Consider the following 57129-nt stretch of genomic DNA (forward strand, 5'->3'; position numbering starts at 1 on the left):
CGACAAAACCGACCAGAGCTTCAACGCCATCATCCATCTCGCCGCCGCCGTGATAAACTCCAGATGAATCTCAACAGGCCCTAGATCGCAACAGGCCGGCCCTTCGGTGGGGCGCACAAGGGCGGAGGCGCCGAAGTTGCGCCGCCGGGATCGCGGGATGGCGAGTTCCGTGCTGGAGGTCGAGGGTGCGCACCGCGGGCGACGAGGCGCTGATCGACAGGCTGGGCCATGAGGCGGTCTGGCAGGCCGCGCGCAGAGGCAAGCGGAAATCCTAGCCAGGCACAGCGAGAAGATCCGGAAATTGAAAGGCGGAAAATACCGCCTCTATTCGCGCAAGAAGGACGAAAGGACCGGCAAGCGGCGCAATCTCGGCACGTTCGATACCCGCGAAGCGGCCGAGAAGCATGAGAAGGAGGTGCAGTAGTTCAAGCGGCATTGAGGGGACCTGTTTGGGCTTACCTCTGGGCGGTCGCGATGGCGATACCTTCGCACACAACCGTGGCCGGTTTGATCCTAGTTCCACTAACGGCAGGAATGCGCCGCTTATCGGTCATTTGGACAGTGGGACCTTCCACTGAAAGCGGACATACTCGCCGCCTCCGCACAGACTGAGTTGGACAGAAAGTTCCAGAGTCCTGCCGGTTCCGGACGGGCCGAGACTCATCTACCGAGCGAGAAACGCCAAGTCTTCAATACCCGAGAAGGCGAAGTCAACGACAGAATCGGTTAAATTGATATGGATCTTAGCTTCAAATCCCATTGTTAGTAAATTGAAATAGCGATTGGCAGCTGCTAGGTGTCGGGGTAATAACTTGGGGGCGTGTTTTCTCGAATTCTGTTGGTAGGCCATGAGCGGAAGGTCGCGTGTCGATACGACTAGTGCAGAAGATAAATCAATTGGTTTCGACTACCAGTATTATTACTTTCTAAATGAGCTGCTAAATCTGAAAATCGGCCAAGTTGTGGGCTTGGAGGTTTTAGATGACGTTCATATCGAGCGTCCCGACGGCACTAATCTACTTGTCCAGCTGAAGCACACAGTTCAGACGAGCGCACAGGGCGCTCCTATCAACCTTACGACGATGGACAGTGATCTTTGGAAATCGATTTCGAACTGGTGCAAATTGATCATCGATCCGGCGGATGGACGGGCGTCGGTGGATTCTCAGCTTGCCTTTCTTAAAAAGACCAGCTTCCTGCTCGCATCCAACAAGTCAGAAAACGACAAAAACGCCCTTCTGATATCCATTGAAGCCTTCAAAGCTGCCACCAAAAGTCATGCTGAGCTTGTCGCTGATATCACGTCGCTCAAGGCGAAAAGCAAAGACCAGGTGATTCAAGGCTACATCGATGACGTGCTCTCACTCGACGCCGCCGTGTCAGAGAGGTTTTTTGAGCACCTGTCGTTCGCTTTGGGGAAGGACGAAATCATCAACCTATGTAGAGCGTCCATCGCCGAGAAGCAGATACACCAATCCCGTATTGACGACGTTTTTCACGCCATCGACTCAGAGGTGCGGCAAAATTCCTACGCCACCGTCAAGGCAGGGCAGAAAATCACGATCAGCTTTGACGAATTCACCCAGAAATACCGACGGTATTTCGACAAAGCTCGGAGCGGCGGTCTGCTTTTCAGGAAATTTCCGCCTGTTTTGCCGGACAATCTCCTCGACCAGACATTCATCAAGCAATTGGTGGATATCAATGACATCTCGGAAGATAACATTGAGTTTCATACGAAGTTCACCACCAGGCGGCTGCACTTTCGCGATAACATGGAACGACTGATCCAGGACGGGGATATCACCCAATCCGATATTGACGAATTGGAGGAAGAGGCTTCCGTCATGTGGGAAGGCAAGTTCCTCCAGGCCTACTCAGGCCAACAGTCAACTGGTGACAAGGGCGCATCTGCCCGTGCGATTGTCGGAGATTTGCGGCAGAGAAAGCTGACGCTTGCTTCGCAGGAGCTTCCGGTACCCATGAGCCATGGCGGGTTCTACGATCTCTCTGATCGACCGGTGATTGGCTGGTTGAGCGACTGGAAAGACCGCTACAAGTGAAGTTCAGTTCATATTACAACAATCTCGGGATCAATGCGTTCGCGATCTCCTCTGTGCTGAATGAGGCGGGATTTCTAACGATTCCCCAAATTGCGTTGATTTTGCCAGTTGTTGCGCACCGTCAGATGGTAAAAAAGCTTGCAGATGGCAGATACCGCTTTGTCAGTTTTGAGCAGTATCTGATCGATAACATCGAATTCTTCTACAATTTCAATGAGCGATACTTTGCGTCGCTTAATCCGACCGTCAATGCCCTCCAATTTTTGTATGAGATGGGCGTTCTTCAATTGAAGGGCGACGGCGCGGTGATTGCGTCTGATCTACCCTTCGACGCATCGATGGGCAAACGCGCCGAGCGCGTTAAGCGCGCGTCACCAAACATAGCTGCCCTGGTTTCCGGCAATGCTGAAGTTTTCTACCTCAATGCGAGGATCGAGCTATGAAATTCTACATCGAAAGCCTGCACTTGTGGTTCACGACCGAACAAAGAAGGTCTGTTACGTTCTTGCCGAACAAGGTGAATGTGATCACCGGAGACAGCCACACGGGTAAAACCGCCATCCTGGACATCGTCGATTATTGCATGTTCGCGAGCAAGCATCGGATTTCTGAGAGCATTATCAACGAAAATGTCGCCTGGTACGGACTGCGCATTCATGTGAACGATAAAATCTATACGCTGGCAAGACGCGCACCGGCAGGAACGACCACATCGTCTGATTACTACTTCTCCTCAATAGGGGAAGTGCCGTACTCCGCGCCAATCCCGAATATCAGCGAAAGCGTTTTGAAAAAGCAATTGAGCGCTGACTTCGGCATCGACCAAGACGTCAAAATTCCCTTTGGCGGGAGAACGCTGCAAACCGGCTCTAGGGTGTCTCTGCGATACTTCCTGCTCTTCAACACGATCTCTCAAGATATAATCACGCATAGCGATCAGTTTTTCGACAAGCAGAACGAGCCTCGCTATCAAGAGGCGTTACCACGCATATTCGACATTGCTGTGGGGATCGACACGGTCGAGAACATACTGAAGCGAGAGAAACGGGCTGAGTTGGAGCGAAACCTCGCCCGCCTTGAAAAACTGACCGCGAAAACGGAGGAAAAGCGCGATCAGTTTAACGCCCAATTGGCTGAAACCGTCGCGCGGGCGAAGGGGTACGGACTCGTTGCCGACGATACAGACGCAGATGCTTCAGTCGCCGCGTTGAAGCGAATGGTGACAGATCGGGAGAGTGGCCCCGATCTGTATGTATCCGCGCAGTATGAGGAGATTTCTTCGCAGATATACCGAGTTTCTCGAAAGATCAGGGGGCTTCGCAAATTCGCTTCGGAGTATGGAAATCATAAGATGACCCTCATGGAGACAGCGGATAGCCTCCAGCCCGTTGAATATCTGATGAGGAACTACGAGGAGACGGTTCGTACATCCGTATTCGACGACATCCTCAGGAACCTTTCCGGGGGTCTACAGCAGATTAAAGACGCTACTGCTCGAAAGACGCCGTTGGACAGTAACATCTCCGGAATTATCAAATCATTGGAAACTCAGCGCCAAAGGCTCGAAAAAGACCTTCAAGCCCTTCCCGTCGAGATGGAGAGCTTCGAGACCGACAAAGATAAATATATCTTCATCGGCGAAACGAAAGCCAAGCTTGAGCTGTACGGCGATCCAGAATCAGAAAAGACTCCAGACAACAGTCAGTTGATCGCAAACCTGGAAGCTGAAATCGAAGACCTCGCTGTGTCACCTATCAACGACCGGCAAGAGCTGTTCACCAGGACCCTTGATGAGGCAATCCAAGAATATATTTCTCTAACAAAGGCAGCGCTCGGGAACTATGGCGAATATCGTTCTGCCTTCAATTACTCGGAAAAAAAGCTTCATCTGCGCAGGCCCAGAACAGCATCGACCGAGAACGTCGGCAGCAGTTCAAACCACATGTTCCTCCACCTGTTTCTGTTCCTTGGTCTGCATGAACTGATCATGCGGAACGACGGCATTCACGTGGCACCGTTCCTGATTATTGATCAGTTCTCTAGGCCTTACTGGGGCGAAGATGATCAGAAGGACGGGGAGGGCGAGAAGGACGTCGACCAGAGCGATGTCGCAAAGGTCAAGTTGGCACTGGAGCTTTTAGACCAGTTCATCACTACGGCAAATGAAATAGGAAAAGAGTTTCAGATGATTGTCTTCGAGCACATAAATCCGCGATATTGGGACGGGCTCAAGAACGTGCACCTAGTTGAAATTTTCCGAGATGGAAACGCTCTGATCCCGGTTTCCAGGGTGGACTAGGGCGTATCGGGCGCGAACGTCTGCCAATGTCCGCAATTGATCTGAAACCGCCATCAGCAACCTATTCTAGTGGCCGTTCTTGGTGAGACCAGCGCTGCCGTTTCGACCGTTACGAGGTCGGGAGCGGTACGGCCGCTATTCGACGCCTTTTTCGACAGAACTGGACTGACGACCCCCGGCCCATACCAGGACAGCAAGTGCGTCGCCGGGTAGCGGCCGCAACCGGCGTTTAGCCCAAATCCCAATTTCTCGAACAACTGCCAAGTTGCCACCATCCCCCCCCCCCATTAACCATTCGTTAACCATTCCCTCGCTAGCGTTTACCTCTCAGTAAGGATTCGCCAGCCGTGACTTTTGCCGCTCCCCTCGAGGCCAAATCCATTCGCTTTCGTGCCCGTTCCTTCGTCGCTTTCACGCTGACTCCGGAAGATCCCTTGGCGGCCTGGCTGGAGGGGCTGGATCACTGGATCGGCAACTCGCCGGGCTATTTTTCCGGGCGGCCGGTGGTGCTTGATCTCAACACCTTGAAGCCCGATGTCGCCGCGATCGAATCGCTGGTCGACGTGCTTGGCCATCGCGGCATCCGCATCTACGCCATTGAGCTCGACGGCCACACCGCACTCGAGCCCAACCTGCCGCCGGTGCTGGTCGGCGCCAAGGAGGCGACGACGGATGGCCTGCTGCCCGGCCGCAAGGCGCGGGAGGATGTTTCCGGAGAGGGCAAGGCCGAGGGCAGGGCGCCTGAAGCCGGCCCGGGCGGCAAGGCTGGCGCAAGCAAGGTGGACGAAAGTGAGCCGCAGGTTGCGCCCGAAGCATCCGGTACGCTGATGATCAAGGCGCCGATCCGCTCCGGCCAGGCGATCGTGCATCCGCATGGCGATGTCATCGTGCTGGGTTCGGTCGCGTCCGGCTCGGAGATCATCGCGGCGGGCTCGATCCATGTCTACGGCACGCTGCGCGGGCGCGCTTCGGCGGGTGCGCTGGGCAACAAGGGCGCGCGCATCTTCTGCCGCAAGAACGAGGCCGAGCTGCTGGCGGTCGACGGCTGGTACGTCACCGCCGAGGAGATGGAAGGCGTTTCGCGCGGCAAGCCGGTGCAGGCGTTTCTCGACGGCGAGAGCCTGCGCGTTGCGACGCTGAGCTGACATTCGTTTCGATATTGGGGCGGCCGAGCCGGCTGGCCAAGAACAACAAATGAACAACAACGGAGGCTTTTCAATGGGCAAGGTAGTGGTGGTCACCTCGGGCAAGGGGGGCGTCGGCAAGACGACCTCGACGGCGGCCCTTGGTGCCGCGGTCGCCAAGACCGGCAAGAAGGTGGCGCTTGTCGATTTCGACGTCGGCCTGCGCAACCTCGACCTGATCATGGGCGCCGAGCGGCGCGTGGTGTTCGACCTCGTCAACGTCATCCAGGGCACGGCGAAGCTTTCGCAGGCGCTGATCCGCGACAAGAGGGTGGATACCCTGTTCCTGCTGCCGGCCTCGCAGACGCGCGACAAGGATGCGCTGACCGAGGAGGGCGTCGGCGAAGTCATCGACAAGCTGCGCTCGGTGTTCGACTACGTGTTCTGCGACAGCCCGGCCGGCATCGAGCGCGGCGCGCAGCTCGCCATGCGCTTCGCGGACGAGGCGGTCATCGTCACCAATCCGGAAGTGTCGTCGGTGCGCGATTCCGATCGCATCATCGGCCTGCTCGACGCCCGCACCATGAAGGCCGAGCAGGGCGAGCATATCGCCAAGCATGTGCTGGTCACGCGCTATGACGCGGCCCGCGCGGCTCGCGGCGAAATGCTGTCCATCGACGATGTGCTGGAAATCCTGTCGGTGCCGCTGCTCGGCATCATTCCCGAGAGCCAGGACGTGCTGCGCGCCTCCAACCTCGGTTCGCCGGTGACGCTGTCGGAGCCGCTCAACACCGCTGCCCGCGCCTATCTCGACGCGGCAAGGCGGCTCGAGGGCGAGGAATTGCCTGTCATCGTGCCCTTCGAACGCAAGGGCTTCCTCGATCGTCTTTTGGGAAGGAGGGCGGCATGAACCTGCTCGACATCTTCAAGCGGCGCTCCAGCGCGCCGGTGGCGCGCGAGCGGCTGCAAGTGCTGCTCGCCTATGAGCGCCGCAACCGCAGCCAGCCCGACCTCGTCTCCATCCTGCGCGAGGAGATCATGGCCGTCATCGCCAAACACGTGCAGATCGACCAGGACTACCTCCAGGTCTCGATGGACCGCGGCGAGACCATGTCGACGCTGGAAATCGACATCCAGATACCCAACAAGAGCGCCGTGCCGCTGGCGATGGCTGGGTGACTTTTTACCCTCCCCCTTGTGGGGGTCCGAAGGACGGGCGAGACCCGCGGCTCGCCCCGGCAAGTCGATCCGCAACGCGGATCGGGGTGGGGGGCGGCGCCAGCACCCCCACCCGGACCTTCGGTCCGACCTCCCCACAAGGGGGAGGTAGGGAGCCCAGTTTTTTGCGCAGTTCCATTCCGCATCTCCATAAGAGCGCGCTATCCGCCGGCGAGCAGAGCGCGTCTCACCCTCCCCCTTGTGGGGAGGGTCGCTGCGAAGCAGCGGGGTGGGGGTCAGTGCGGCGCTGCAGGCTTTTCCACGGCCGCGGCATTGGTTGCTGGCGGCATCCAATCCCAAATGTCCCAAATTAACTTCGTGCCAACGGGGGGCTTCCCCTACGCAATCGGCGGATGTAAGGATATATTAGCAATTCGTTAAGTTTCCAGTCGAGGTGTGCGTAAGGGGAGTTCGGTCATGAACTTCAGAGGCCTGATCAAGCGTGCTGAAGAGGTAGACAAAGCAGTTCAGGACCTGCAGGTCGAATTGGCCGATCAGGACCTGCAGATCGAATTGGCGGACGCGCTGGATGCAAGTCTGGACGCCGAAGACCTGGCTTCGCCAAAGAGCGATGATGTCCCCGATCCCGCCGCGGGTACCGACGACCCGCCACCCGAGGCCAATGCGGCCAATGGGGATAGTGCGAAGAACGCGGACAGTGCGGATACGGACAGTTCCGAAAGCGCGCCACGACTGACGCCTCATACCCAGACCCGACTGGCCGCATTGAGTGCCTTTGAGGGGCTCTTCCATGACGCCAGGGATTATCTGGAGGAGATCAACGACAGACTGTCGGAGATCGGGACCTCACACCATTTGACGCGCGAATTCCTCAACATCCTCCACAACGACATTCTTCGCGCCAACGAGCTGGAGCTTACAAATGCGGGCCTGGCCGCCGAACAAAAAACGCTGTCGGAAAAGCTGCACGACGCGGTGAGAAAGCTGCGCGAGCGTGAAGGCGCTTTCGAAGTGCTGCAACAGCGCGAGACAAGCCTGGTTCAGGACAGGGAGGCGCTTCGCGCGGCGCTTGCCGCGACAAGGCTGGAACTCGTGGAGACAGCCAATGCGAACGCAAAACGCGAGGCGGAGTTCGGCGACATCGCCAAGCGGCTGACCGGCAGAACGGTCGAGGCCAACAGGCGCTTGCGCGAGAGCAAGATGCTGCGGGAAAAGCATGTCAACCTGTCGATCGAGCTCGACAAGGCGCTGAAGCGGGAATCCCAGGCGCGCCACAGGCTCGACGAGCTCTCGACGATCCATGCCAGCGAGGCAGCGCGGCTTGCGGAACTGCTGGCCGCGCTCGGCAAGAGCGAGAAGGAGGAGATGCGGCTCCAGAAGGCGCTTGAGGCCGCGCAGGCGAAGCTGTCGGAAACAACCGAAGCGGCCCGCATGATGGAAGGCGACAGGGAAGCCGAGCTGGCTCGCGGTCAGGCGGAAATGCGCGGGTTGGGTTCGGAGATCCAGAATCTGCAATCGCGACTGGAGCAAGCCTCGAACGAGAACAGCGAGGCCACCAGCGAGATCGCCAGGCTCAAGACTGAACTGAACGACACCCTTGCCGAAAAGAAAATCGCCGACGAAAGATTGTCGGCTCTCAGCCATGAGAACGAAAACGACAGGATGAATCTTTCGAAAGTGAACGCCAATCTTTCGCAGCTTGCGCTGCAACAGGCATCGGAACAGATACAGTTCGACGTCCAGAGGCAGGAGTGCGAGGACCTCAAGGCCGAAATCGTGTCACTCAATGCCCGGATCAAGGAGTTGCTGCCCTACGAGCGGCTCCACAAGGCCACCAGCGGCAGACAGCGCGAGGGCGGCGGCGTGGTCGAGATCGCCGGAGTGATGGCGGAGAAGGCACGTACAACGGGCAGGCGGCGCATCCGCAGGAACCTCCGCGCCACGACATAGCTCAATTCGTCATTCCAGCGTCTCCGCGACGTCGCTTCGCTCCCGCTCCGCCGGGCCGGCACCTCACCCGGAGAGTAAACCAATGGGGCGCCGGGCAATCGCGGCCCGGACCCTTGTCAGTCGAGCGGCTCGTGCTGGTAAAGCTCGTCCATTGTGAGCGATGCCAGGGCGCCGAAAGGCGCCTGCTTCTTCACCCGGCCGCCGCTGAGGATAACCACGTCGTCGCAGAACGAGATGGTGCTGTGATGGTGGCTGATGACGATGGTCGTGCGGCGGCCGGCTCTCGACTTCAGGGTCTCGACGATGGCCGCTTCCGACAGTCCGTCCACCGCATTGGTGGCTTCGTCCAGGATGAGGAGATCGGGATCGCGCACCAGGGCCCTGGCCAATGCGATCCGCTGCCTCTGTCCCGCCGACAAATTGACACCCCTGTAGCCAACCAGTGTCTCGTAACCCTGAGGCAGCCGTTCGATGAATTCATGCGCTTCGGCCAGTCTCGCGGCGCCCTCGGCGTCGCTGGCCGTGGCCGCATCCTGCCCGTAGGTTATGTTTTCAAAAATGGTGCCATCGACCAGTTCCAGCTCCTGGCTGGCCAGTGCGATGTGCCGGCGCCACTGGCTGGCATCGATCCGGTCGAGGGGTGATCCATCGATTAGGATCCTGCCGGTGTCCGGTTCCACGAAGCGGCACAACAGATTGACGATCGTCGTCTTGCCGGCGCCCGAGCGGCCGATCAGCGCCGTCGAGCGGCCGCTGCCGATTTCGAACGTCGCCGAATGCAGCACCACTTCACGCCGGTCCGTGCCGGAATAGGTGAACGTCACATCATCGAACTTGATGCCCTGGCGCAGACCGTGGAACGGCCCGTCGCCTCGCGGCGGTTGCGGCTTGCCAGTGGGATCCAGCATCCATGTCACCTCTTCGAGCGATCCGCTCAGGCCCTGCAGCTGGCTCCATGACCCTTGCAGGGCCCGCATATGCGGCTGCAGCCTGTAGAGCAGTATGACAAACGCGATGATCAGCGGAAAACTCACTTGCACCAGCCAGGCGCCGATCACCACCGCCAGGAACAGCATGGCGTGGAGAACCTCCGTCAGCGGCGGCAACGCTCCCTGGCGCACAAGCAGGGCGAAAGAGGCGCGGCGAACCGCATCGGACGCCGTATCGAATATCGCCTTCTCCCGGCTCTCCTGTCCGAAGATGCGGATCAGGCGTCCGGCATGAACCAGATGGAGCATCTGCGAGGCGAGGTGGCTGTTGCGCGAAGCGACGCTGCGGCTGGGCTCTTTGAGATTGGCCGAGAGGATGGCGTGCGCGATCTGGACGAGCGCCAGTCCAAGCGTGACCAGCAGCGTCATGCGCCAGGAAAGCAGCAGCAGGAAAGCCAGCAGGATGATGGCGGCCGATGCGCTGACGATGGCCGACAGCATGATCTGGATCGCATCCGACGCCCGCCAGGATTCGTTGGAGATGATGTTGAGCAGGCGTCCGGGACTCTGCCGCAGGAAGAAGGGGTAGCCGACCCGCAAGAGCTGCTCCGACAAGGCGCCGCGGATCGAATGACTTGCCTTGCCTGAGATGAAGGTCGTCAGCAGCGTGTTGGCGAAGGCAAAAACGTTCTTCAGGATGATCGAGCCGAGGATGGCGACCGAAATGGCGACAAGCCGGTCGCGTTCGCTCAAGCCCGATCCGACGTGCTGGAGGACAGCGGAGAAACCGGCCATTCCCGCCGCATCCCCGTGTCCCATGATGATGCCCAGCAACGGGATGATCAGGCCGATACCGAACCCTTCGAGGACGGCGCTGACCAGACCGAGAAGCACCACGGCCGGAAGCAGGCGCAGTTGCCGCTTTCCGAACGCCCGGAACAGCATCGGCAGGCTTGGCGGTAGCAATGGCATTATAGCGTTTCACCTCGCCTGGGCGTTGGCTTGCTGATCTTGCCGCAGCGGCTCGGCCCGCGGCCTTCTCGCCAGCAGGAGAATCGCGAATTTGGCCGCGCCGAGCAAATTCATGGCGACGATCGGCCAGTGCGGCAGGTTGAGTTCACGATCGAACGCAGGCCCACCCGCCAATTCCCGAAAAGCCCCTCTTACGGCCCAGTAGAAATGGCGAAGCAGCCAGGGCGCATGGCGAACATGTTTCAGGCAGAGCCCGCCATTGCCCAGACTGTAGTCGCGGTGAAGCTTTTCGATGGATCCGCGATCCCGCCGGCCGTGATGATGGAGCACCGTCATGTCCGGGACATACTCGACCGCGAAGCCGAGCAACACCGCCCGCACGAGGTAATCGGTGTCCTCGGCCGAGCGCAATGGTCCGCCGGCGCCGAAGCGTTCGTCGAAATAACCGATGCGGGCCGCGACATCGCGGTGCATCGTCATGTTGCAGCCCACCACAAAGCCGCCGGGATGAACATCTGGTGTCAGCCGCTCGCGCACCCGCGACCGCTTGATGGTGAACGGCAGATCCCTGGGATCGCCAAGCTCGACACGGCCTCCCCGGATGAGCCATTTTTCCCCGGACGCATAATGTCGCTCCAGATCGCGCAGGTAGTCGCGATGGACCGTGCAATCATCATCGACGAAGACCAGCACATGGCCGCGCGCGCGCCTCAGCCCGGCGTTGCGGGCAGCCGCCAATCCCGGGCGCGGCTCGCAAATGGCCGTGAATGGAATGTCCGACAGTTCGGCGATGCTGGCCAGGCGTTCGGCCGTGCGGTCGCTCGAACCGTTGTCGACGACCACGAGTTCGGCCGCGAAGCTGGCATAGGCGCGGCACGCGGCCTGCACCGACTTGATGCAGGCCTCCAGCACCGCGACACGGTTGCGCGTACAGATGATGAAGCTGACTTCCGGCGCCGATCGTTCCGGGCGGGGCCCGGCCGGGGCAAGGTCAAGCGCCGCCGAACGATCGCGCTGCAGGGGTTGGTGGGCTTTAACGATCATCCCTCAGCCCGCCTGATAAGGTGCCAAAACCGCCGCGGCGGGCGCGGATTTGAAGAAGTATGCCATGGCGTCCGCTTGCCTGCTGGCCGACAGCGAGGCGAGGCTGAACCATGGCGCCCAGGCGCCGGGCCGCAGCGCATATTGCTCGCGGCGCCGGATGGCGTTCCACTTCGCGGTCCGCGTCAGCAATTCATGCGTCAGCGGAGGGTGCCTTTCGTCGGCTACGAGCTGGTAGAGGAAATAGAACAGGTTGAGCGCGCCGGCCTCGAAGCTCGACCGCGTCGCGGCCGGCAGGGAGCAAATCTCCTCCTCCAGCGCGACGATGAAGTTGGCCGCACGGGTAACCGTGTCGGGGGTGACGGCATCGCCGATGTCGCGCAGGTCCCGCGTGGCTTCCGCCAGGCCCTCGCGCTCGAGGTTCTCGGCCACGATCCGCAAATGCGTTCTGCGCATCTCCTTGACGTGCCGGCTGGTCACGCTTGCCTGATGGACGCGGTAGACGACCAGGTTTTCGGGCATCATGGCTGCCGGGTAACGGCCGGCCAGCCGCCTGAAAAGATCGAAATCCTCGGCGTGCCTGTAGGTCTGGTCGTAGTGGAGAACGCCGTCGTTGACGATCTTCCTGTTGTAGACCACCGTCGGGTGCATGAAGATCGTGAAGAACATCGCCAAAATAGGGATGCGGCCGAACTGGAACACCGGATCGGGCTTGCCCTTGGCGATGCGGCCGCGGATCAACATGTCGACGCCAGCGCCGCAGAAGCCCAACTCGGGCCGCCGTTCAAACAGCGCGACCTGACGCGATAAGCGCCAGGGATAGGCGACGTCGTCGGCGTCCATCCGCGCGACCAACTCGCCCCGAGCGACCGCCAGCCCTTCGTTGAGCGTCGCGACGAGGCCACGGTTTTCGCGCGAGATGATCGAGATGCGGCTGTCGGCCTCCCGGTATCGCTCGAGGATCTCGAGCGAATTGTCGGTCGACCCGTCATCGATCGCGATGATTTCCAGGCGGCCATAATCCTGCCGCAGGATGCTTCCCAGTGCGGCGGCGAGATAGGGCCCCGCATTGTAGACCGGCAGCAGAACGGAGACGAGCGGCGCGGCGGTCATCGTGTCACATCCGTTCGCTGGAGGTCGAGCGATGGCGCGCGGCCATCGGGCGCACCCTCGCCAGCCAACCGCCATGGCCGGCCTGCGCGGCATGGGCGCGCGCGACATAGGGGAAGTGGCGCTTCAGGCTGTTGAGCGGTCTTTCGAAGACCACCCAGGAAATCGAGGCCACGACGATCGTGGCGGCGCTTGCAACCAGGAACCGCTCTGGCCCTTGCTCCGAGACGTTGAGCGGAATCCAGGGCTGCGACTTGACGGCGAGCGACAGCAATATCGGATGATAGAGATAAACGCCGTAGCTGATGCGGCCAAGCGCAAGCAGCGGCGGCAGGTCAAGAAGCTTGCCGATTGCGCCGCCAAGGCCGCTCGAACAAGCGGCAACGATGGCCATCAGCGGCACCAGGGGCAGGACTTCCCGCAGCAGCCAGCGGGCCCATTCCAGCATCGGATCGGCGGGCGCCGGGACAAACCACTCGATCATCAGGAATGCGGCCGCGAAGGAAGGCCAGCCCAGCCGCACCCATTGCGGCAGGCCGGCGCCCCTGGACCGCCAGCAGGCAAGCAGTGCACCCGACGCCAGCGCATCCATGGATGCCGGCGGCAGCAGGTCGCGCGCCAGCGCGGGGGTGGCGGTGATCGGCCAATAGACGCGATAGGCCAGCGACAGCGCGATGACGCCGATGCAGATCGCTTCGAAGCGGCGGCGTGGGGCCAAAAGGACGACCAGCGGCCAGGCAAGATAGAACTGCTCCTCGATGCTCAGGCTCCAGGAATGGCCCAGCACCCAAGGGTTCCAGTCATTGTGCAGCGCATACCAGAAATTCGACAGATAAAGCGCATGCCAGACCAGCGACCCCCTGGACTGGTCCAGGTCGACCAGCCAGACGAAACCCAGGACGGCAAAATAGGGCGGGAATATCCGCAGCGCCCGCCTGATGTAGAAGGATCGCAGCGCAGGGCCGGTCTCGAACTCGGCGGCCGAACGCGCTTCCAGGAGCAGGCGCGTGATCAGGAAGCCGCTCAGCACGAAGAACAGCCGCACGCCGATATGACCCCAGAAGGAAGATCCCCCCGCCGCGAAGAAATGGGAGTACATCACCATCGTCACGGCGACGGCCCTCAGTGCATCCAGTTGAATGTCGCGGGCGTTTCCCATCAGCGGCTTTCGCCGGCGTGATGTCCGCGATGAAGCCGCCAGCCGGCCGTTTCGAGCGGCAGGCCGAAGCGGACGAGGCCCGCCAGGGCGCCGGCATCACCAATTCCGGCCTTTGCGAGTCCGGCCGGGCAGGGCTCGAAATCGACGTACGGACAGCTCAATTTGGCCAAGCTGGCGGAATCCTCCACGGCCTATGTCCAGTCGCAAACAAGTCCCCCAGGAATGGTTCGGCTATGGCATTGTGCAGCGCAACACAAAAAATCTACCCAGCTGAAATACTTAAGTGAGCAAGCGCTAAAAAATCGGCAAAACTGCCCCGATTTCCAGCTTTTTGGCGGCTTTCTCTAGAGAATCAGCCTTGTTTGCGCGCTGCAGCATGGTCGCCGGTTTTTCGCCGATTGCCCGCACGGTCCCGACCGCGGCTATTCAGCGACGATGACCGCCTGCCTGGTGATGCGGCCCGCGACCTGGTGGGTTGCGGCACTATCCATCACACCGCCTCCGCTGGTGCTGGGCGGCAATTTCAATGTGCTGTCGACGGACATCTTCTTCGCCGTGGTCGGTGCCCGGGTAGGTTGCAGCATGCCCGCACTGCTTGCCCCAGCAGGCAGTTGCCTGCTGCCTCACGACAGGTGGGCCGGTTCGCCCTATTTCCATGCAGCCAGGCGGGTTTTGGCCCGGCGGCAGGGAGGACGAACCAAAGTGACATTGACGTCGGTTGCCCGTCGCGAAGCGGCGCCCTTGCCTGTCGCGGCGCTGATGGGGGCCATGGTGTCGATCCAGATCGGCGCCACCTTCGCCAAGGGCCTGTTCCCGCTGATCGGCGCGCAAGGCACGACGACGCTGCGGCTCGTCGTCGGCGCGCTGATGCTGATCGCGGTGCTGCGGCCCTGGCAGGTGCGACCCTCGCGCGCCACCATGCCGTGGCTGGTCGCCTATGGGGTGACGCTGTGCGCGCTCAACCTCCTGTTCTACGCCGCACTTGCCACCATTCCGCTCGGCATCGCGGTGGCGCTGGAGTTTTCCGGTCCGCTTCTGCTGGCGACGCTGGCCTCGCGGCGCGCCAGCGACTTTGCCTGGATCGCGCTGGCGGTGGCCGGCATCGTGCTGTTGTCGCCTTTCGTCCGTTCGCTCCAGCCGCTCGATCCGACCGGGGTGATGCTGGCGCTGGCGGCCGGCGGCTTCTGGGCGCTCTACATCGTGCTGGCCCAGAAGGCCGGCGCGGAACTGGGCTCGCGCACCACCGCGTATGGGATGGCCATCGCTGCCGTTCTGGTGCTGCCTTTCGGCGTGGCGCAAGCGGGGACCGCGCTGCTGGCGCCGTCGATCCTGATCAGTGCCTTGCTCGTCGGCCTGTTTTCGAGCGCGCTGCCGTTCTGGCTGGAGATGGTGGCGCTGACCCGGATGCCGGCCCGCATCTACGGCACGCTGACCTGCCTGGAGCCGGGGCTGGGCGCGCTGGCCGGCTTCCTGTTCCTGCACGAGAGCCTGACCACCACGCAATGCGCCGGGATCGCCGCCGTAATTGCCGCGGCTTTCGGTGCCGCGGTCACGTCGAAGCCACCGGTGCCGTCGCCGGAATAGGGGGAGGGCCGGCGGGTTCATGGACCGCGTGGCGATGTCATTTCCGCCTGTTGTCAGAACTTGATGCCGAGATCGACCTTGGCGCCCTGATCGATGCCGCCGCCGCCGAACTGGCCGGAATAGGACAGGCCGAGCGTCGCATTGGCAGCGAGATGCAGGTCGAGCCCGGCTTCGACAAGCGCTGCATCCCTGGCGATCGGCACGCCGGCGATGGTGAAGGCATCGCCGCCGGCGAAGGCGAACGCGGACAGCGGCGCCGTGTCGCCAAAGGCGTGACGCCAGCCGAGCATGCCGCGCGCGGTGGCGTTCATGCCGCCAAGCGCAAGATCGGTGGAGCCGCGCAAGCCCAGCGTGGTGAAGGTGGCGTCGGTGGTCGAGCCGGCACTGGTCAGCGCCGCCGCGCCGCCCGTTTCGGTGAAGCCATCGGTGTGCACGCTGACATAGGCGAGATTGGCGAATGGCTCGAGCTTGAAGCGCCCGGCATCGGCCTTGTAGGCGAGTTCGCCAAAGACCTGCGCGGTGCCGGCGTCGTAGTCGGCCGACAGCGCGTCCGTGAAACCGTTGAAAGCGACGGCGCGTTTTGTCGAGAGGCTGCTCCAGCTGTAGGCGGCACCGGTGCGGAAGGCGATCGCGCCCCAATTGGTGCCGCCGTAGAGACCGAGATGGTAGTTGTCGCTCTTGCCCGATGAATTGCGATCATCGGCGTCAAAACTCGAATGGCTGTAGCCGCCGAGCAGACCGACGCGCCAGCCGCCGACCAACGTATCGGCGCCGGCCAACAGGCCGCCGGTCGAGCGGTCGAAGGCGGCGGCGTTGCCGTCGGAGTCCGTATTGCCCCAGGAACCAAAAGCCTGGCCCCAGACGGCGAAACGATCGGTGTCGGCTGACACCATCTCCGGCCCACCTTCGCCATAGGCCATGACCGGCAATGCGGCCGCGCCAGCATCGCCGAAGGCGGCGCTGATGCGGGCATTCGCTGCATCGCGAACGAAGCGACTGTCCTCGACCAGCATGCCCTTGGCCGAGGCATGGATTTCGCCCGAGAGCTGGTCGAAGGCGTCCTGAGCAGCCGCCTCCGTGGGCAGTTGCATGATGGCGTCATAGAGCGCATTGCCGCTGCCCAGGCCTTCAGCGCCGCCGCCTGTGGCGATCTGGTTGGGCGTCAGCCCGACCGAGGCGAAGGTCTTTTGGACGACATCGAGATAGACGTGATTGGCGTCGTAGCTGTCGACCAGGCCGAGGAAAGCCGCCCCAGTGTCGCCGGTAACCGTGTAGGTCCCGGTGACGCCGCTATCGGCTTGCAACACGGTATAGTGCGTGCCCGCCACATAAGGCGCGCCGTCGAGTTTGACCACGTCGATCAGCGCGCCGCTGTCGATCGTTGCTGCACCCGTCGCATGCAGGAAATCGGAGGTACCGGTCGAGGTGAGTTCGATCTGGTAGATCGAGCCCGCTGCATGGTCGATGTCGCCGGCGACGTTGAGCGTGCCGATCGAATTGCCCGGCGCGATGATGCCGCCCGCTTGCGCCACGATGCCGCCCACCGTGCCGTTGCCGCCCAGCGTGCCGCCCGAGACCGTCACTAGCGAATTGGCCAGCGAGCCGTTCACGGCCAGCCGTCCGCCGCTCACGTTGGTGGCGCCGGTGAAGCCGCTCGAATCGGCGGTCAGGTTGGTATTGCCGGCGATCTGGTTGATCGTGCCCAGTCCGCCGATGATGGCGCCGAAGGCGTAGTTTGCGCCGGTATGATTGAAATTGAGCGCGCCGGTGCCGGCGCCGAACTGCAACGCGGCGGGATCGAAGATGCCGGCGCCCGTCGCCGCGGAGCCTGCCGCGCCGCCGATGTTGAGGTTGCCGGTCGAGCCTGCCTGACTGGCGATCACGGTAAGGCCGTCCACAATAGCGGTGCCGCCGTTGGAGAGCGTCACCGAAGCCGTACCATCAAAACCGATCAGCAGGTCGCCATGCATCTCCCACAGCGAATCCGTGCCGTCGACCGTTGCCTGGCCGGTGGCATCCGCACCGATCGCCATGTAGGCAAAGCCGCCGGAGGCTACGCCGCCATTGGTGACGGTAAGAGTGCCGCTTCCTTGATCGCCAAGGTACAGGCCGTTCTTGTTGGTCCATTTCGAACCCGCGCCGTCGACGGTAACCGCACCAATGGCTGTCGTTGCCCCGCCGACAACGACCGCATCGGCATCTGCTGAACCGCCGTTGGTGATGGAAAGTGTCGCGTGACCGCCGGCGCCCACGGCAAGAACGTCATCGGTGCTCCAGGAGGATCCCGGCCCGTCCACCGTCGCGGTCGCCGTTGCGGTATCGACTTCGCCGAGGCTCGCGGCTTGGTTGGTGAGCTTGCCGCCGTTCAGGATGTTCAGTGCACCGGTGCCCTGGTAGCCGACGAACAGGTCGTCACTGCTGACCGCGCCGCCGTTCGAGATCGTCAGCGTGCCCGTGCTGAGACCGCCGACATAGAGATTCCCGCTGTTCGTCCACTTCGATCCCGCACCGTCGACGAAGACCATGCCGGTCGAGGCCGCCGAGTGGCCAACATAGCCCGAGGCATCGCTGACCGCGCCGCCGTTGGTGATCGCAAGGGTGCCCGTGCCCAAATCGCCGATAGCCAGGTTGGAACTGTTGATCCAGGTCGAGGCGGTACCGTCGACGAAGACCATGCCGGTCGAGCCCGCCTTCGCGCCAATGGCCGCCCAGCTGTTGCTGACCGCGCCACCCTTGGTGATCGTCAGGGTGCCGGTGCCGAAATCGCCGACAAGCAGGTTGGAGCTGCTGGTCCAGGTCGAGCCGCCGTCGACGAACACCATGCCGGTCGAGCCCGCCGATTTGCCAACATAACCCGCGACATTGCTGACTGCACCGCCGTGGGTGATCGCCAGATTGCCGGCGCCGTGATCGCCGACATACAGGTCCGAGCTGTTGGTCCAGGTCGAGCCCCCACCATCGACCATCGCCGTGCCGGTCGAGCCTCCATTGTAGCCCAAATATGCGTCGGTGCTTGTTACCTTGCCGCCCGCGGAAACGACCAGGCTGGCCGTGCCGTTTTGACCAAGAGTCAAAAGCCCGGAATTCGTCCATGTCGAAACCGCGCCATTGACCGTGACCGATCCGCTGGAGCCTGCGTTGACGCCAACAGCGGCGTCGGCATTGCTGACAACGCCGCCCTTGGTGATATCGAGAGTACCGGTGCCGGATTCCCCGACATCCAATTCGCCAGTCATCGTCCAGGTCGAGCCGGCACCGACGGAAGCCGTGCCGACTGAACCCGCATTCACACCTATGTCACCGTACTGGCTGCTGACGGCGCCGCCATTCTTGACGATCAGCGAACCGTTGCCGGAAACGCCGACATTCAAAGGTGCGAATGTCGTGAAGGTCGCGTCATCCACCGTCAGGGAGCCGGTTGATCCCAAATTATTCGCGATTGTTATCGTATTTGAAAACAGCGCCGAAGCGCCATTTGAGATCGTTAGCGAACCCGCCCCATGGCTGCCTATGGAAAGATGGGTTCCGTTCCACGCAGAGCCCGCGCCATCGACCGTCGCCGTGCCGGTCGAGCCTCCGTTGTAGCCCAAATATGCGTCGGTGCTTGTTACTTTGCCGCCCGCGGAAACGACCAGGCTGGCCGTGCCGTTTTGACCAAGAGTCAAAACCCCGGAATTCGTCCACGTCGAACTCGCACCATTGACAGTGACCGATCCGCTGGAGCCTGCGTTGACGCCAACAGCGGCGTCTGCGTTGCTGGCAACGCCGCCCTTGGTGATATCGAGAGTACCGGTGCCGGATTCCCCGACATCCAGTCCGCCAGTCATCGTCCAGGTCGAGCCGTCGACGGAAGCTGTGCCGACTGAACCCGCATTCACACCTATGTCACCGTACTGGCTGCTGACGGCGCCGCCATTCTTGACGATCAGCGAACCGTTGCCGGAAACGCCGACATTCAAAGGTGCGAATGTCGTGAAGGTCGCGTCATCCACCGTCAGGGACCCGGTTGATCCCAAATTATTCGCGATTGTTATCGTATTTGAAAACAGCGCCGAAGCGCCATTTGAGATCGTTAGCGAACCCGCCCCATGGCTACCTATGGAAAGATGGGTTCCGTTCCACGCAGAGCCCGCGCCATCGACCGTCGCCGTGCCGGTCGAGCCTCCGTTGTAGCCCAAATATGCGTCGGTGCTTGTTACTTTGCCGCCCGCGGTGATGATCATCGTGCCGGCGCCAGAATTGCCCACATAGAGATTCGAGCTGTTGTTCCAGGAGCCGGCACCGGTGACGTTGACCATACCATTGGAACCCGACGCGTAACCGAGGTAGCCACCGGTGTTGCTGACCGTGCCGGCGTTCGAGACCGTCAGCGTCCCAGTGCCCCCATATCCAATTGCAAGGTTGGCGAAAGTGCTCCACGAGGAGCCGGCGCCCGTAACCGTTGCCGATGCATTGGCGGTTGCTGAATATGCCAATGTACCGTCTTGACTGGTGAGAGTGCCGGCATTCGAAATGGTGAGATCACCGGTTGAAGAAAAGCCATCTGCTATGGTGAGACCCGCGGCAAAAGCATTTCCGGCGTTGATGACGGTCGGGTTTGTGGTGGTTGTGTTGATAGTGACATTATCGGCCGCTGTCGGCACCGACACAGGGCTCCAGTTTCCGGCGGTAAACCAGTTCGTGGAAACAGTGCCGGTCCAGGTCTCGGCCGCTTTGGCGGCGATTGGCTGGCCAAGACCGACCAGCGCCGTCGACGTCAGCGCCAGATACTTCAACGCCTTCGCCTTGCGGCTTCCAAATGTGTTCCGCAGCATTCAATCCCCTGACATGACAGTCGTTTCACCCTGAGGCTGACATGTCATTGGAGCCTAGCTGTTGTCTTGGGCAGGACCGCACTGGAATTGGACTGGAGTGAGGTGCCGTACTTTTTCCGTGCACTGTGGCAGTTTGGCGCCATCGATCGCCGCGGATCTCGGCTTTCGACGAGAGGGAATCGGAAATCGCGTGTCCGGCTTCCGGGTATCCGGATTACTATCTGGCGCTCGTTGGCGTGTAGCCGAATCGGCGGCGAAAGCAGCGGTTGAAATACGACACATCGCTGAAGCCACTGATCATGGCAATTTCGCTGACGCGCATCCCGCCATTCTGTCTCTGCGAGAGCATCCTGTGGGCCGTCTGCAGGCGCAGTTCGAGAACGCGCTCGGAAAAGCTGATGTCCGTCTCCTGCAGGAGATCGTGAACATAGCGCGCCGACAGGCCGAGTTCCTGCGCGACGCCTTGCGCCGAGATGCCGGGGTTGGCGAAATTGTCGGCGATCTTCGCCAGCACCGCCTGCAGCCTGGCCGCTGGCAACCCGCGTAAGCCGGCTAGTTCGGCAGGCTCGCCTTTGGCGCCTGTCACCAGGCCGATCAAATCGACGATCGTTTCCGTCGCGTGCGCTATCAGATCGGGCGAGACGAGAGGGCGGCCGGTTTCAAGAAGTTGACAATAACGCTTGAGAAAATCGAGAGCTTCGTTCTCGGCGCCGATCTTCAACGCCAGCCTGTCATCGATCCGCGGGAAGGCCTGGGTGAGGACAGCACGGGGGACCACCACGTTTGTCCACACATTGCTGTCGGCACCGTTCATTTTCAGCGCTTCCGATGCAGTGACCAGGACCGCTTCTCCCTGTCCGACACCATAGTCGCGGCCGACCTGTGCGCCGGTCAGCAGCGTGTCGGATTTGTTTATCAGCAGGAGATAACCATCGTTGCCGTCATCGGCGATATTGCTTGCCTTCCTCGTTGCATGGTTGATCGTTCCGGACATCTGGCCAAGAACCAGTGATCCGACAGCCGTTGCTTCGATAGCAGCTTGGAAAGGCAGGTTGTCCGATATTCCGTATTCGACCGACCATATCTCAGCGACGTGGATGTCTTGCCAGAGGGAAAATCGATCGCGATCACTGAGATGCGAGGGCAGTTGAGCCGATGAAAACACCGTCTTTCGCGACAATGGAACACCCCGATGACCACAGCTTCAAAGAATATCGAACGAAATGTTTTCTAGTTCGGGACGGTTAATCATCTGGCGTTCAACTGATTGAATTAGACCCATAACCGAGTATAACGACGCGTGGCGTCACCCGAAAGTATGACGCGGCAAAATCGTTCGAGGTGAGATCGGCTTTTTTTACAATGAGGCGCTGCTCGCCATCCATGGAAGTGGGCACGTGGAATAGGAGGCTTGGTGGAGAGGCTGAGCGGCGAAGTACTTTCTTCGATTGTCGGTGATATCTACGATTGCGTTTTGAACCCCGACGGCTGGGCCGGGGTAATGACCCGGATCACGGAGGCGGTCGACGCCGCCTACACCACCATCGCGCTTGCCAGCACTGCCGGCAATCGTGGCCGCTTCGCGGCTCAATCGCCCTGGGATCCCGTGCAAATGCGCATGCTCCAGGAGGACTATGATTTTGACGCAATTCCCGGACTGAAGGCCGCGATCGTCGGCGACATCGACACGCCCGTTGCGACGTTGTCTCTTATGAGCGAAGCCGAACTCCAGCAGACGCCATTTTTCCAGAATTGGGCCAGACCGCAGGGATTGCGCGAGGCCTGCATCACCAAATTCGTTCATACGCCGGACCGGATCGGGCTCATGGGTTGCACCACGCGGGCCAGCAGGGAGATCATCTCAATCGAAGAACAGCGTTTCCTGGCATTGCTCTCGCCGCATCTGCGCCGTGCTTCCCTGATTGGAGATCTGCTCGATCAGGCCCGCGTTACCGCCGACCTTTATCGCCAAGCGCTCGACCGTCTCGCCGTGCCTGTCGTTCTTACCGGCGCCAACGGAGCAATCCTCCATGCCAATCGGGCGGCCGATCGAATGTTTTCGGCGCAAGGTCCCATTCTTTCTAGGAAGGGCCTGCTTCAGGCGCAGAATCCGGTGACGGCCCGCGCCCTGCTGGAGGCAATCGCCGGTGCCGCGAGCGAGGACGCTTCGCTCGGCTCCCGCGGCATAGGCCTGCCCATTTCCGCCCCGGGTCAGCCGCCCGCCGTCGCCTATGTATTGCCGTTGACCGAAGGAACCGCCCGCGCGGCTTTCCGGCCGGCATATGCCGCTGTCTTCGTGTCGACGACGACGTCTTCCTCTCCGCTTCCTGAAGCCGTCCTCACCGCGCTGTTCGACCTGACGCCCGCGGAGGCGCGGGTCCTGCTGCGCATCGGCAGCGGATTGTCCGCGTCGAAGAGCGCGCTGGCGCTCGGCATCGGCGAAAACACCTTGAAGACCCACCTCAACCGTATCTTCGCCAAAACCAGCACGAGACGCCAAGCCGATCTCGTCAAGCTCGTTTCGGACATAGCCACGCCGCTTGCACCTCAGTGATGGCGCCCAACGCGACGTTGCGCAATGGCTGCAGGTTGACGATAATTCGGCGCAACGCGCACCCCCTTTGCGTGCCGGCCAATCACTGTGGCAACCCTCACCGCCGCCAGGGCGGTTCCGGCGCGAAGCGCTTGCCGATCCAGTCGGCGAAGGCGCGGGTCTTGGCGGCTTGTCCCTTGGCTGAGGGCGTGACGACATAGATCGCGCCTTCGTCGGCCAGCGTCCAGTCCTCCAGGATTGGCACCAGCCGTCCGTCGGCGAGCTCGCGGCCGACCAGCCAGTCGGTGCTCATCATCAGGCCGACGCCTTGCACGGCGGCCTCGACAAGCACCTCGGCATCATCGGTGACCAACGGCCCGGATACCTCGACGCGCACGCTCCGCCCCTCGCGGTCGGTCATCTCCCAGGCCGGAAAGGTCTGGAAGCCGCTGAAGCCCAGGCAGGAATGTTCGAGCAGCGCCCGCGGTGTCTCCGGCCTGCCCCTTCGGGCGAGATAGGAGGGGGCGGCGCAGAGCAGCCGCCGCCGCGTCGCCACCTTGCGCGCCACCAGGCGCGAATCCTCCAGCGCGCCGAGCCGCACGGCGACGTCGAAATTCTCGGCGACCAGATCGGCGAAGCGGTTGGAGAATTCGGCCTCGATGCGGACATCGGGAAATTCGGCAAGGAATTGGGGCAGCAGCGGCCCGATCCACATGCGCCCGAACGTGCCGGGCAGCGCCAGCCTGAGCAGGCCGCGCGGGCCGCCGCCGGCATGTGCAGACGCGGCAGACTCGGCCTCGTCCACGGAGGCGAGGATGGCGCGCACCCGGACCATGAATTCGGCGCCCGCTTCCGTCAGCGACACGCTGCGCGTCGTGCGATGGAGCAGCCTGACGCCCAGCCGCTCCTCCAGCGATTGCAGCCGCCGCGACAGGATGGTCGCGTCGCGCCCGACACGCGCCGCCGCCCTGGTGAAGGAGCGCGCCTCGGCGATGGCCGCGAAGGCCACCATTTCGGCAAGGGTCATCGGCTCGTGAGATTGCTGCATAAGTCACATTACTGAAATGTAAAAGGCAAGGATTATCCAAACATATCGCAGCAGATAGCTTCACTCAACCCATTAATCGTCCCACCGGAGTGAAACCATGAAAGCCATCGAACTGAGCCAACCCAGGCTGGACGCCTTCCGCGCCGCCACCATTGCCACCCCCGAACCGCAGCGCGGCGAGGTGCTGATCCGCCAGCGTGCGGCGAGCCTCAATTTCGTCGATGTCGCGGTGGCGAGCGGCAATTATCCTGGACCGAGCTTTCCGCTCATCCCTGTCGCCGACGGCGCCGGCGAGATCGTCGCGCTGGGCGAGGGGGTTACGGGATTCGCCGTCGGCGATCGCGTCGTCGCCCATGCCAAGCCGCGCTGGATCGGTGGCCGGCCGCGGCCTTACGAGATGACGCAGATGCGCGGCATCTCGCTGCCGGGGTCGTTGGCCGAATATGTCGCGCTGCCGGCCAATTCGGTCGTGCCGGTGCCGGCGCATCTCTCCTTCGAGGCGGCGTCGACGCTGCCGATCGCCGGCACCACCGCCTGGAACGCCATCCGTGCCGCCGATGTCGGGCCGGGCTCGGTCGTCGTGCTGCTCGGCACCGGCGGTGTCTCGATCTTCACCCTGCAGCTTGCGAAAGCCGCCGGCGCCACCGTCATCATCACCTCGTCGTCGGACGAGAAACTGGAGCGGGCGAAGGCACTGGGCGCCGATCATCTCATCAACTACCGCGCGACGCCCGACTGGGACGGAAAGGTGCTGGAGCTGACGGGCGGCCTCGGCGCCGACCTCGTCGTCGAGACCGGCGGCACCGCCACCTTTGCCCGCGCCATCAACGCCACCGCGCCCGGCGGCACGCTGTTCACCATCGGTTTCGTTACCGGCGCCGAGGCCACGATCAACCTGCTGCCGATCATCATCAAGGCTCTGAAGGTGTTCGGCAACAACACCGGATCGGTGTCCGACCTTCGCGACGCCGCCCGCGCCATCGGCGCGGCCAGGATCGAGCCGGTCGTCGACAAGGTGTTTTCGCAGAACGAAGCGGTCGAAGCCTACACACACATGGCCGCCGGCGGCTTGCACTTCGGCAAGCTGGTGTTCGGGTTGGAGTGGTGAGGAAGCGGATAATCTCCCCCCTCGAGGGGGAGATGTCGCCGAAGGCGACAGAGGGGGTCGTCTCGCGTGAAGCGCCAACCTGATCTGCTGCATTGGGCCGAGCCCAGTCGAACCGACCCTCTCTGGCCTGCCGGCCATCTCCCCCCTCAAGGGGGGAGATCACGCTCTCATCCTCAGATCAGCTTCTCCAGCGTGATCGGCAAATCCCGAACCCGCTTGCCCGTCGCATGAAACACCGCGTTGGCGATCGCGGGGGCAACGCCGACGATGGCCAGTTCGCCGACGCCCTTGCCGCCGAGCACCGAGGAATGCAGGTCGGGGATGCCGACCGAGATCACCTCGATATCCGGGATGTCGGCATTGGTCGGCACCAGATAATCGGCGAGGTTGTTGTTGACGATGCGGCCATGGCGGCGGTCGACGATGCCTTCTTCGAGCAGCGCCTGGCCGATGCCCATGATGATGCCGCCCTTCCACTGACTTTCGGCGAGCTTCGGGTTGTAGAGCCGGCCGGAATCCAGCGCCGACACCACGCGCGATACCCGCACCGTGCCGAAATCCTCATCGACGCGCACCTCGATGAAATGCGCGCACCAGGAGTGGCGGGAATAGTCGCCCTCGGTGTGCGGCAGCGCCATGGCGATGGTGGTGTAGTTTTTGTAGCGATCCTCTGGCGTCGAATTGGCCGGCATGGTGTCGCCGGTGGCCTCGATGTGGTCGCGGCCGACGCTTTTGAGCAACTCGGAGATCGAGACATCAGGGCCGTCGCCGCGTGGCGATGAAATACGGCCATTGGCGACAACCAAAGTGTTGGCCTGCAGGGCGTGGAAGGGTGAGCGTGGATCGCTGATCGCCAGCCCGATCAGCTGATCGAGCGCCGAGGTCGCCGCCTTGTAGACAGCACCGGTCATCACGCCGGCCAGCCGCGAGCCGCCGGCGACGCCGGCGCGGGGGAAGCGCGAGTCGCCGAGCTTCACCACGACATTGTCGGCCGGCACGCCGACCGTCTCGGCTGCGGTCTGCACCAGGATGGTGTAGGTGCCCTGGCCCATGTCGATCGAGGAGCTTTCGACCTCGACCGAGCCGTCGGCCAGGATGCGCACGATCGCCTCGCCATAGGCGCGCCGCACGGGATAGGTGCCCGCCGCTACTCCCCAGCCGATCAGCTGATTGCCGTCGCGCATGGAGCGCGGTTCGGGCGTACGCCTGGACCAGCCGAAGCGTTCCGCGCCGGTGGCAAAAGCCTCGCGCAACTGCCTGGTCGACCAGGCTTTTTTCGCTTCCGGATCCTGCTCGGCATAGTTCCTGAGCCGGATCTCCAGCGGATCGATGCCGACTTCGTAAGCAAGCTCGTCGATGGCGCTTTCGATGCCGAAGGCAGAGGGGTTTTCGCCCGGCGCGCGCATGGCGCCAGGCACCACCGAATTCACCCGCACGACATTCTGCCTGGACGAGAAATTCGGCGTCGCGTACATGATCGAAGTGACCGATCCGAGCGGCTCGACCCACATGCCGTCGACGGATGTTTCATTGACGCCGCGATGTACGATCGACTGGATCTTTCCTTGCCGGTCGGCACCGATCGTCACCGTCTGTCGCGTCGCGGCGCGGCCGCCATAGCCGGTGAAGGTCTGCGGCCGCGTCATCACCAGCCGCACCGGCCGGCCGAGCATTTTGGCGGCAGACGCCGCCACCGCGCCATGGCTAAGCGCCAGCGCCTTGGAGCCGAAGCCGCCGCCAATATAGGGCGAGACCAGGCGCACATTTTCGAACGGCACGCCGAACCATTCGGCATAGGTGCGAGCCATGCCGTCCAGCCACTGGCTCGGCTCCCATACGGTGAGGTGATCGCCCTCCCAGCGGGCGATCAAGCCATGCGGCTCCATCGGCGCCTGGTATTCGCGCGGCGTGTTGTAGGCGGCGCAGATGCGCACCGGGGCCGAGGCGAAAGCGGCCTGCGCGTCGCCCCATTCCTTGGTCATGGCGTCGATCGGGATGCCGTCGCCGGCCTTGGCGTCGCTGAGGTCGACGATGGCGGGCGTCTCGTCATAGCTGACCTTGAGGAGGGCTGCCGCGGCGACCGCCTGCTCGAAGGTTTCGGCGACGACAGCGGCGACATGCTGGCCGGAGAAGGTGATGTCGCGCACCAGCGGGCAGTAGGGCTTGTCGGGCGGCGGTGTGCCGAACCAGTCCGATGCGGGTTTCAGGCTGATGATGGTGTCCGGCGTCAGCACTTGCAGCACGCCGGGTGCTGCTTGCGCCTCCTCGGTGTCGATCGCGCGCACCTTGCCCGACGCAATCGTGCTTTCGACCAGCACGGCGTAGGCGAGGCCTTCGAGCTGCTGCTCGACGGCGTATTTGGCTGCGCCGGTGATCTTAGCCGGACCATCGACGCGCGACAGCCGGCCGCCGACGACTTCCGCCAGCGCGCCGTCGGATGCATCACCATGTCTGATGTTGCGAACGGTCATGCCGTCTCTCCCATTTTGAGGATGGCGCGCGCGACAACGCGCGGCGCCAGTTCAATCTTGTAGTGGTTGGCACCATGGTCGACGGCGCCTTCGATCGCGAGCAGGCTGGCGGCGCGGACAGCATCTGGTTCCAGCACCTTGCCCTTCAGCGCGTCCTCCACGGCTCGCGCCCGCCACGGTTTGGTCGCGACGCCGCCAAGCGCCACGCGCAGGTCACGGATCGTGCGCCCATCGGCCTCGAACTCGATGCCGACGGCAGCACTGGCCGCGGCGAATTCATAGGATTGCCGATCGCGGATCTTGAGATAGGTCGAACGCCGGGCAGCGGCCGAGCCGGGGATTTCGATGGCGGTGATCATCTCGCCCGGTTCGATCGCGTGTTCCCTGTCCGGCGTGGTGCCGGGCAGCAGGAAAAAGTCGTCCACCGAAACCTGGCGATCGCCTAGATGCACGATCGCGTCGAAGGCGACCAGCGCCACTGCGAGGTCACCCGGATACATGGCGATGCAGGCTCCGCTGGTGCCGAGCACGGCGTGGCCTCGGGTGACGCCGCCGACGGCCGAACAGCCACTGCCGGGTTCCCGCTTGTTGCAGGCGGGGAAATTCGCCGGATCGCGGAAGTAAGGACAGCGCGTGCGCTGCATCAGATTGCCACCGATGGTCGCCATGTTGCGGATCTGCGCCGAGGCTGCCTGCCACAGCGCTTCCGAGACGGCGGGGAAGCGGCTCTTGATGCCCGCATGGTCGGCGACGTGGCTCGTCTTGGCAAGCGCGCCGATGGTGGCGCCACGCTCGTTCAGTTCAATGCCGTTCAGCCCCTCGAGATGGGTGATGTCGACCAGCGTCTCGGGCTCGGCGACGCCGCATTTGGCGAGGTCGATGAGCGTGGTGCCGCCGGCGAACAGCATGGCGCCGGGCAGGGCGGCTGCCTGTCTTGCCGCATCGACCGAGCCGGCGCGCAGATAGGAAAAATCCCTCATGATGCGACCTCCAACGCAGCCTGGCGAACGGCGGCGACGATGTGCGGATAAGCGCCGCAGCGGCAGAGATTGCCGGCCATGTATTCGCGGATCTCGTCATCCGAGCCGGCATGGCCCTCGCGGATGCAGGCCACCGCCGACATGATCTGGCCCGGCGTGCAATAGCCGCACTGGAAGGCGTCCTGTTCGAGGAAGGCAGCCTGCACGGGATGCGGTTCGCCCTCGCGTGCAAGCCCCTCTATGGTGGTGACGGTGCGGCCTTCGACTTGCGCGGCCAGCGTCAGGCAGGCAAGCACGCGCTCGCCGTCGACATGCACGGTGCAGGCGCCGCACTGGCCGTGGTCGCAGCCCTTCTTGGTGCCGGTCAGGCCGAGCCGGTCGCGCAAGGCATCGAGCAGCGTGACGCGCGGCTCGAGTTGCAACTCGTGATGATGGCCATTGATATCGAGGTGGACGGGAATTGTTGTCTTGGTCATGGGCGTCTGGCTCCAGTTGCTTGACGCGGATGGGAAGGAATGGGCAGGCGATGGCTAATCTCCCCCCTTGAGGGGGAGATGCCCGGCAGGGCAGCGGGGGTCGGTTTGACCGGGTGCAACCTCCTGCGGCGAATGAAGGTTAGCGCTCTATGTGAGGCGACCCCCTCTGTCGCCTTCGGCGTTATCTCCCCCTCGAGGGGGGAGATAACGCTCTTCGCGGCCTTCGCCAGTCTCCAGTGACCTTGCAGCTTCGAAAGACGTGACATATCCGTTCCCCTGACTATATGATAAAGGTACTCCACTAAATCGGAGGCGCCTCCGTTTATTACGTGGGGGTTGACCCGACCGGGTTCAAGGCCCCTGACATGCTGTGGAGAAAAAATTGGTCACCGAGCCGTCCGCCATCGCTGAACAGAAGGCCCAGGCCGCAGAGGCAAAGCCGCTGCGCGTCGATGCGCAGCGCAACCGCGACCGGCTGGTCGAGGTGGCGGCATCCGTCTTTGCGGAGCGCGGTATCGATGCCTCGCTGGAAGAGATCGCGCGCCAGGCCGGGGTCGGCATCGGCACGCTCTACCGGCATTTTCCGACACGCGAGCATCTGGTCGAAGTGGTTTACCGGCGCGAGGTGGAGGCGCTGTGCGCGGCCGCCGGCGAGCTCGCCGAAAAACACCCGTCCGATGTCGCGCTGGAACAGTGGATGCAGCGCTTCGTCGATTACATCGCCACCAAGCGCGGCCTGGCGACCAGCCTTCGCATCCTGCTCAACACCAATTCGACGCTGTTCTCCGACACGTCCGGCCGGGTGTCGCAGGCCCTGCGGCAGCTGGTCGAAGCCGCGGTGGCCGACGGAACCATCCGCGGCGACGTCGACGCGTCCGATGTGCTGCACGCACTATCGGGGATCTACTCGGCGCCGGACACACCGGAATGGCGCGACCGTTCGCGCCGGCTGGTCAAGCTCTTGATGGACGGGTTGCGGTTCGGGGCTGTAAAGGCACGGTGAGGGCGACCGGATTCCGGCCGCCCGACAACCAGACCTGTCCATGATTTGAGGGGGCATCCGATGTATGTAGGCCGTTCCTACAAGGTGATCGATTTCGCGCTCTGGTCGCGGCGCAGCGTCATCTACATGGCGGTGGTGAGCGGGCTGGCTGTTGCTGCTTACCGTCTACCGGGGATGGCCGGCTTCTCGGTGCCATGGTCGGTGGTGCTCGTGCTCGGCACCACCGTGTCGCTCGTTGCCGGGTTCAAGAATTCACAAGTGTTCACCCGCAGCAGTGACGCGCTGCAGGCCTTTACGCAAATCACGGCGAGCAGCCGGTTGTGGTCCAATTTCTGCAGGGACTTCATCGATGCGCCGACGGCAAGGCAACTCATCTACCGCCATATCGCCTGGATGACGGCATTGAGGTTCGCCCTGCGGCGGCCGATGCCGTGGGAATCCATGGCGCGGGCCGCCAATGTCGAATACCGGCGGCGCTATCGCATCCATGAGGATGCGAGTTCGGTCGCCGAGGAACTGCGTCCGCTGCTGGCCGAACAGGCCGAGGACGTGCTCAAGTCGCCTCAGCCGGCGATAGCCCTGCTCGAAATGCAGTCGGTCCAGGTCAATGCGTTGTTCAAGGACGCAAAAATCCCTCCGCAGGTCTATGTCGAGCTTATCAAGCTGATCCGCGATTTCCATGATCAGCAGGCGCGCTGCGATCGTATCAAGAACAATCCCTATCCAAGGCAATACGCCATCGTCAGCTCCATGTTCGTCATGATCTTTTGCACCCTGTTGCCGTTCGGGGTGGTTCCGGTCTTTGCCGACATGGGCAAACTGGGAGGCATGCTCGGCCCGATCGCGATCTGGCTGACGATCCCGTTCAGCACGCTCCTGGGCTGGGCCTATATGTCGCTCGACCAGGTCGGCGAAAGCAGCGCCAATCCCTTCGAGGGCAATGCCAACGACGTTCCGATCTCGCAGATATGCCGCGACATCGAGATCGAACTGCGCAGCGGGCTTGGGGAGGCCGACCTTCCCAAGCCCTTGCTGCCGGTCAATGACATCGCGACCTGAAGCGCTTCGTTGCGGCAATCTATGTGATGCGCAACCCCGACAAGCTCAGGCACCTGCATTGAAACCCGGCGCCCAAAAAGCGCGTCGGTTTTGGAACGACTAGCTAGCCCTTCGCTTCGACCAGGATCACCAGCGACTCCGGTACCACGCCATCATGGGCCATCGCGTCGGCCGCCGCCTTGCTCTGCATCAAAGCGGCCATCTTATCCAGGTCCGGAACGTCCATCATCACGGCCACTTGTTTCGGGTTCTGCGGATCGACGAACGTGCGGATATTGGTGATCCCAAGCGAGCCGAAAAGCTCCTTACGCTTGGGTGAACTGAGCCAGTGCTTGCTGTCTTTCGTGATGTTGTGATGGCCGATAACGGTTGGCATGGCGTCCTCCCTGGTTTTACGCAATTCCCACAGGAAAGCGCTATGCGCTTGTCCGAGAAATCCGCTTCGCGCTTTCCCGGGAATTGCTTCAGATGACGCCGGCGGTCGATATCGCCCGCCTGATGCCGCGATCCACCTGTGCCAGCCAGTGAGCGCCGTTTCCCTTGGACTGTCAATTAGCTTCTGCTGATAGATAGTGGTTGTCTTGTCGTCCCGTCGTCGGGCGGCGCGCTGGGCCTATCGGACCTGCCGGCCGGAAATCACCCGCAACCAGGGCGCCAGATGGAAGGCGCTCATCAGGAGATACATCGCGGCCATTCCAGTGAGCGGCGAGGCGCTCGTGCCCATGCACAGCATGGCCGCGTCGGCACCCTGAAGACAGGAGAGCAGCGCCATCAGCGCGAAGGTGGGTGCCGCGGCGAGGCACAGCCAGTCGGCGATGCTGTGCATGGTGCCTTCAGGGATCGTGCTCCTGGCACCTGTGTGAATATCACTCATGGTCCGTTTTCCTTAATTATCATGCCAGCGCCGGGGCGCCGCATGTGGCGGGGGCGCGCGACCTTCCAGGACTTGGGGTTCCTCGCCCTCCCGCCAAGGCGGGGGAGAGGTGGCCGCGAAGCGGACGGAGAGGGGGCTTTCGTAGGGCGCAGTCCCCTCTCCGTCTCCGGCTTCGCCGAGCCAACTCTCCCCACTTCGTGGGGCGAGGAACCCAAGCTGGATAGGCCTTACTGGTCCTTGTCGCGGAACGCCGCTTCGCCGGCCGCCGACACTTCTTCCCATGTCTTGTCTGGCCCGGCATCGTAGTTGTCGTGCCAGTTCCACCATGAGTAGAGCGGGGTCTGCGGATAGCCTTCGGGCGAATCCTCCCAGATCTCCTGGCGGCCAAGCGGCGTCGCGTCGAGATAGCTCCATACCGTGCCCATCGCCTCGTCACCGCGGCTGTTGATGAAGTAGGTGCGGAAGATGCGGTCGCCATCGCGGATGAAGACGTTGTGGCCGTGCCATTCGTCGACACCGAAGTCTTTGTCGAAGCTATCCGTAATGGTATACCAGGGCATCTCCCAGCCCATCCGCTGCTTCAGCCGCGCAATGTCGGCCTGCGGGGCGCGCGAAGCGTAGGCAAGCGTGGTGTTGCGGGCATTGAGATGGGCGAGGTGGCCGACCTGGTCGGCGCCGAGCGAACAACCGCGGCAAGCATGTTCGGGCCAGCCGAACACGCCGGGCTCGAAGAAGGCGCGGTAGACGATCAACTGCCGGCGGCCTTCGAACAGATCGAGCAGGCTGGCCTTGCCATTCGGCCCCTCGAACACATAGGCCTTGTCGACTTCCATCCAGGGCATCCGCCGGCGCTCGGCGGCCAAAGCATCCTTGGCGCGCAGCGTGGCCTTCTCCTTCACCAGCATCTGTTCGCGGGCGGCTTCCCAGTCCTGTCTTGAAACGATCGGCGGGGTCTTCATAGCGGTGTGCGTGGTCATTGGTCGTCTCCTTTGCCAGTCTGTTGTCGCGCCGTTGCGACGTGTGATTGTTTGCTGTGAGCGAGAATAGGGCGGTCAAGCGCGGGGGTGGGAGTTACAAGTGTGACGGGATTTGAAAGGGCCGGCCCGCCGCAGCAGGGGTGGCGCATCCGCTCGGTGCGCCCGGCCGTGTCATTCGTCGCGTGGTGGTCGGAGTCAGGCATGTCAATTATCCCTTATGAGATGCTTAATATTGATACCTGAGATGCTCAGGCTAGCGAATGCGGATATTGGCGTCAACGGCGGCCACGGCGCCGATACGGCTTGCTGGTTGGCGGCCATGACTTAAGTTAGGGCGCTGAGCGCTGGGGTGGGAGTTACAAATGTGACGGGATTTGAATGGACTCGCTGATCACCGCGGCGGCACTGGCACTGGCCGGGGGCGATCCGCTCGGCGCGCTGGATCGTGTCGCCTTGCGCGAAGATCCGCCGGCGCTGGCGCTGCGTGGCATCGCGATGGCGCAACTCGGCGATCTCGGTCGCGCCAAGGCGCTGCTGCGTCGGGCCGCGCGCGGCTTTGGCCCGAAAGAGGCGGTGGCGCGCGCCAGATGCGTCGTCGCCGAGGCCGAGATCGCGCTGGTCTCGCGTGACCTCGGCTGGCCCGCCAAGGCCTTGGATGCGGCGCGGGCGACGCTGGAAAAGCATGGCGACCGGCTGAACGCCGCGCATGCCGGCCACCTCAAGGTGCGGCGTCTGCTTTTGATCGGCCGTCTCGACGAGGCCGAAGACGTGCTGGCCGGGCTCGATCCGATGCCGCTTCCGCCGGCCTCGAGGGCCGCGCACGAGCTCGCCGTCGCCGGCATCGCGATGCGGCGCCTCAAGACGAAGCCGGCGCGCAGGGCGTTGGAGTGGGCACGCCATGCCGCCCGCCGGGCCGGCATTCCAGGCCTGATCGCGGAGGTCGAAAACGCATTCCTGGCACTGGACACGCCGGCGGCGCGGCTGATCGCGGGTGGTGAGCAGCGCCCCTTGCTGCTCGAGGACGTCGAGGAGTTGCAGGCGTCGCCGGCACTGGTGATCGATAGCTTCCGCTATGTCGTGCGCCAGCAGGAAGCAACCGTCTCGCTGGCAACGCGCCCGGTGCTGTTTGCGCTGGCACGCACGCTCGCCGAAGCGTGGCCTGGTGATGTATCGAGAGCGCGGCTGATCGCGGAAGCTTTCGGCGGCAGGCACGCCGATGAATCGCATCGGGCGCGGCTGCGGGTCGAGATTGGCCGGCTGCGCACCGAGTTGCGGGGGCTGGCGGACATAGGCGCGACCAGTCAAGGCTTCGCGCTGGCGCCGAGCAAGGCGCGCGAGGTGGTGGTGCTGGCGCGGCCGATCGAGGAGCGGCACGCGGCGGTGCTGGCCTTCCTCGCCGATGGTGAATCCTGGGCGAGCTCGGCGCTGGCGCTGGCGCTTGGCACCGGCCAGCGCAGCGTGCAGCGGGCGCTGGAGCAGCTTGGCGAGGCCGGCAAAGTGCAGTTTTTCGGGCACGGCCGGGCGCGCCGCTGGATGACGCCGCCGGTGGCAGGATTCACGACGACCTTGTTACTCCCGTCCCCGCTGCCGAACGGCTAAGGTGTGTCGATATTCAGGTGAGGCGGCCTGCAAACGGCGGCTCCCCGCGCTTCCGGTGCTCTCGTACGAAAAGTACGCTCCGCTCCGGTTCTCGGAAGCCACCATTTTCGGCGCGGCCTGACCTGAATCTCGACACACCTTGGAACATGATCGGCGGAATGACCACCAACATCGAGGATCAAGACATGAGACATTCAGCGGCCGAAGTCCTGCGCGAGTACGGACCCTTTCCGGGGGTGGAGAGGGTGCATGGAGTGAGCTTTGACGGCAACAACGTCTGGTTTGCCTCGGGCGAGAAGCTGAACGCCTTCGATCCGGAGAGCGGGCGGGCACTGCGCTCGATCGATGTCGCCGCGCATGCCGGCACCGCCTATGACGGCCAGCATTTCTTCCAGCTTGCCAACGACCTGATACAGAAGATCGACCCGGATACCGGGGAGGTGCTGGCCACCATTCCGGCACCCGGCGGCGGCGGCGACTCCGGGCTGACCTGGGCCGAAGGGACGCTTTGGGTGGGGCAATACCGCGAGCGCAAGATCCACCAGATCGACCCCGAGACCGGAGCAATCTTGCGCACCATCGAATCCAACCGCTTCGTCACCGGGGTGACATGGGTCGACGGCGAGCTGTGGCACGCCACCTGGGAAGCCGACCAGAGCGATTTGCGCCGCGTCGACCCGCAGTCAGGCAAGGTTCTGGAAAAGCTCGACATGCCGGCCGGCATAGGGGTATCGGGGCTTGAATCCGATGGCGGCGACCGCCTCTTCTGCGGCAGCACCTCCGCCGGCGTGGTGCGGGCGGTGCGCCGGCCGCGGTGAGGCCGAATCTTCCGACCAAGGATCAGGACGGCGGATCGCTCGCGGCAAATTTATCTGCGGCCGTCTGGCCGTCGCCCCCTGTCGAACCTAGATAGGCGTGCACCGGGCGAACCGCCTGGACCATCCTTGCAAGGAATCCCCACCATGTCTGAACAGCCCACCATGCCTGAGAAGATTGCGTTGAACGACGGCTCCGCCATTCCCCAACTCGGCCTTGGCGTGTGGCAGGTCGATCAGGACATCACGGCGCAAGTGGTGGGTTGGGGGATCGAGGCCGGCTATCGTCTGATCGACACCGCCGAAGGCTACCGGAACGAGGAGGGGGTCGGAGAGGCGATCCGCGACGCCGACGTGCCGCGCGGCGAGCTGTTCATCACGTCCAAGCTGCGCAACGGCGCGCACCAGCGCGATGCGGCGCTGCGCGCCTTTGACGAGACGATGGGCAAGCTCGGCATCGAGCAGATAGACTTGTTCCTGATCCACTGGCCGGTGCCCAGCCAGGACAAGTATGTCGAGGCCTGGAAGACGCTGGTGGAGCTCAGGCAGGCCGGCCGCATCAAGTCGATCGGCGTTTCGAATTTCAACCAGGACCATCTGGAGCGGATCATCGGCGAAACCGGCGTGACGCCTGTCGTCAACCAGATCGAGCTGCATCCCCAGTTCCAGCAGCGCGGCCTCAGGGATTTTCATGCCGCCCATGACATCCGCATCGAAAGCTGGAGCCCGCTGGGCAGCGGCCGGCTGCTCGGCGATCCGACCCTCGCAGGCATCGCCAAGAAGCATGGCAAGTCGGTGGCCCAGACGATCATCCGCTGGCATCTCACGGAGGGGCTGATCGTCATTCCAAAATCGATCCGCCAGGATCGCATCGCCGCCAATTTCGATGTCTTCGATTTCAAGCTGGATGCGCAGGATCTGCAGACGATCCGGGGCATGGATTCAACCACCGGCCGCACCGGGCCGAACCCTGCCACGGCTGCGTTTCTGTTCTGAGGGTCGAGCTAGAGACGCTGACCGTGGAGCTGCCAATCTCCCCCGCAAAGGAGGAGATCAGACTTCATCCCGGCTTTCGCCAATCGCCAGCCGGCACTCCATCCCGCTCGATGGGCTGGGCGCCGGCCAGATAGCGATCGTTGTCGAAGGGTTCGGCTTGATTGCTTTGCAAGTCCCAGAGCTGTCGATGGGTCGCCGGCAGATCGCCCAGATAGACATGCAGCGCGCCCGACCGTACGCTGCCCGTGTTGGCGACCGAATGCACGGTATTTGGGGGCAAGTGCACGACGGTGGGCGCGGTGGAATCCTGCCTTTGCGGCGCATCGAGCTTGCTGGTCGCATCGGGATAGATGAAGTTGGTTTCGCCACCTTTGTAGATGCCGATCAACGCATCCATCAGGTGGTTGTGCGGCGGGTACCGCAGGCCGGGCGACAGGGTGATGTGATAGATCGTCAAATTCGGGCTTGCATGGAGCAGCACCTCGTCGTCCTCTTCTTCATGGACGAGCACCCCCAAGGCGTGAAGGCGGTTCGTATGGTCGCCCAACGCCGCCCTTATTCGTGCGAGGGGGTCGGGACTTCCGGCGGCGTTGACGATATCATCGACAACCGCGTAGAGAGGCGAGTCTACGGGAATAGCCATTGCCAGTTATCCCTTTTGAGATGATCAAGTGATCGATCTGAGATGCTCAGGCTAATCAATGTCGATGGCGTCGTCAACCGAATCGCCAGAACGGAACAAGCATGACGCCTCGCGATTTCACAGCCGCATCGCCGAGACCGGCCCTGTCCGCGGGCGCGGCGCCGTCGACCGCAGACCTGCTGCGTAGCGAGCAGGCCTACGAGCAGGTGAAGAGCGACATCGTCGCCTGCGTGCTGCGCCCCGGTGAAACGCTGACGGAAAAGCAGATTGGCGATCGGTACCAGATCCGGAAGGCGACGATCCGCGCGGCTCTGACCCGGTTGATGCAGGAAGGGCTGGTCAGGAGCGAGCCGCGCCGTGGCTATGTCATCACGCCGCTGACGCTGCGCGATGTCGCCGAGATCTTCGATGTCCGCAGTCTGATCGAGCCGGAGGTGTTCAGAGTGGCCGCGTCGGGCCTCACCGAGCGGGGGCTCGAGGATGTCAGGCAGGCTGCCAGGAAAGTGCTGAAACCGGAGACGCTGCGCAGCCATGTTGCATTCCTGGCGGCGGATCGGGCCTTTCGCCTGGCCTTGGCGGAGCTGTCGGGAAATTCACGCCTGGCGCAGCTGCTGGGTCAGATACTCGACCAGTCGGAGAGGGTTCTCCACCTCGGCTTCAGGTCGCGCGACCTCACGCAGCTGATTATCGGCCAGCAAAAGGACCTGGTTCATGCCTGCGAGGCGCGCGAGGTTACCGGCATCGTCAAACTTGCCCGCTCGCAGTGCCTCACGCTCAAGAAGCAGGTGCTCGAAGCACTGCTCGCGGGAGCCAAGCTTCAGGAGACCAATTTGCAGGACTTCGCTTGAAGAGAGACGACCGCAAAGCTGCCGATCTCCTGCGCCCTCAAATCCCCGAGCCGTCGAGCTGCTGGGCGTCTTCGCCTTCCCAGGGCGCCGGCATGGATGCGCGGCTGAGATTGGCGGTCGGCAGCGGCATCCAGCATTTCAGTTCCGGTTCGGCGTATTCGATGACGCGCCCGGGCGAGGAGTCCGACGCGCGCCAGCCTTCCGAGGCGAACTGGTCGGCGCGCGACCAATAGGCGAGATCGACTTCGGCCGGCCCCTGTTCGGATGGGCGCACGGTGACCAGGATCCGGCTGCCATCCCTCGGCGCAGTCGACATGTGGCGCCACCGTTCGGGCTCGTCCATCGCAATTCCTCCTCGCACCTGTAGCGTTGGGTGGAGTGTCGCCTCGCGGTCCGAAGGGGTCAACCCAAAGTTTGCGCCATGGAGCGGGTCCGTACGATGTCAGAACAGGATGGGACCAGGCAAAATTGGCGACCGACATATACCGCGAAAGAAAATTTGAAAACGTCGGTCGCCACGTTGGGGTCGGGACGCACCACGTTGGGCACGCGATGCAAGGTCAGGCTAAGCGGATGCGGGGCGTCCGCAATCGAAACGCCGGCCCATGGTGAACGACTGGTTACTATCCACAGGGGCTAACCCGACAAACCGAGTCAGGACAGCTGTGCGCAACGCGGAACTGCCGGCCTTGCGTGCTCGACGGGCTGTGACCCAGTTGATAAGCCCGTCTGCGAAAGGAGCGCCTGAGTCGAAATGACCGTTGCGATCGAGATGGGACACACGACCGCGGGCGCCCCGGCGACCCTGGATCTCGAGGAACTGCTGGCCACCCGGCTTTTGGTGCAGGGCAATTCCGGCTCCGGCAAATCGCATCTTTTGCGCCGGCTCCTGGAGCAGAGCGCGCCCTGGGTGCAGCAGACCATCATCGACCCCGAAGGCGACTTCGTCTCGCTGGGCGACCGTTACGACCATCTGGTGATCGATGCCGAGCAGCATACCGAACGCGGCCTGCAGGCGGCCGGCGAGCGGGCGCGCATCCATCGCGTTTCCACCGTGCTCAATCTCGAAGGGCTCGATGCCGAGAACCAGATGCGGCGCGCCGCCGCCTTCCTCGGCGGGCTGTTCGAGGTCGCCCGTGACCACTGGTACCCGATGCTGGTGGTGGTGGACGAGGCGCAGCTGTTCGCACCGGCGGTGGCCGGCGAGGTGTCGGACGAAACGCGCAAACTCTCGCTCGGCGCCATGACGAATTTGATGTGCCGTGGCCGCAAGCGCGGTCTTGCCGGCATCATCGCCACCCAGCGGCTCGCCAAGCTCGCCAAGAATGTCGCCGCCGAGGCGTCCAATTTCCTTATGGGCCGCACCTTCCTCGATATCGACATGGCCCGCGCCGCCGATCTCCTGGGCATGGAACGGCGCCAGGCGGAGGCTTTTCGCGATCTGGAGCGCGGGCAGTTCATGGCGCTCGGCCCGGCGCTGTCGCGCCGTCCGCTGGGGCTTCGCATCGGCCCGACCGACACCAGCCCGCGCAACGGCACGCCGCGGCTGATGGCGATGCCGGAAGCGGCGCTCGAGGATGCACGCGCCATCATCCTGGCCGCTCCGCCGCCGGAGACGGCGCGCGCACCGCGCCGCACAGCGTCGCCGGACCTGCTCGACCAGCTGATGGCGGCGAAGTCGGCTGCGCTGGAAATCCGCCCCGAGCCTGTGGAGCCGCAAGTCAGCGCCGAGGATCTGGCGGAGCGCCGTGAGCGCGTGGACCGTGTGTTGCGCGCCATCCTGGCGCAACCCGATGCGGGTTTTCGCGTGATCGGGGTGCTCTATCAGGAGTTCGTGGTCCGCTGCCGCATAGAAGGCCTCGCCTCGGTCGTGCCCGACCTGCCGGAGTTCCGCCGCATGCTGACGCGTGCCCGCGCCGGTCTCGGCTCCGACATGGCGGCAGGCGATGAGGCCTGGCAGGACGTCTCGGTGCGCGCCTCGCTGCTGCCCGACGACATGCAGGGCGTGTTCATGATGATCGCGCGGGCGGCAAAGGAGGGCTGGCCGTGCCCGAGCGACGCCGCGATCGCCCGCGCCTACGGCTCCCACTCGCTGCGCCGCGCCCGGCGCCTGTTGACCTATATCGAGGAACAGGGCCTCATCGTCTGCCAGCTCGACGGCACCGGAAAGCGCATCGTGACGCTGGTCGAACTCGCCTGGGCAACCGCGCCGGGCGACCCGAATGCCGAGGAGGTGGAGCAGGGGAGCCTGGCGCTGTGAGGGGACGGCCCATTAAAACAAGAAGATGGAGTTGCGTTCGATGCACCGCTCCAGGCAGCTGACACGGTATCCGTTCGACGAACGTGCTGAAAATCATTCGCGGCAATACCCGGCGACCATCACCTTCGTTCCGTAACTGTCTCGGCAAAACACTTTGCCAGATCTTGCGGCACTCCGAGCTTCTTTGCCCAGGATACCAATTCAGGTTTTTCCGATGGAGCCGCATATCCGCCCCATACTTCACGAAACTGCCCTTTTCCATTGACTGTCTGGAAGAACATCATGCCGTCATCGGCCACGGGCGTAGAAATATAAACGGCGCTCCATTTCCCGCTTTCCAGAATCGTTTGGAATTTCACCTGGGCTGGCTTGACCTTGTTGGTCATCGCCGATGCAACGAGAGGGCCAAACTCTTGTTCGCGCGCCTTCGTCACATCGACCTTTACGCCGTGGCAGTCGCTATTCGCTGCGAAAGCGGACGTCAGCGTCATTCCGAGCCCCGCGAGGCCGATCACAACGATCTTGGCACGTCGATGGCTGTCGAATTCAGACATAATCGGCCTCCTTGTTAGGTGCGTGGCCTATCAATTGGAATCGTCATCGTCCGATGAGCTGTCATCGGCCGGCGTATCGACCTCGCAGCCGATGCCGTGACATCCTTGGTAATTGCCCTGCGTATCGAAATTCGGATTGCCTTGCTTATCGTACTGCGGCCTGTCGTCGATGCTTTGATCGCCATCATCAGGATCGTCGACCTCGCATCCCAGCCCATGGCAGCCGATGTAGCGGCCACGCGTATCGAAGTTCGGATTGCCGTTCCTGTCGTATTGCGGCCGGTCATCGATCTCCCGATTTTTTTGCTGAGGCCGATCGACCAGGCAGCCGTTTCCGCGACAACCATCGTAGTCGTCGGTGGTGCATCCGGCGACCGCCACCAAGGCAGTGGCGATGATCGCGTAGACTGTGAATTTCATGGTTCATTCCTCGACTGGCTGGCCGCTGCGGATTGTCCGTCAAACGCGTAGCTCGACGACCACGAGCAGCCTGGGATGGGAGATGGTCCACAGCCTCAAAAGAAGAGCGGGCAGGGTCGAGCCCACGGGAGGCCGCATCAGCGGATGTCGATTTCCCTTTCCATGCTTAGCGCCCGTCCGCCCAAGCATGCAGCAATCCGCGGACGCGGATGCTGTTGCCAAAAAAAGCTGCATCCGAAGTCGGCCTGTAGCAAGAAAAAAGCGCCACAGCGCGGGTTGAATTTTGCAAATGCTTAATAATATGGAAAATAGTCTGGAGCTCGCGATGGTGTCTTAGCAGATACTAAAATGACACTGACGGAAAAGCCCTGCAATATATGAATATAACTTTTTTGCGTAATCCATGTCGTTTTGCAAATATATCATATTGTTGTTTCAAAGTCATACCAAATTGAAATGGCGGATCGCTTGATGACTTATTTTTTGATAGAGAATGTCCTGATGTGTTGTAATGGCGGTTTTCGTTACTGGCCAGGCCGTTGCATGCATCCGAAAGAAAAGCCGCCGGCACGACAGCCGTCACGACAGGTAGTTTTCCGAGCTGCCGCATGCCGCAAAACAGCCGATCGGACCGTCCTGCACTTGCCTGGCAACACCGCGCGAGGGCCGGTCGCCGCTCATGGACGCGCCAGCCTTTCCGGTTTCTGGCGATACTCCCTTGCCGTCCTCGACCGGGTTGAGATGCCAACAAGGAAAGGATCGCCATGCGGACCTGGTGCAGGCTAGCCGGCTCCTTCATTGTGCTCCTGATGTTGCTGTGGCCGCAAGTCGCAGCCCAGGCGCAACAGCCTGCCGAGTCCTTGAACGTCGGCCTCTTCGTCAACCCTCCCTTCGTCATGAAAGATAAGGGGCAGTTCACCGGCATGGCGGTCGATCTCTGGGAGGGCCTCGCGGCTAAACTCGGCCACCAGTATCGCTACGTCCAGTTCGACACCATTCACGATCTGGTTCTGGCGGCCGCTTCCGGCAGGATCGACGTAGCGGTCACAAATTTGACGATCAATCAATCCCGGGCCGAACTACTGGACTTCACCCAGCCCTGGTTTGACGGCGGCATGCGGATCATGACCAGCACGGATCGGGGAAAGGGCTTCGGCAACCTGATCGCGGGTCTTGGCGATGCCGGCTTCCTGACAGCCTATGCCTGGATCGCCTTGATCATTTTGGCTGTCACGGTCCTGCTTACCTTCTTCGATCGCCAGTTTGACGAGGCTTTTCCCAAGCGGTGGCGCGACGGCTTCGCCGAAAGCTTCTATACGGTGATGTCGGTCGCGACATCCGGCAAGTCGCCTTCGCGAAAGAACCTGTTCGGCTGGGTCGGCCGTATCTGGCAGGGGCTATGGCTGGTCTGTGGTATCGCTGTCCTTGCCTATGTCACCTCTTCGGTGACGAGCGTGATGACCACCCTTTCCCTCACGAACAAGATCAATGGCCTCGCCGATCTGACCGACAAGCCGATCGGTGTGCTGACGGGCACCGTCGAGGAGGATTTTGCCCGGCAACAGGGGCTTCAAACCCTCACCTACGCTGGGCTCGATCGCGCCGTCGAAGGTCTCGTGAATGGCGACGTGGCTGCGATCATCGCCGATGCCCCCGTTCTCGAATACCACGCCTACACCCATCCCGATCTACCGGTGAAGGTGGTCGGGCCAATGTTCGAGCCTGATAAGTACGGCTTCGCGCTTCCGCGACAGAGCCTCCTGACCCGACCACTAACGATAGAATTGCTTGGCGCTCATGATACGGGCGAGATCGATGATCTGCGGACCAAGTATTTTGGGTCTGATAAATGATGCTGGTGTGTCGATCGGCAGTGAAGCTTGGCCGCCCCCGACGCTCCTGACGAGGCTGGGAAACGGGCAAGTCGATAGGGCGACAGGGTGCATAAAAGTGCACTGTCACCGTAATTCAATTCCAATTCTCGACTGGCCGGTATGTGCCGCTAGGCCCGCGCCTACCGCTCCTCCACAATCCGCAAATACGCCGCCGTCACGAACAGCACGATCAGCCCAAACAGGATCCGCCTTGCGCCTTCGGGCATTTGCAGGATGGTCAGCAGGGTCGTCAGCACCGTCAGGATCAGCGCGCCGATGATGGTGCCGGTGTAGCCGCCGCGGCCGCCGAAGATCGAGGTGCCGCCGATTACGGCCGCCGCCACCGAGGGCAGCACCAGCGGTTCGGCGAGCGACAGCGATGGGGCCTTGATCAGGCCTATGTAGAGCAAGCCGGTGATGCCGGCGAGCACGCTGGAGGTGATGTAGAGCGCGGTGATGACCTGCCAGTATTGCACGCCGGACAGGCGCGTTGCGCGTTCATTGTCGCCGACGGCGTAGAGCAGGCGGCCAAAACCGGTGCGGGCGAGCGTGAAGACGATCAGCGCCGCCAGCGGCACGAACAGCAGCAGCGCGTTGGGGATGCCATATGTCAGGCCGGTGCCGAGCCAGGCCAGGAAGTCGGGGATTTTGGCGCCCGACGCAATCACCGTGCGCTGGTAGACCTGCAGGCAGCCGGTGCCGATCAGGCTGGTGCCCAACGTCATGATCAGCGGGTGGACGCGGAAGACGCCGACGCCGATGCCGTTGATAAGGCCGATCAGCACCGCCGGCATCATCGCCAGCAGGAAGGCCACCGCCGGGTCCTGGTTGACGACTTGCGTCGCCATGATGAAGGCGCTCATCGTCGCCACCGTGCCGACCGACAGGTCGATGCCGCCGGTCAGCATGGTCATGGTCTGGCAGCCGGCGAGGATCGCCAGCGGTATGGCGAATTTGATGGTGTTGGCGATCCAGCGCTCGTTGACGATGCCGGGGCGCAGGATCTGCAGGATCACCACCAGGATGACGAGCAGGATGATCAGCGGGACCAGCGGCCGGTCGGCCATGAAGCGCTTTACGCGGCGGCCCAGTGGCACGGATTGGGGAGTGATCGCGGTGGTGCTCATTGTTGCCGCTCCCGCATCGTAATAAACGCGCCGAACATCACCACGGCGACCATGATGGCGCCTTCGATGATGGCGGTGACGTTGGGGTCGATGGCAAGCAGCGTCAGGTCGGTGCGCACCAGCCGCAGCACGAAGACGGCGACGATGGGGCCGAGCAGGCCGCCCTTGCCGCCGCCGAGCGCCACGCCGCCCAGCACCACCGCCGCCACGCTGGCCAGCAGATAGGGGCCGGGAATGGGCGCGCCGATGCCGGTGCTCATGGTCAGTGCCAACCCGCCCATGGCCGCGAACAACCCCGACAGCGCATAGGCGATGATGCGGGTGCGCTTGACCGGCACGCCGCTGCGGAACGCCGCCAGTTCGCTCGAGCCGATCGCGTAGATGGAGAGGCCGAGGCGTGAGCGCCTGATCGGGATCCAGATGATGCAGAGGCAGACGACCAGCAGCAGCAGTGCCTTCGGCAGCCAGGCGTCGATACTGTCGGGCAGGCCGGGTATCGGCACGGTGCCCGAGATCAGCGCCTTCAGCCATTCGGCGGCACCGCCGCCCGGTGCGTCGAGCACCAGTAGGGCAGCGCCCTGCAGCACGAACAGGGTGGCGAGCGTCACGACGATGTCAGGCACGCGGGTGACGACGATCAGCATGCCGTTGACGGCGCCGAGCACGAAGCCCATGGCGAGCACGAAGGGCACCACGAACAGCGCGTATTCTTCCGAGGCGCCGGCCATCATCGAGGCGGCGGTGACGCTGGTCAGCGCCATCATGGCGGCGACCGACAGGTCGATGCCGCCGGCGATGACGACCACGGTCTGTGCGGCCACCGCAAAGGCGTAAGGCAAAACCGCCCGTGCGAGCGAACCGAAATCGCCACTGCCATAGGCCGGCTGGATCAGCTTTGTGATGATGAACAGGGCGACGAAGAGGGCGAACAGGCCGGCGACCCAGCCCCGGCGGCGCAAGAAGTGGCGGCTCATGGCGCCGCCCCCGGCGCGGTCGGCTCCGAAGTGCTCGACGTGGGATCGGCCAGAATGCCGATATCGGCCTTGGCGCCACGTGGCAGGCCATAGGCGGCGCGCATCAGCGCCGGCTCGTCGGCCTCCTCAACAGGGAAAATGTCGACGACGCGGCCACCGAAGATGACGATGACGCGGTCGCAGACACGCTGCACCTCTTCCAGCTCGGATGTGTAGAACAGCACCGACTTGCCGTGGCCGGCAAGCTCACGCACCAATTTGTAGATTTCCTGCTTGGTGCCGACATCGATGCCGCGCGTCGGGTCGAAGCACAGGATGGTGCGGGCGTCCGCGGCGATCCAGCGGGCGATGGTCACTTTCTGCTGGTTACCGCCGGACAGGCGCTGCACCTCGCCTTGCGCGCGGGTGTCGATCTGCAGGCGCTCGATGGCGCTGACCACTTTCGCGCGCTCCCGGCGCATGTTGATCGGCCCCCAGTTGCGCGGCGCGGCGCTGAAGGGCAGCGCGATGTTCTCGCGCACCGAGCGCTGCATGGCGAGCGCCTCGGCACGATCGCCCGGCACATAGGCGATGCCGGCGCGGATGGCGTCGATCGGGTGCGAGAATTTCACCGGGCTACCATCGACCTCTATCGTGCCGCCCGATGGCCGGATCGAGCCGGCCAGCGCCGCGAACAATTCGTCCTGGCCCTGGCCTTCGAGCGCGACGACGCCGGCCACCTCGCCGTCGGCCAGATCGAAGGAGACGTCGTTGAGCTTGGTGCCGACGCGCAGATTGCGCACGGCCAGACGCGGCCGGGCAGGGGCGGGGGCTGCTTTCTGGCCGGCGCTGCGGGCGGCGACGTGGGTCTTGACGATGCGGGTGCCGAGCATCAGCTCGACGATCTTTTCCTCGACCCCGGGCACGATATCGACGACGCCGACGGTCTCGCCGTCACGCAGCACGGTGGCGCGGTCGCAGAGTGCCGAGATCTCGACGAAGCGGTGGGAAATGAAGATCACGGCGCGGCCGCTGTCGCCCTGGCGGCGCACCACTTCCAGCACCTTTTCGGCGAGGTTGGCGGGCAAGGCTGCCGTCATCTCGTCGAGAAGCAGCACATCGGGCTCGACGGCCAGCGCGCGCGCCAAGTCGAGCACGCGCAGCACAGCCAGCGGAATGTCGCGCGCGGTGTCGCGGATATCGAGGTCGGGAATGCCGAGTTCGCGCACCCAGGCGCGGAACGGTTCGACCGGCGTGCCGGTCAGCCGCAGATTGGACAGCACGTCGAGATCGGGGATCAGCGACGGCTCCTGGTAGACGGGCAGCAGGCCGGCGCGGCGCGCGGCGGCGGGCGAGCGTATGTCGCGGGCCTCGCCACGGATCAGGATGCGGCCGGCATTGGCTGATATGGCGCCGGTCAGGATCTTCACCAGCGTCGACTTGCCGGCGCCATTGGCGCCCATCAGCGCGTGCACTTCGCCCGGCAGCACGGAGAGCGACGCGTTGCGAAGGGCTGCAACGGCGCCGTAATGCTTGGCGACGCCTGACGCGTCGAGGAGGGAGTTGCTGGTCAAATGGTTTGGGTCTCGATTTCTGTGGCCTGTTTAATCCAGCAGTACGCCAGGCTTGCGCGCGGCGTACTGCTGAGAGGCTCTGCCTTCTCCCCTTGTGGGAGAAGGTGGCCTCGCGAAGCGAGGTCGGATGAGGGGTATTTCAGGGAATGCCGACGTCTCACTCCGCTGGAACACCCGTCATCCGTCTCGGCGCTGCGCGCCGATCCACCTTCTCCCACAAGGGGAGAAGGCAGAAGCGCGGTTCTTACTCGCCCGGCCCCTTGCACGCCACGATCTGTTCCTTGGTATACGTCGTCCAGTCGGGGATCGAGATCGAGACCGGCCATTCCGGGCTGAGCGATGGATCGGCGGCGGCCTTCAACTTGGCCTTGCCTTCCTCGGTGGCGTTCTCCCACAGTTGCGGCTCGACTAGCACGGTCTGCTGTGCCGGCTTTTTGCCGTCGAGGATCTGCAGGGCGAGCGTCACGCCGGCGCCGCCGATCGAGCCGGGATTGGTCACCGCCGCACCGACGAGGTCCTTGACCGAGCTCAGCTGGCCGACGAAGCCGGCATTGTCGGCGCCGACCACCGGCACCAGCGGGGCCTGCGATTCGACCAGCGCGTCGACGATGACGTTGTCGATGCCGGAGGTCCACACGCCGTTGATCGGCGTGCCGGTGGCGAGGAAGGACAGCATCTGCTGCTTGGCCTGATCCTGCTGCCAGCCGGTGAAGACTTCCTGCGCGACCTTCACGTCGGGGAATTCGGCCAGCGCCTTCTTGAAGCCTTTGTCACGATCGCTGTCGGCGGAAGCGCCGGCCGCGCCACGCATGTAGAACACGTCGCCCTTGCCGCCCATCTGGCCGAACAGCCACTTGGCGCCGAGATAGGCGTACTGTTCCTGATTATTGGAGATGATGTAGGCCGACGGTTCGGTGACCGCCTGGTCGACCGCGACGACGACGATGCCGGCCTTGGTGGCTTCCTCGAGGCCCGCCTTGATGCCGGCCGGATCGGCGGGATTGACGACGATGGCGTCGACCTTGGCGCTGATCAGGTTGCGGATGTCTTCAAGCTGGCCGGCGGCATCCGTGTTGCGGTGGGCGATGTTGAGCTTGGCGACCTCGCCGGAAGCCAGCGCCTGTGCCTTCATGGCGCAGACCATCTCCTCGCGCCAGCCATTGCCCTGCACGGTGTTGGAGATGCCGATCGTGTATTTGCCGGCGGCGGACGAGACGCCCACCGAGGCCAGCAAGGCAGCACCCGCAAGCAGTGGGACCGTGGTCAGTATTTTCTTCATTTCAGACTTCCTCCACATTGTTTTTCAGTTCAGTTCCAAGTCGTTGAAGCGCAACGCTTAGACAGAAATTCAGGCGCTGCGCTTCAACTCGTTGTTCTCTACATGTCTTTGTCGACCTGTATTTCCGCCGTCATTTGACGAAGGGACGCAGCACGTCGCGGGCGAGCAGGAAACCCCGCTTGACCTGATCGTCGCTGCCTTCAAATCGCCGATCCTCGTGCTCGATGATGATGGGGCCGTCATAGCCGGCACGGTAGAGGCCGGAGAAGAAGCTGCTCCAGTCGACATCGCCCAGCCCCGGCATGCGCGGCACCTGCCAGCCTATGCCGGAAGACAGGATTCCGCGCTCGTACAAACCATCATGATCAATCATCAGGTCCTTGGCGTGGACATGCAGCATATAGGGGCCGAATTCCCTGATGAAACGAGCCTGGTCGATCATCTGCCAGACCAGGTGCGACGGGTCGAAATTCATGCCGACATCGCCGCCCCAGGTTTCGAGGATGCGGCGCCAGACCTGCGGCGAATAGGCGATGTTGTGCCCGCCCGGCCACTCGTCATAGCTGAAGATCATCGGGCAGTTCTCGAAGGCGAGCTTGACGCCATGGTCGCGCGCATAAGCGACGATTTCAGGCCAGACCTTTAGCGCCTCCTGCCAGTTGACGTCGACGGTCTTCGACGCATCGCCGCCGCAGAAGGTGTTGACGACAGGCACGCCCATATTGGCTGCCAGCACGATCACCTTCTTCAGATGGGCGATGACCGCTTTGCGGTGGGCGGCATCGGGATGCAGCGGGTTGGGGTAGTAGCCGAGGCCGGAGATGGCGAGATTCTTTTCCGCCAGCGAGGCGACGATCTCTTTCGCCTGTGCGGCGGAAGTCGAGGCGGCGTCGATATGGCTTGTGCCGGCATAGCGGCGGCTGGCGCCGGAGGATTTCGGCCAGCAGGCGATTTCCAGCGCCTCGAAGCTGGCCGCGCTTGCCCAGCCGGCGACCTCGCCAAGCGGCGTCTCCGCGAACGGTGCGGTGAGCACTCCAAGTTTCATGCTGCCTCCCCTGGTTGTGAATTCACGACCGACTTCCACTATGCCGATTGCGCGCGCCGCTTCAACCGTGAGGCGTCAGCTTGTTCAAGACTGTGCCTGACGGCCGCCATCGGATCGTCCGATAGCAGTTCGCCAAGCGCTGATGTGACGGCCCTGCGGAAAATATCGTTCGCGGCAAGGCCGGGGTCGAAAATGGTGTCGATGGCAAGGATGCCGGCGGCCAGCGCCTGCGCATCGTCGCCGGTTGCCTCGGCGATCGCGGCGACCTTGCCGGCAAAGGGGTCCGACACTGGCCAACGCCTGCCGAACCGCGCCGAGGCCTGGATCAGATAGGCCATCCAGCCGGCGACCGGCACCGAAAGCAGGCCGATGCTTTCGCCTTGGCTCAATCGGTCGCGGATCGGGTTGAGCAGACGCTGCACGATCTTCTGCGAGCCGTCCGTGGCGATCTGGTGGTTGCGGTGGCGGATCGCGATGTTGCGCAAGCGGCCGAGGCTTTGCTCGACATAGGCCAGCGGCTCGATGCCCGGTACCGTCGGCAGCGTCGGCAGCGTTTCCTCGACAAGCATGCGCCGCACGAAGGCGGCCAGGAGGGGGTCGGCGATGGCATCTGATGTGTGTTCGAGGCCGGCCAGAACGCCGAGCGTGGCGAGCGTCGTCTGGGCGCCGTTGAGCACCCGCATCTTGAGATGCTCGAACGGCGTGACGTCGTCGACGAAGCTGGCCCCGACGAGATCCCAGCGCGGCACGCGGCCGGCGAATTTGTGCTCGATCACCCATTGCCGGAACGGCTCGCCGACGGCAACGGCGGCATCGCGGTAACCGAACCACTGCTCGACGCTGTCGAGATCATCCTGCGTCACCGCCGGCGCGATGCGATCGACCATGGCCGAGGGGAAAGCGGCGTTGGCTTCGATCCACTCGGCCAGGCCATTGCCGCGCCGCTCGGCAAAAGCCCGCACGACATTGGCCAGGATGATGCCGTTGGTCGGGATGTTGTCGCAGGAGAGCAGCGTCAACGGCCGCCCATGCGTCGCCCTGCGCAGCTCCAGCGCCCGCGCCAATAGACCGGGCACGCTGCGTGGCGTTGCGGGGTTGGCGAGGTCATGGACGATGTCGGGGTGGCGAGAATCGAGTTCGCCGCTCGATGGGATGTGGCAATAGCCTTTCTCGGTCACCGTCAGCGTTACCAGATCGATGTCGGGCGAGGACAGCACATGTAGCGCCGGCGCGGCGCTGGCCTGGCTGTCGACCACCCCAACGATGCTGCCGATGACACGTGCCTCGATGAGGCTGTTGTCGCGGATCAGCCTGGTATAGAGGCCGCCTTGCCGGCCGAGCGTGTCGGCGAGGCCGGGTGGGCGGATGTTGATGCCGACCACGCCCCAGCGGTCGAACCGGATCGACAAGAGGTCGTCGGTGTACTCGGCCTGGTGGCAGCGATGAAAGGCGCCGACGCCGAGATGCGCCATGCCGGGTGCGAGGACTGTACGGTCGTAGGACGGTGTCTGGACAGCTGCGGGAAGCCTCTCCAGCAATGCCGGGCTGAGCGTTTCGAGGGCGTTCACCTGTTCGCCCCGATCACCCACTGTTCCTGGTCGATCAGCGTGCCGGTCATCGGGCCGGCCGCGTCGGAAAGCAGGAAGCCGGCAAGGTTGGCGATGTCGTTCGTAGAAAACAGACGGCCGAAGGGCTGGGAGGCGTTCGCGGCATCGAGCCAGCCGGGACCATTGCCCAGCGTCTCGGCCTGCATGACGCGCTCGGCCGGCGTGTCGGTCCAGCCGACATTGATGCCGTTGACGCGGATGCGGTCGAAACGGTGGGCATTGGCGGCGTTCTTGGTCAGCGTCGCCAGCGCGCCCTTGCTGGCGGAATAGACGGCAAGCTCCGGCGAGCCGCAATGGGCGTTGATCGACAGGATGTTGACGATCGCGCCGCCCTGGCCGCGCTTCTTCATATCGGCGATGGCCGCCTGCATGAGGAAGAACGGTGCGCGTGCATTGACCGCGAACAGCGAGGCCCAGTCGTCGAGATCGGCATCGAGGAAGGAGGCGCGGTCGGTCAGGCCGGCGGCGTTGACCAGCGCGTCGATGCGGCCGAAGCGGTCGACGCAGGCTTGCGCCAACAGGGCAGGGGTTGCCGGGTCGGCGAGGTCGGCGGCGACGAACATCGTCGGTGTGCCGAGCTGCGAAAGCTCCGCCGCCACGGCGTCGCCACGCGTCTTCTCGCGCCCGGTGACCAGCAGGCCAGCCGCGCCGGAGCGCGTCAGCGTCTCGGCGATGGCGAGGCCGATGCCTTGCGTCGAGCCGGTGACCAGCGCCACCTTTCCGTTGAGTTGAAGCTCCATTCCTCCTCCCGGAACAAAGTTTCTATTTTTAGAAATATGGAACGTCAATTCCCGATAGTCAATTGTGCCAGCAGCATCTCATTTGCTGCGCCGCGCGACGACACCATGGACCAGCGCCATGCCGACCGCTAGCGACGCCGCCAGCGAGCGGAAGCCGCCGAAGTCCGATTCCACCACTTCCAGCCAGCTGTCCGACAGCCGGACCAGCGGGCTGAAGGTGCTGTCGGTGATGGTGACGATGCGGGCCCTGCGCTCATGCGCCACCGCGACGAGGTCGGGAGTGATCGAATTGTAGGGGCTGAAAGAGACTGCCAACACGGCATCCTGCCTGCCGATGCAGCCGAGCTGGTCGAGTGCCGAGGAGCCGACATTGTCGACCAGCACGTTGCGCACGCCTTGTTGCGACAGCGTCAGCGACAGGTAAGTGGTGACGGGGAAGGCGCGTTTGGAGCCGATGACATAGATCAGGTCGGCGGCCGCCAGCAGCGCCACCATCTTCTCGAAACTCTCGACGTCGAAGCCGCTCTCGATGCGGCCAAGCGAAGCCTGCGAGGCGCCGACCATGCCGTGCAGGAAATGCAGGTTGGGTTCGGCCTCGGTCCGTTGCTCGCCGCGCCCTTCCGGCCACGATCCCTTGACGTGGTCCTTGAACAGACCCTGGAAATCGGAAAACCCGGCATAGCCGAAGATCTGGGCAAACCGCACCAGCGTCGACGGCTGGACGCCAGCCTGCGCCGCCACCTGCGCGATGGTGCCGAGCGCGACATCGCTCGGATGCTGCCACAGGAAGATGGCGACCTGGCGCAGCCGCTTGGGGAAATGCACGGTGCCTGAAGACAGCACCGCGCGCAGTTCCTCATAGGTCTGCGGCTGGATGTAACCGAGGGCGGCCAGCGAGCGTCCGCGCTTGCGCGTCGCCGCCTCGTCGGCGCTGGATCGACCGGATCTTTTGCCTGCCCCACTCATGATTTCAGGCTAGCGCGGCACGATCGTTTTACAATATGCAAATTGGAAATTGTGTTCGAAAGTGCTAGCGGCCTCATGGGATTGCACCTGCCGAGAGGAGTTTGAAAATGGTCTATGCAACATCGGATGGATCGACGCGCCAACGTTTGCGGGTCGGCATGGTGGGTGGCGGCCGTGGTGCCTTCATCGGCGCCGTGCATCGGCTGGCCATGCGCCTTGACGACCAGATCGCGCTGGTGGCCGGCGCGCTGTCCTCCGATCCGGAGAACGCTGCCGCCTCGGCCGCCGAGATCGGCATCGCGCCGGAGCGCAGCTATGCCGACTATCGCGTCATGGCAAAGGCAGAAGCCGCGCGGCCGGATGGCATCGAGGCGGTGGTCATCGTCACGCCCAATCATTTGCACGCGCCGATCGCGACCGCTTTTCTCGAAGCAGGCATCGACGTGATCTGCGACAAGCCGCTGTCGACGACGCTGGCCGACGCCGAAGCGCTGGTGGCGCTCGCGAAGGCGAAAAAGCGTCGCTTCGTCGTCACCCTCAACAACACCGGCTACGCAATGGTGCGGCAGGCGCGCGAAATGGTGGCGGCGGGCGAGCTTGGGCGGATCGTGTCGGTGCATGGTTCGTATATCCAGGACTGGCTGACCAAAGCGATTGACGCCGAGGGCCAGAAACAGGCGGAGTGGCGCACCGATCCGGCGCGCGCCGGGCAGTCGGCTGTGCTGGCCGATATCGGCGTGCATGCCTTCAACCTCGCGAGCTTCATCTCGGGCTGCGAGGTCGAGGCGGTGTCGGCCGATCTTTTCACCGCCGTGCCGGGACGCCGGCTCGACGACAACGCGCATGTGCTGATGCGCTGGACCGGCGGCGCGCGCGGCACCATCCTGGCCAGCCAGACATCACCCGGCCACTACAATGATCTCTCGGTGCGCGTCTATGGCGACAAAGCCGGGCTCGAATGGTCGGGCGCGCGGCCGGAGGAACTGCGCTTCTCCCGCTATGGCGAGGAAACCCGCGCGCTGGTGCGCGGCGGCCATGGCTCGACCGCTGAAAGCCAGCGTGTCTCGCGCATGCCGGCAGCGCATCCGGAGGGCTATATCGAGGCCTTCGCCAATTTCTACCGCGACGCCGCCGACATCGTCCGCGCCCATCGCTCGGGCGCGGTCGTGGATGCAGCTCGTGCCGCGCAGGTGCCCGATGTCGTCGACGGCGCCCGCGGCGTGAAGTTCGTCGCGGCGGCGGTGGATTCGAACGCGGCGGGTGGTGCGTGGACGGCGGCAAGGTTTGCGGGATAGCCTTGTCACCGGCATCGCGCTCGACGAAACGGGGGCGCGCTGCCACCGCATGGCCAAGCATACCCTAGTGGATGGCGATGATGCCGTCGACGGCCCGCCATTCCGACGGCTGGATGAGCCGGTGGTGAGCGACGCGGACCGAGTGCAGCGGGCCGTCGAGCTCGCGCTCCCAATAATGGAGAAAGCCCTTGAGTTCGGGAAATGCCGGGGCGAGATCATAGTCCTGCCAGACATAGAGCTGAAGCAAGCTCGGATGGTCGGGCAGGCGATAATGAATCTCTGCCGTGGTCAGGCCATACCCCTCCATCTGGAGGCGGAATTCCTTGCTGACGCTCGCGACCATTCGTTACTCCTTTCTGTCGGATATCAGGCACCCAGCCTGTCGAAGAGGTGAGGGAACTCGCCGGGCGGCTGAGGTGGCGCCGAGGCGTCGCCATCGAGCTTGAACAGCGCGTCCATGATCTGGTCGAACGACACCGGTTGCCTGGCGCCCGGTGGTTGGCGCAGTGCCGGCATGGAATAGACGGCGCAGGCATCTGACGCCCAGGAAGACAGGATCGCGCGCTTTTCCAGCAGGTCGAGTGTGTCGTTGCTCAGCACCTCTTCGGGATGCTTGAAATGGCTGGCCGGCTGGAGCAGGCGGTCAAGCGCGAGGTCGGATGTTTCGACGGCCGGGGTGGAAGTGATCGGTGAATAAGTCTGTCGTTCCATCGATGTGCTCCGTCTGCGAACAACTCCTTGGGAGGGTAAGCGGTTCCGGCGCCCGCGATGGCGCCGGCGGGAGATAATTTGTTGGATGGTGGCAGAAAATTCAAGCGGCGGCCCGGCGTCCCTCGCGAAATAAGCCTCCGTTAACAGGCTTTTGGCACTCGCAGTGCTCGAGTGCTAATTTTTTTCGCCGGGCTCTTGAAACCGAAAACCGGCAAAACTAGCTCGATATGCGCCGCGATGCCTGATGAAGGGTCGCAGCGTTCCGCACCGGTCCGATATTGCCGGTTCGGCGCGGAGGAACCGCAAAAATCTGTTTGTCCATGAGGAGAACGACATGGCGTTCCGTCCACTGCATGACCGTATTCTGGTCCGCCGCATCGAAGCCGAGGAGAAGACCTCCGGCGGCATCATCATCCCCGACACCGCCAAGGAAAAACCGCAGGAAGGCGAAGTGCTCGCCGTGGGCCCCGGCGCACGCGACGACAGCGGCAAGCTTGTCGAACTCGACGTCAAGGTCGGCGACCGCATCCTGTTCGGCAAATGGTCCGGCACCGAGATCCGGCTCGACGGTCAGGATCTGCTCATCATGAAGGAAAGCGACGTGATGGGCGTGATCGAGCAGGCCGAGCAAGTGAAGAAGGCTGCATGATGGCTTCTTCGAAATCCAACCAGTCAACGAATGCCGCCGAGATGAAGGAGTGATCCAATGGCTGCCAAAGAGGTGAAATTCCATACCGAAGCGCGCGAGAAGATGCTGCGCGGCGTCGACATCCTCGCCAACGCGGTGAAGGTGACGCTCGGCCCCAAGGGGCGCAACGTCGTTATCGACAAGTCGTTCGGCGCGCCGCGCGTCACCAAGGACGGCGTGACGGTGGCGAAGGAGATCGAACTCGAGGACAAGTTCGAGAACATGGGCGCGCAGATGGTGCGTGAGGTGGCGTCCAAGACCAGTGATATCGCCGGCGACGGCACCACGACGGCGACCGTGCTTGCGCAGGCCATCGTCAAGGAAGGTGCGAAGGCCGTGGCCTCGGGCATGAACCCGATGGACCTGAAGCGCGGCATCGACAAGGCCGTGGAGGCGGTGGTGGCCGAGCTGAAGGCCAATGCCCGCAACGTGACCAGGAACGACGAAATCGCGCAGGTCGGCACCATTTCGGCCAATGGCGATGCCGAGATCGGCCGCTTCCTCGCCCAGGCGATGGAAAAGGTCGGCAATGAAGGGGTGATCACAGTCGAGGAAGCCAAGACCGCCGAGACCGAACTCGAAATTGTCGAAGGCATGCAGTTCGACCGCGGCTATCTCTCGCCCTATTTCATCACCAACCAGGACAAGATGCGCGTGGAGCTCGACGAGCCCTATGTGCTGATCCACGAGAAGAAGCTCTCCAACCTGCAGGCGATGCTGCCCGTGCTCGAAGCTGCGGTGCAGGCTTCCAAGCCGCTGCTGATCATCGCCGAGGACGTCGAGGGTGAGGCGCTGGCGACGCTCGTCGTCAACAAGCTGCGCGGCGGCCTCAAGGTCGCGGCCGTCAAGGCACCGGGCTTCGGTGATCGCCGCAAGGCCATGCTGGAGGATATCGCCATCCTGACCGGCGGCACCGCGATCAGCGAGGATCTCGGCATCAAGCTCGAGAATGTGACGCTGCAGATGCTGGGTCGCGCCAAGAAGGTGGTGATCGAGAAGGAGAACACCACCATTGTCGACGGTGTCGGGCGCAAGGAAGAGATCCAGGGTCGCATTGCCCAGATCAAGGCGCAAATCGAGGAGACGACTTCCGACTATGATCGCGAGAAGCTGCAGGAGCGGTTGGCCAAGCTCGCCGGTGGTGTCGCCGTCATCCGCGTCGGCGGCTCGACGGAGGTCGAGGTCAAGGAGCGCAAGGACCGCGTCGACGACGCACTGCACGCGACTCGCGCCGCGGTGGAGGAGGGCGTGCTGCCCGGCGGCGGCGTTGCGTTGCTGAGGGCCGCCAAGGCGCTCGATGCCGTGCAGACCGACAATGCGGACCAGCGAACCGGAGTCGAGATCGTGCGCCGCGCCATCGAAACGCCGGTCCGCCAGATCGCCGAGAATGCAGGCGCGGAGGGCTCGATCATCGTCGGCAAGCTGCGCGAGAAGAGCGAGTTCGGCTGGGGTTGGAACGCCCAGACAAACGAATTCGGCGATCTCTTCGGCCAGGGCGTGATCGATCCTGTCAAGGTGGTACGCGCGGCTCTTCAGGACGCGGCATCGGTCGCCGGCCTGCTCGTGACCACCGAAGCGATGGTGGCCGAGAAGCCGAAGAAGGAAGCCGCCACCCCGGCCATGCCGGCCGGCGCCGGTATGGACTTCTGAGGTCGCGGCCAATCCGCCCGCTCCCCGTGGGGAGCGGGCATCAGTCGAAGAAAAGTGGAGGTAGACATGGACGCAATGGCTGGCCTCGGATCCGTACCGGCGCCGACGCATCAGGCAAAGGAATTCCTGGCCTACGAGACCGAATGCAGGAGCGCGCTGCAGCCGCTGCTGGCACGGCTGCTCGACATGGCCGAAACCGCCGGCTGGAACCGGCGTACCGCGGCGTCGACGCTGATGTTCCTTGCCGCGCAGCAGGTGTCGGCGGCCGCCGGGGCATCCGTCGGCGGCTGAATTGACGATCGCTGTTTAGCGATCTTCGTTCTGTTGCATGCGACGAAAACATTGCTGTTGTGGAGGTGGAGACGTGATTGCGGGCCGGTTGCGTGAATGCCTGAAAATTCTGAGATGGGAGGCGGGCGACCTGGCGGCCGAACTTGGCCGTCCGCAAAGCGAGGTCGCGTCCTGGCTTGATGGCCGCAATCCGTCTCCGCTTGCCGTCGTCGCTTGGCTGGAGGCGCTGGTGAAGGCGCACAGGGCGCTGCCGGCGCCGGGCCGATGCGTTCCGTCGCTCGACGCTGCCAATGTCGGGCCGGCCAAGATCGAACTGACCGGATCGAGCCTGCCAGGACCGAACTGGGCGGCGATCCGGGCGCGATCGGCGGCGCCGAAGCGGCTATTCAATCCTCGATACAAGACGTCCAGCCCCATCCACCCTATCCCCGGCGGGCCGCG

General features: G+C 63.3%; 53 protein-coding genes (1 of these 53 only partly in view). 24 read left to right on the top strand and 29 right to left on the bottom strand.

Annotated features, from left to right (window positions below; translation table 11 throughout):
• The first annotated feature begins 301 nt into the window (after positions 1-301).
• The 8 genes from NKH02_RS25080 (at position 302) to NKH02_RS25115 (ending at position 8615) form a co-directional block, all read left to right on the top strand.
• Positions 302-424, top strand: a complete 123-nt coding sequence (locus NKH02_RS25080) for a hypothetical protein (protein ID WP_352882354.1) — start codon at positions 302-304, stop codon at positions 422-424.
• 424 nt (positions 425-848) lie between these two features.
• Entirely contained in the window at positions 849-2063 is a 1215-nt protein-coding gene (locus NKH02_RS25085) for a hypothetical protein (protein ID WP_352882356.1), read from the top strand.
• On the top strand, positions 2060-2506 hold the full coding sequence (locus tag NKH02_RS25090) for a three component ABC system middle component (protein ID WP_352882358.1): 447 nt from the start codon (positions 2060-2062) through the stop codon (positions 2504-2506). The genes NKH02_RS25085 and NKH02_RS25090 overlap by 4 nt, the downstream gene beginning before the upstream one ends.
• Positions 2503-4362 (top strand): DUF3732 domain-containing protein, encoded by a 1860-nt coding sequence (locus NKH02_RS25095; protein WP_352882360.1) that lies wholly within the window; start codon positions 2503-2505, stop codon positions 4360-4362. Before NKH02_RS25090 ends, NKH02_RS25095 begins: the two co-directional genes overlap by 4 nt.
• A gap of 347 nt (positions 4363-4709) precedes the next feature.
• Positions 4710-5507, top strand: a complete 798-nt coding sequence (minC, locus tag NKH02_RS25100; RefSeq protein WP_352882361.1) for a septum site-determining protein MinC — start codon at positions 4710-4712, stop codon at positions 5505-5507.
• 73 nt (positions 5508-5580) lie between these two features.
• On the top strand, positions 5581-6396 hold the full coding sequence (gene minD / locus NKH02_RS25105; RefSeq protein ID WP_352872825.1) for a septum site-determining protein MinD: 816 nt from the start codon (positions 5581-5583) through the stop codon (positions 6394-6396).
• Positions 6393-6665, top strand: coding sequence for a cell division topological specificity factor MinE (gene minE, locus NKH02_RS25110; protein ID WP_024501686.1), 273 nt, complete (start codon positions 6393-6395; stop codon positions 6663-6665). The genes minD and minE overlap by 4 nt, the downstream gene beginning before the upstream one ends.
• A 456-nt stretch (positions 6666-7121) precedes the next feature.
• Positions 7122-8615 carry a coiled-coil domain-containing protein gene (locus NKH02_RS25115; RefSeq protein WP_352882364.1) on the top strand — a complete coding sequence of 498 codons (1494 nt, stop codon included), beginning with the start codon at positions 7122-7124 and terminating at the stop codon, positions 8613-8615.
• Between the two features lie 116 nt (positions 8616-8731).
• On the opposite strand, the gene NKH02_RS25120 is transcribed toward NKH02_RS25115, so the two are convergent.
• From NKH02_RS25120 to NKH02_RS25145, 6 genes are all read right to left on the bottom strand, one after another.
• Positions 8732-10516, bottom strand: a complete 1785-nt coding sequence (locus NKH02_RS25120) for an ABC transporter ATP-binding protein (RefSeq protein ID WP_352882365.1) — start codon at positions 10514-10516, stop codon at positions 8732-8734.
• A 9-nt stretch (positions 10517-10525) separates the two neighbouring features.
• Positions 10526-11560, bottom strand: a complete 1035-nt coding sequence (locus tag NKH02_RS25125) for a glycosyltransferase family 2 protein (RefSeq protein ID WP_352882368.1) — start codon at positions 11558-11560, stop codon at positions 10526-10528.
• Positions 11561-11563: 3 nt separating this feature from the next.
• Positions 11564-12670 carry a glycosyltransferase family 2 protein gene (locus tag NKH02_RS25130; RefSeq protein WP_352882370.1) on the bottom strand — a complete coding sequence of 369 codons (1107 nt, stop codon included), beginning with the start codon at positions 12668-12670 and terminating at the stop codon, positions 11564-11566.
• 4 nt (positions 12671-12674) lie between these two features.
• Entirely contained in the window at positions 12675-13826 is a 1152-nt protein-coding gene (locus NKH02_RS25135) for an acyltransferase family protein (RefSeq protein ID WP_352882372.1), read from the bottom strand.
• Positions 13826-14014, bottom strand: a complete 189-nt coding sequence (locus NKH02_RS25140; RefSeq protein ID WP_352882374.1) for a hypothetical protein — start codon at positions 14012-14014, stop codon at positions 13826-13828. The genes NKH02_RS25135 and NKH02_RS25140 overlap by 1 nt, the downstream gene beginning before the upstream one ends.
• Positions 14015-14248: 234 nt before the next feature.
• A complete protein-coding gene (locus NKH02_RS25145) occupies positions 14249-14410 on the bottom strand; it encodes a hypothetical protein (protein WP_352882377.1) in 162 nt (53 codons plus the stop codon).
• 118 nt (positions 14411-14528) lie between these two features.
• On the opposite strand from NKH02_RS25145, the gene NKH02_RS25150 reads away from it, so the two are divergent.
• Entirely contained in the window at positions 14529-15410 is an 882-nt protein-coding gene (locus NKH02_RS25150; protein ID WP_352882379.1) for an EamA family transporter, read from the top strand.
• 53 nt (positions 15411-15463) lie between these two features.
• Here the strand turns inward: NKH02_RS25150 and NKH02_RS25155 are convergent, their stop codons facing one another.
• Both NKH02_RS25155 and NKH02_RS25160 read right to left on the bottom strand, forming a co-directional pair.
• Positions 15464-20224: an autotransporter outer membrane beta-barrel domain-containing protein gene (locus NKH02_RS25155; protein ID WP_352882381.1), complete on the bottom strand. Its 4761-nt coding sequence runs from the start codon at positions 20222-20224 to the stop codon at positions 15464-15466.
• A gap of 217 nt (positions 20225-20441) precedes the next feature.
• Positions 20442-21218 carry an AraC family transcriptional regulator gene (locus tag NKH02_RS25160; RefSeq protein WP_352882383.1) on the bottom strand — a complete coding sequence of 259 codons (777 nt, stop codon included), beginning with the start codon at positions 21216-21218 and terminating at the stop codon, positions 20442-20444.
• Between the two features lie 420 nt (positions 21219-21638).
• On the opposite strand from NKH02_RS25160, the gene NKH02_RS25165 reads away from it, so the two are divergent.
• Positions 21639-22778, top strand: a complete 1140-nt coding sequence (locus tag NKH02_RS25165) for a helix-turn-helix transcriptional regulator (RefSeq protein ID WP_352882419.1) — start codon at positions 21639-21641, stop codon at positions 22776-22778.
• 97 nt (positions 22779-22875) lie between these two features.
• Here the strand turns inward: NKH02_RS25165 and NKH02_RS25170 are convergent, their stop codons facing one another.
• On the bottom strand, positions 22876-23805 hold the full coding sequence (locus NKH02_RS25170) for a LysR family transcriptional regulator (protein ID WP_352882385.1): 930 nt from the start codon (positions 23803-23805) through the stop codon (positions 22876-22878).
• A gap of 97 nt (positions 23806-23902) precedes the next feature.
• On the opposite strand from NKH02_RS25170, the gene NKH02_RS25175 reads away from it, so the two are divergent.
• Positions 23903-24913 carry a zinc-dependent alcohol dehydrogenase family protein gene (locus NKH02_RS25175; RefSeq protein WP_352872504.1) on the top strand — a complete coding sequence of 337 codons (1011 nt, stop codon included), beginning with the start codon at positions 23903-23905 and terminating at the stop codon, positions 24911-24913.
• A gap of 173 nt (positions 24914-25086) precedes the next feature.
• On the opposite strand, the gene NKH02_RS25180 is transcribed toward NKH02_RS25175, so the two are convergent.
• Genes NKH02_RS25180 through NKH02_RS25190 form a run of 3 tightly spaced genes read right to left on the bottom strand, consistent with a single transcriptional unit; the run spans position 25087 to position 28840 of the window.
• A complete protein-coding gene (locus NKH02_RS25180; RefSeq protein ID WP_352882386.1) occupies positions 25087-27384 on the bottom strand; it encodes a xanthine dehydrogenase family protein molybdopterin-binding subunit in 2298 nt (765 codons plus the stop codon).
• Complete coding sequence (locus NKH02_RS25185; protein WP_352882387.1) at positions 27381-28364, bottom strand: FAD binding domain-containing protein; 984 nt, start codon at positions 28362-28364, stop codon at positions 27381-27383. Before NKH02_RS25185 ends, NKH02_RS25180 begins: the two co-directional genes overlap by 4 nt.
• Positions 28361-28840 carry a (2Fe-2S)-binding protein gene (locus NKH02_RS25190; RefSeq protein WP_023760152.1) on the bottom strand — a complete coding sequence of 160 codons (480 nt, stop codon included), beginning with the start codon at positions 28838-28840 and terminating at the stop codon, positions 28361-28363. The genes NKH02_RS25185 and NKH02_RS25190 overlap by 4 nt, the downstream gene beginning before the upstream one ends.
• 382 nt (positions 28841-29222) lie before the next feature.
• On the opposite strand from NKH02_RS25190, the gene NKH02_RS25195 reads away from it, so the two are divergent.
• Both NKH02_RS25195 and NKH02_RS25200 read left to right on the top strand, forming a co-directional pair.
• Positions 29223-29843, top strand: a complete 621-nt coding sequence (locus tag NKH02_RS25195) for a TetR/AcrR family transcriptional regulator (protein ID WP_352882389.1) — start codon at positions 29223-29225, stop codon at positions 29841-29843.
• 60 nt (positions 29844-29903) lie between these two features.
• On the top strand, positions 29904-30902 hold the full coding sequence (locus NKH02_RS25200) for a bestrophin family protein (RefSeq protein ID WP_352872496.1): 999 nt from the start codon (positions 29904-29906) through the stop codon (positions 30900-30902).
• Positions 30903-31005: 103 nt separating this feature from the next.
• Here NKH02_RS25200 and NKH02_RS25205 read toward each other — a convergent pair whose 3' ends face one another.
• The 3 genes from NKH02_RS25205 to NKH02_RS25215 all read right to left on the bottom strand — a co-directional run bounded on the left by NKH02_RS25205 (position 31006) and on the right by NKH02_RS25215 (position 32753).
• A complete protein-coding gene (locus NKH02_RS25205) occupies positions 31006-31278 on the bottom strand; it encodes a hypothetical protein (RefSeq protein WP_352872494.1) in 273 nt (90 codons plus the stop codon).
• 237 nt (positions 31279-31515) lie between these two features.
• On the bottom strand, positions 31516-31776 hold the full coding sequence (locus tag NKH02_RS25210; protein ID WP_352882391.1) for a hypothetical protein: 261 nt from the start codon (positions 31774-31776) through the stop codon (positions 31516-31518).
• A gap of 227 nt (positions 31777-32003) precedes the next feature.
• Positions 32004-32753 carry a DUF899 domain-containing protein gene (locus NKH02_RS25215; RefSeq protein ID WP_352872490.1) on the bottom strand — a complete coding sequence of 250 codons (750 nt, stop codon included), beginning with the start codon at positions 32751-32753 and terminating at the stop codon, positions 32004-32006.
• A gap of 378 nt (positions 32754-33131) precedes the next feature.
• On the opposite strand from NKH02_RS25215, the gene NKH02_RS25220 reads away from it, so the two are divergent.
• The 3 genes from NKH02_RS25220 (at position 33132) to NKH02_RS25230 (ending at position 36163) form a co-directional block, all read left to right on the top strand.
• Positions 33132-34352: a helix-turn-helix domain-containing protein gene (locus NKH02_RS25220; protein ID WP_352882392.1), complete on the top strand. Its 1221-nt coding sequence runs from the start codon at positions 33132-33134 to the stop codon at positions 34350-34352.
• Positions 34353-34537: 185 nt separating this feature from the next.
• A complete protein-coding gene (locus tag NKH02_RS25225) occupies positions 34538-35170 on the top strand; it encodes a Vgb family protein (RefSeq protein WP_352872486.1) in 633 nt (210 codons plus the stop codon).
• A 144-nt stretch (positions 35171-35314) separates the two neighbouring features.
• Positions 35315-36163, top strand: a complete 849-nt coding sequence (locus NKH02_RS25230) for an aldo/keto reductase (protein WP_352882393.1) — start codon at positions 35315-35317, stop codon at positions 36161-36163.
• A 64-nt stretch (positions 36164-36227) separates the two neighbouring features.
• Here NKH02_RS25230 and NKH02_RS25235 read toward each other — a convergent pair whose 3' ends face one another.
• Positions 36228-36806 (bottom strand): autotransporter, encoded by a 579-nt coding sequence (locus NKH02_RS25235; RefSeq protein WP_352882395.1) that lies wholly within the window; start codon positions 36804-36806, stop codon positions 36228-36230.
• 101 nt (positions 36807-36907) lie between these two features.
• On the opposite strand from NKH02_RS25235, the gene NKH02_RS25240 reads away from it, so the two are divergent.
• Positions 36908-37654 carry a GntR family transcriptional regulator gene (locus tag NKH02_RS25240; RefSeq protein WP_352872481.1) on the top strand — a complete coding sequence of 249 codons (747 nt, stop codon included), beginning with the start codon at positions 36908-36910 and terminating at the stop codon, positions 37652-37654.
• Positions 37655-37691: 37 nt separating this feature from the next.
• On the opposite strand, the gene NKH02_RS25245 is transcribed toward NKH02_RS25240, so the two are convergent.
• A complete protein-coding gene (locus NKH02_RS25245) occupies positions 37692-37997 on the bottom strand; it encodes a hypothetical protein (RefSeq protein WP_023761099.1) in 306 nt (101 codons plus the stop codon).
• A gap of 411 nt (positions 37998-38408) precedes the next feature.
• Here NKH02_RS25245 and NKH02_RS25250 point away from each other — a divergent pair, with 411 nt between their 5' ends.
• On the top strand, positions 38409-39914 hold the full coding sequence (locus NKH02_RS25250) for a helicase HerA domain-containing protein (RefSeq protein WP_352882397.1): 1506 nt from the start codon (positions 38409-38411) through the stop codon (positions 39912-39914).
• A 119-nt stretch (positions 39915-40033) separates the two neighbouring features.
• On the opposite strand, the gene NKH02_RS25255 is transcribed toward NKH02_RS25250, so the two are convergent.
• Together NKH02_RS25255 and NKH02_RS25260 are read right to left on the bottom strand one after the other, a co-directional pair.
• Complete coding sequence (locus NKH02_RS25255) at positions 40034-40468, bottom strand: hypothetical protein (RefSeq protein ID WP_352882399.1); 435 nt, start codon at positions 40466-40468, stop codon at positions 40034-40036.
• Positions 40469-40498: 30 nt separating this feature from the next.
• On the bottom strand, positions 40499-40888 hold the full coding sequence (locus tag NKH02_RS25260) for a hypothetical protein (RefSeq protein WP_352872476.1): 390 nt from the start codon (positions 40886-40888) through the stop codon (positions 40499-40501).
• A 764-nt stretch (positions 40889-41652) separates the two neighbouring features.
• Between NKH02_RS25260 and NKH02_RS25265 the strand changes: the two genes are divergently transcribed.
• Positions 41653-42741 carry a transporter substrate-binding domain-containing protein gene (locus tag NKH02_RS25265; protein ID WP_352882402.1) on the top strand — a complete coding sequence of 363 codons (1089 nt, stop codon included), beginning with the start codon at positions 41653-41655 and terminating at the stop codon, positions 42739-42741.
• Positions 42742-42902: 161 nt separating this feature from the next.
• On the opposite strand, the gene NKH02_RS25270 is transcribed toward NKH02_RS25265, so the two are convergent.
• The 8 genes from NKH02_RS25270 to NKH02_RS25305 all read right to left on the bottom strand — a co-directional run bounded on the left by NKH02_RS25270 (position 42903) and on the right by NKH02_RS25305 (position 52053).
• Positions 42903-43889 carry an ABC transporter permease gene (locus NKH02_RS25270; RefSeq protein ID WP_352882404.1) on the bottom strand — a complete coding sequence of 329 codons (987 nt, stop codon included), beginning with the start codon at positions 43887-43889 and terminating at the stop codon, positions 42903-42905.
• A complete protein-coding gene (locus tag NKH02_RS25275) occupies positions 43886-44863 on the bottom strand; it encodes an ABC transporter permease (RefSeq protein WP_352872469.1) in 978 nt (325 codons plus the stop codon). The genes NKH02_RS25270 and NKH02_RS25275 overlap by 4 nt, the downstream gene beginning before the upstream one ends.
• On the bottom strand, positions 44860-46416 hold the full coding sequence (locus NKH02_RS25280; RefSeq protein ID WP_352872468.1) for a sugar ABC transporter ATP-binding protein: 1557 nt from the start codon (positions 46414-46416) through the stop codon (positions 44860-44862). The genes NKH02_RS25275 and NKH02_RS25280 overlap by 4 nt, the downstream gene beginning before the upstream one ends.
• A 244-nt stretch (positions 46417-46660) precedes the next feature.
• Positions 46661-47695 carry an ABC transporter substrate-binding protein gene (locus tag NKH02_RS25285; RefSeq protein WP_352872466.1) on the bottom strand — a complete coding sequence of 345 codons (1035 nt, stop codon included), beginning with the start codon at positions 47693-47695 and terminating at the stop codon, positions 46661-46663.
• 130 nt (positions 47696-47825) lie between these two features.
• Complete coding sequence (locus tag NKH02_RS25290; protein WP_352882405.1) at positions 47826-48740, bottom strand: sugar phosphate isomerase/epimerase family protein; 915 nt, start codon at positions 48738-48740, stop codon at positions 47826-47828.
• A 38-nt stretch (positions 48741-48778) separates the two neighbouring features.
• Complete coding sequence (locus NKH02_RS25295) at positions 48779-50308, bottom strand: mannitol dehydrogenase family protein (protein ID WP_352882406.1); 1530 nt, start codon at positions 50306-50308, stop codon at positions 48779-48781.
• Positions 50305-51087: an SDR family oxidoreductase gene (locus NKH02_RS25300; protein ID WP_352882407.1), complete on the bottom strand. Its 783-nt coding sequence runs from the start codon at positions 51085-51087 to the stop codon at positions 50305-50307. Before NKH02_RS25300 ends, NKH02_RS25295 begins: the two co-directional genes overlap by 4 nt.
• Before the next feature lie 78 nt (positions 51088-51165).
• Positions 51166-52053 (bottom strand): MurR/RpiR family transcriptional regulator, encoded by an 888-nt coding sequence (locus NKH02_RS25305; RefSeq protein WP_352872460.1) that lies wholly within the window; start codon positions 52051-52053, stop codon positions 51166-51168.
• Between the two features lie 107 nt (positions 52054-52160).
• Between NKH02_RS25305 and NKH02_RS25310 the strand changes: the two genes are divergently transcribed.
• Entirely contained in the window at positions 52161-53348 is a 1188-nt protein-coding gene (locus tag NKH02_RS25310) for a Gfo/Idh/MocA family protein (RefSeq protein ID WP_352882409.1), read from the top strand.
• 64 nt (positions 53349-53412) lie between these two features.
• Here the strand turns inward: NKH02_RS25310 and NKH02_RS25315 are convergent, their stop codons facing one another.
• The gene (locus tag NKH02_RS25315; RefSeq protein WP_352873482.1) at positions 53413-53691 is read right to left on the bottom strand and encodes an usg protein; all 279 of its coding nucleotides are present in this window, start codon (positions 53689-53691) and stop codon (positions 53413-53415) included.
• Between the two features lie 23 nt (positions 53692-53714).
• Positions 53715-54059 carry a hypothetical protein gene (locus NKH02_RS25320; protein WP_352882411.1) on the bottom strand — a complete coding sequence of 115 codons (345 nt, stop codon included), beginning with the start codon at positions 54057-54059 and terminating at the stop codon, positions 53715-53717.
• 334 nt (positions 54060-54393) lie between these two features.
• On the opposite strand from NKH02_RS25320, the gene NKH02_RS25325 reads away from it, so the two are divergent.
• The 4 genes from NKH02_RS25325 to NKH02_RS25340 form a co-directional block, all read left to right on the top strand.
• Positions 54394-54708 carry a co-chaperone GroES gene (locus tag NKH02_RS25325; protein WP_352882413.1) on the top strand — a complete coding sequence of 105 codons (315 nt, stop codon included), beginning with the start codon at positions 54394-54396 and terminating at the stop codon, positions 54706-54708.
• 57 nt (positions 54709-54765) lie between these two features.
• On the top strand, positions 54766-56397 hold the full coding sequence (gene groL, locus NKH02_RS25330; RefSeq protein WP_352882415.1) for a chaperonin GroEL: 1632 nt from the start codon (positions 54766-54768) through the stop codon (positions 56395-56397).
• Positions 56398-56463: 66 nt separating this feature from the next.
• Complete coding sequence (locus tag NKH02_RS25335; protein WP_352873486.1) at positions 56464-56688, top strand: hypothetical protein; 225 nt, start codon at positions 56464-56466, stop codon at positions 56686-56688.
• 73 nt (positions 56689-56761) lie between these two features.
• Positions 56762-57129 carry the 5' portion of a DUF982 domain-containing protein gene (locus NKH02_RS25340; protein ID WP_352882417.1) on the top strand. Its footprint extends 352 nt past the window's final position, so 368 of the gene's 720 nt are visible here — the first part of the coding sequence; it begins with the start codon at positions 56762-56764; its stop codon lies off the right edge, out of view.

This window comes from Mesorhizobium sp. M1396 (assembly GCF_040317725.1).
GTDB lineage: Bacteria > Pseudomonadota > Alphaproteobacteria > Rhizobiales > Rhizobiaceae > Mesorhizobium.

Coding starts and splice junctions, on each gene's coding strand:
- NKH02_RS25085 (WP_352882356.1), top strand. CDS start 849: ATGAGCGGAAGGTCGCGTGTCGATACGACTAGTGCAGAAGATAAATCA.
- NKH02_RS25095 (WP_352882360.1), top strand. CDS start 2,503: ATGAAATTCTACATCGAAAGCCTGCACTTGTGGTTCACGACCGAACAA.
- minD (WP_352872825.1), top strand. CDS start 5,581: ATGGGCAAGGTAGTGGTGGTCACCTCGGGCAAGGGGGGCGTCGGCAAG.
- minE (WP_024501686.1), top strand. CDS start 6,393: ATGAACCTGCTCGACATCTTCAAGCGGCGCTCCAGCGCGCCGGTGGCG.
- NKH02_RS25115 (WP_352882364.1), top strand. CDS start 7,122: ATGAACTTCAGAGGCCTGATCAAGCGTGCTGAAGAGGTAGACAAAGCA.
- NKH02_RS25120 (WP_352882365.1), bottom strand. CDS start 10,516: ATGCCATTGCTACCGCCAAGCCTGCCGATGCTGTTCCGGGCGTTCGGA.
- NKH02_RS25125 (WP_352882368.1), bottom strand. CDS start 11,560: ATGATCGTTAAAGCCCACCAACCCCTGCAGCGCGATCGTTCGGCGGCG.
- NKH02_RS25130 (WP_352882370.1), bottom strand. CDS start 12,670: ATGACCGCCGCGCCGCTCGTCTCCGTTCTGCTGCCGGTCTACAATGCG.
- NKH02_RS25135 (WP_352882372.1), bottom strand. CDS start 13,826: ATGGGAAACGCCCGCGACATTCAACTGGATGCACTGAGGGCCGTCGCC.
- NKH02_RS25145 (WP_352882377.1), bottom strand. CDS start 14,410: ATGCTGCAACCTACCCGGGCACCGACCACGGCGAAGAAGATGTCCGTC.
- NKH02_RS25155 (WP_352882381.1), bottom strand. CDS start 20,224: ATGCTGCGGAACACATTTGGAAGCCGCAAGGCGAAGGCGTTGAAGTAT.
- NKH02_RS25160 (WP_352882383.1), bottom strand. CDS start 21,218: ATGTCCGGAACGATCAACCATGCAACGAGGAAGGCAAGCAATATCGCC.
- NKH02_RS25170 (WP_352882385.1), bottom strand. CDS start 23,805: ATGCAGCAATCTCACGAGCCGATGACCCTTGCCGAAATGGTGGCCTTC.
- NKH02_RS25175 (WP_352872504.1), top strand. CDS start 23,903: ATGAAAGCCATCGAACTGAGCCAACCCAGGCTGGACGCCTTCCGCGCC.
- NKH02_RS25180 (WP_352882386.1), bottom strand. CDS start 27,384: ATGACCGTTCGCAACATCAGACATGGTGATGCATCCGACGGCGCGCTG.
- NKH02_RS25185 (WP_352882387.1), bottom strand. CDS start 28,364: ATGAGGGATTTTTCCTATCTGCGCGCCGGCTCGGTCGATGCGGCAAGA.
- NKH02_RS25190 (WP_023760152.1), bottom strand. CDS start 28,840: ATGACCAAGACAACAATTCCCGTCCACCTCGATATCAATGGCCATCAT.
- NKH02_RS25200 (WP_352872496.1), top strand. CDS start 29,904: ATGTATGTAGGCCGTTCCTACAAGGTGATCGATTTCGCGCTCTGGTCG.
- NKH02_RS25205 (WP_352872494.1), bottom strand. CDS start 31,278: ATGCCAACCGTTATCGGCCATCACAACATCACGAAAGACAGCAAGCAC.
- NKH02_RS25210 (WP_352882391.1), bottom strand. CDS start 31,776: ATGAGTGATATTCACACAGGTGCCAGGAGCACGATCCCTGAAGGCACC.
- NKH02_RS25215 (WP_352872490.1), bottom strand. CDS start 32,753: ATGACCACGCACACCGCTATGAAGACCCCGCCGATCGTTTCAAGACAG.
- NKH02_RS25220 (WP_352882392.1), top strand. CDS start 33,132: ATGGACTCGCTGATCACCGCGGCGGCACTGGCACTGGCCGGGGGCGAT.
- NKH02_RS25225 (WP_352872486.1), top strand. CDS start 34,538: ATGAGACATTCAGCGGCCGAAGTCCTGCGCGAGTACGGACCCTTTCCG.
- NKH02_RS25230 (WP_352882393.1), top strand. CDS start 35,315: ATGTCTGAACAGCCCACCATGCCTGAGAAGATTGCGTTGAACGACGGC.
- NKH02_RS25235 (WP_352882395.1), bottom strand. CDS start 36,806: ATGGCTATTCCCGTAGACTCGCCTCTCTACGCGGTTGTCGATGATATC.
- NKH02_RS25240 (WP_352872481.1), top strand. CDS start 36,908: ATGACGCCTCGCGATTTCACAGCCGCATCGCCGAGACCGGCCCTGTCC.
- NKH02_RS25245 (WP_023761099.1), bottom strand. CDS start 37,997: ATGGACGAGCCCGAACGGTGGCGCCACATGTCGACTGCGCCGAGGGAT.
- NKH02_RS25250 (WP_352882397.1), top strand. CDS start 38,409: ATGACCGTTGCGATCGAGATGGGACACACGACCGCGGGCGCCCCGGCG.
- NKH02_RS25255 (WP_352882399.1), bottom strand. CDS start 40,468: ATGTCTGAATTCGACAGCCATCGACGTGCCAAGATCGTTGTGATCGGC.
- NKH02_RS25260 (WP_352872476.1), bottom strand. CDS start 40,888: ATGAAATTCACAGTCTACGCGATCATCGCCACTGCCTTGGTGGCGGTC.
- NKH02_RS25265 (WP_352882402.1), top strand. CDS start 41,653: ATGCGGACCTGGTGCAGGCTAGCCGGCTCCTTCATTGTGCTCCTGATG.
- NKH02_RS25270 (WP_352882404.1), bottom strand. CDS start 43,889: ATGAGCACCACCGCGATCACTCCCCAATCCGTGCCACTGGGCCGCCGC.
- NKH02_RS25275 (WP_352872469.1), bottom strand. CDS start 44,863: ATGAGCCGCCACTTCTTGCGCCGCCGGGGCTGGGTCGCCGGCCTGTTC.
- NKH02_RS25285 (WP_352872466.1), bottom strand. CDS start 47,695: ATGAAGAAAATACTGACCACGGTCCCACTGCTTGCGGGTGCTGCCTTG.
- NKH02_RS25290 (WP_352882405.1), bottom strand. CDS start 48,740: ATGAAACTTGGAGTGCTCACCGCACCGTTCGCGGAGACGCCGCTTGGC.
- NKH02_RS25300 (WP_352882407.1), bottom strand. CDS start 51,087: ATGGAGCTTCAACTCAACGGAAAGGTGGCGCTGGTCACCGGCTCGACG.
- NKH02_RS25305 (WP_352872460.1), bottom strand. CDS start 52,053: ATGAGTGGGGCAGGCAAAAGATCCGGTCGATCCAGCGCCGACGAGGCG.
- NKH02_RS25310 (WP_352882409.1), top strand. CDS start 52,161: ATGGTCTATGCAACATCGGATGGATCGACGCGCCAACGTTTGCGGGTC.
- NKH02_RS25315 (WP_352873482.1), bottom strand. CDS start 53,691: ATGGTCGCGAGCGTCAGCAAGGAATTCCGCCTCCAGATGGAGGGGTAT.
- NKH02_RS25320 (WP_352882411.1), bottom strand. CDS start 54,059: ATGGAACGACAGACTTATTCACCGATCACTTCCACCCCGGCCGTCGAA.
- NKH02_RS25325 (WP_352882413.1), top strand. CDS start 54,394: ATGGCGTTCCGTCCACTGCATGACCGTATTCTGGTCCGCCGCATCGAA.
- groL (WP_352882415.1), top strand. CDS start 54,766: ATGGCTGCCAAAGAGGTGAAATTCCATACCGAAGCGCGCGAGAAGATG.
- NKH02_RS25335 (WP_352873486.1), top strand. CDS start 56,464: ATGGACGCAATGGCTGGCCTCGGATCCGTACCGGCGCCGACGCATCAG.